The sequence below is a fragment of the Sphaerotilus sp. genome, assembly GCF_031429695.1.
Lineage (GTDB): Bacteria > Pseudomonadota > Gammaproteobacteria > Burkholderiales > Burkholderiaceae_C > Sphaerotilus.
Genome location: NZ_JANPAB010000057.1, coordinates 1 through 55,690, shown reverse-complemented (window position 1 = coordinate 55,690; position 55,690 = coordinate 1). Strand labels below are relative to the sequence as shown.

Here is a 55,690-nt window from a genome sequence, read left to right as displayed (position 1 = left end):
GAAGCCAATCTGTCCTACATGATGCTGGCACAGAGCCTGATCCGCGCCGACCGCGAGCAGGCGCTGTTCCGTCTGGGTGTCTCGGAAGAGACCGCCGCCATCCTGGAGATGCTGTCGCCGGCCCAGATGCTGAAGATTGCCGCCGGCAACACCCTGCTGTGCCGCATGCGTGTCGACGACGATCTGGTGTGGAGCCTGCTGACCAACCACGGCAAGAGCGCCGCCAACGACGGTGTCTCCCGTCTGCACGCCTGCATCCTGATGGCTGGCCGCCACCAGGAAGCCGCCTGAGTCGCGCCCAGCGCAGATCCAGTCCACGACGACGCACCGGGGAAGAACACCATGAAATGCAAGAGCATCCTGACCGAAGCACGGCAGATCGAACGCGCGGTCACGCTGATCAAGCTGGGCGCCCGCCTGCAAGTGCTGGAGTCGGAGACCGACCTGTCCTACGAGCGCCTGCTGCGCCTGTACAAGGAAGTCGCCGGCAAGTCGCCGAGCAAGGGCCAGCTGCCCTTCTCCACCGACTGGTTCATGACCTGGCAGCCGAACATCCACGCCTCGCTGTTTCTCAATACCCATGAATACCTGAACAAGGTGGCCGAACTCGAAGAGATCGACACCGTGATCAAGGCGTATCAGCTCTATCTGGAGCAGACCCAGGCCCAGAATCTGGAGCCGCTGCTCTCCGTCACCCGCGCCTGGCGGCTGGTGAAGTTTGTCGACAACAGCATGCTGACGATGACGAAATGCTCCAAATGTGGCGGCCACTTCGTCACCCATCCACACGAAATCGCCAAGCACTTCATCTGCGGCCTGTGCAACCCGCCGGCACGTGCCGGCAAGGGCAAGGCCAGCGGCTCGCTGCAACTGCACTGACCCGCACGGACACCCTGCACCATTTCCCCCACACCTCTCCCGGTGTGTTCATACGGACCCACGGCGCTGCGCCTGGGTCCGTTTTTTATTCCGCCCCAGTTCCGCTCAAGGAGACCAACCGTGGACATCACGCTGGACCGACCTGCCTCCCGCACCGAGACCCTGCCCGTCACCCATGCCACCGAGCAGCCCTGCAAGTGCTGCGGTGCGCGCGCCCGGCTGTCGGGCTTCGTGGACTTCGACCGTGACTGCTTTGGCTACAACGCCAAGCGCGCCCAGGTCCGGGGTCTGCCCATCGCCTACTACCGTTGCGCGGAATGTGAATTCGGCTTCACCGACGCCTTTGACGACTGGAGTCCGGCGGAGTTTCAGGCCCACATCTACAACGGCGAATACGCACTGTTCGACCCGAACTTCGCCACCCAGCGCCCGCAGAACACCAGCACGCTCGTCCAGCACCTGATCCACAACCGCGCCGTGCGCATCCTCGACTACGGCAGCGGCAACGGCCACACCGCCCGGCTGCTGCGCGAGGCCGGCTACGCGAACGTCACCGAATACGACCCCTTCCATGGTGATCCGGTCAAACCGGCCCAGGGCGGTTTCGATCTCGTCATCTGCATCGAGGTCGCCGAGCACGTGCCCGATCCGCTGCGGCTGTTCGCGGAGCTGAACTCCTACACCGCCGCCCACGGCATCATCCTGCTGTCGACCAAGGACATGGCCGACGTGCAGGGCGACTGGGTGAACGACTGGTACGTCGCGCCCCGCAACGGGCACATCTCGTTCTATTCCAGCCGGACGCTCACACTGCTGGGCAACAGCCTGAACCGCAGCTACCGCAGGCTCGACGGCTTCCGGCATCTGCTGATGCCCAAGGCCGGCTGACGGCCCAAGGTCAGACCGGCACCGTGCCGCAGCGGGTCGACTCGGCGATGAACAGCCGCCCGCTGCGCCAGACGATCTCGACCTTCAGCGCGGAGGCGGCATCCAGCTGCGTCCAGAAACTGTCCTGCTGGTGCCGGGCCACGGCAACCATGCCTGGCGGATCCTCCGGCAGGGCTTGCAGGGCGGAGAGCCGCTGCGCGGCCTGCCCGATGAAGTCGGGAATGTCCCGGCGGGCGATGCGTCGGACCAGCCCGGCGTGGTGCGGATCGGCAAATTTTTCGATGATGAACTGCCCGTGCGTGCAGTGGCGCAGCGACGCGATCAGGCAGGTCAGCGCTTCGCGGTCCGCCGTGTCGCTGCCGACCGCGAGATAAAGCGACGCCGCAGGCGTGTCCGCACCAGACGGCACCACGAAACGCGCACCCGCCGCGACCACCCAGAGCCGCTGCCGCTCGTTGGGGCGGAAGGTCGCCCAGAGGTCCAGATCGGTCTGCGCGTTGAACACCACCGCACGGAAACCGAAGCGCGCCGCCAGCTTCAACGCGCCGTGCCCGCCCATGCTGCCGAAGTAGCAGGTCACCCGCTCCGGTGCGAAATCGGGCAATACCCGTTCTCGGACCAACGCAGCGAGGTCCTCGAACACCGATCCGCTGTACCAGTTGAATTCCGGGTTGTGGACAAACAGCAGGTGGTGACCGGGCATGGTGCGCCGCAGACCTTGCACCTGCGCAAACCCGTGCCGGCTTTCCAGACAGGACATCACGATCAGCAGCTCGCCGTTGGCTTGTTCCGGCGGTGGCTGGATCCACAGGTGTTCGCGCCCCGGTCCGTCGGCCAGCCACGGCAGCCACTGCTGCAACGGCTCGCTGGCCAGGCGGCGGCGTGCTTCGTCCGCATGGTCCGGGTCGCCGACCAGTTGTTGCCACAGCGCCTCGGCGCGGCGCAGGTCACGGCGGCGGTCGGTGGCGCGGGATTCCAGCGCGCCGTCCAGCAGCGCCCGCGCCAGCATCGCCCGCGCCAGCGTGCGCAGCCCTTCCGGCGTATCGGCGGCCGCCTCCAGGCACTGCCACTGCGCAAGCTCGGCGCTGCCCGCAGCGCCGTCGGAACCGCCATCGAGCAGCATGCACAGGGTCTGCACGCCGGCCATGTTCTCGTCCCCCAGAAGCTTCAGCAGCGCGCAGAGCCACTGGCGGGACTGCACATCGCTGTCGGCCGCCCGCGCATCGGCCAGCGCACGGAAGGCACCGGCGACATCCCCCCGGTCCATCGCCTGCAGCGCCAGCGCGCGGCAGAGCGCCGCGACCGAGGCCGGCGCCAGCGCACCGCTGTCCAGCAGCGTGCGCGCCGTGTGCTCCGGCAGATCGCCGCGTTCGGCGAGGTCATGGCAGGCGTCGAGCGCCCCGAGCATCCGCCAGCCAGGTGACTCTGATTCAGGCGATGGCACGGCCGGCCCATCCCCCAGCACAACCCGCAACCCGCGCACACGGTCCTTGGCGGACTCGCGGTGCAAGGTGGTCAGCAGACACGCGCGCCAGGCCGGATCCGGCAAGCGTGCAGGCTGCAACCATTGCGACTGCAGTGCCGCACTCAGCACCAGCGTGCCCTCGCCCTCCAGCCAACGCCTGAACCAGCGCGGCGACAGTGCCGCCGCACCACCGCCCTGCACGCACTGTCCCAGCGTGTCGGTGGCCAGCGCCACATTGCCGACCCGCACCGCCAGTTCGAAGATCCGCGCCATGCCCTGCGCCCACGGCGCGGCACCGGCCTCCACCGCGGCGACGGTCTGCCCCAGCAGCCGATCGGCCTCGGCCGGCGGCAGATCCAGCACATCCAGATCAAGCCGCGCGCGAATGGCCAGCCACTGCGCCTCGGGCAAGGCCGAGGATCCCGTCTGGCCGTGCGCGTGCAACAGCGCCAGCACATAGGCCGGCGCCAGCGGGCAGTGCCCCGAGCGGGTGAGGTGCCACTCCGCCAGGCCCCGCCAGGTGTCGGGCGCGTCCCAGTCTCCGACCATGTGCCGGCACCACGGCGCCAGCCGGCCGTCCAGCCACCGACCGGCCGCCTCGTGCGTGGCCGCATCCAGCGACCGCCAGAGTTGCCAGAGGTGGCGGTGCAGCGCCAGCCGGTCCTCGGCGTCGAGGTCGGCGGCAACCAGCGGCAGCATCTGCCTCAGCTGCTGCGCCTCGCCGAACGGGGATGGCAGGCCCGTGATCCAGTCCTGCACGGACTGGTGGTTCGGGTAGGTACGGACAGGTGAAAGCGAAAGGGCGGAGTGCGGAGCCATCGCAGGAATCTAGGCCGGACGCCGGACACCCGGCGGGTCGAAATGCAGGGATCGTCGGCACCAGTTGCACCGCCCGCCCCGCTCGGACGGTGCAGGAAACTGCCACAGACGCGCGCGCTTTTTCAGGCCTTGGTGGCCGACACCGACTGCCACCATGCACAGCATCCCCACCCGCCCGGCCAGCCCCATGCGCGAGCAACTCCACTCTTCCGACACCGCCACCCCGGAGCGACCGATGCCCCAGATCCGCGACACGCCGTCGGTGCCGGATCTGCTGTCCCGCATCGAGGCCACCGAGGCACTGGGCGATCAGATCAGCCAGGCGATCGACCAGCTGGTCGATGCCGTGCTGAACCTGCAGCCACCCGCTGCGCCCGCACCCCAGGTGGACCCCGCCGCGCTGGCAGGTCTGGAACGCCGGATGCAGGCGCTGGAGCAGCAGGTCAACCTGGGCCAGGCCTGCCAGGAGCTGACACGCACCTCGCAATTCCATCCGAAGGAGCGCAGCGTCGTCTTCGTCGGCACCACCTATTTCGGCTGCAACATCAAGTACGCCTGGCTGGCCTTCCGCGAACGGGCACGCCAGGAAGGCATCACCGCCTGGTTCCTGCCGCAGACCGGACAGCAGGAGCAAGCCGTCACCGCCCTGGGCGAGGCCTGCTTCCCGCTGAACCACAACGACTGGAGCACGGCGCACGTGCATGCGGCGCTGTCGGCCGCCGTGGTCGTGACCTGCGACCACCTGCTCAATCCGAATCCCTACGCCGCTGCGCTGCTGGCGGGTGCACGCCACGTGCAGCTCTGGCACGGCATCTCGATCAAGGAAATCGGCCTTCGCAACCTCGCACCTCTGCGCCAGATGTCCGCGCGCTTCGCCCGTGTGCTGTCCACCTGCGGCCCCTACACCCGCCTGGTCGGCACCTCGGCCGGACAGGAATCGGAGTGGCGCCGCTGGTTCGGCTTCGAGCGCTACGCGCCGATCGGCTACCCGCGCAACGACGTGCTGCTGCGCGAACCCGATGCGGCCGACCTGCTGAACGTCGACATAGAGATCTACCAGCTGGCGCGCAAGACCCGTGCGGCCGGCCAGCGCGTGGTGCTGTACGCCCCGACGTTCCGGGACGCCCGGCGCGGCACCTGGCTGCTCGAATCCGGGCTCGAACAGCTCGCGCAGGGGCTGGCCAAGCGCGGCGATCTGCTGATCGTCAACGTGCACCCGGTCGAATCCCCGCTGATTCCGCAACTGGCGGTCGCGATACCGACGGCCCGCTTCGTGACGCCGCGCACCGACCTCTATCCGTTGATGCGCGAAACCTCGCTGCTGGTCACCGACTATTCCTCGGTGATGTTCGACTACCTGCTGCTCGACCGGCCCATCGTGCTGTTCCGTCCGGATCACCAGGACTACGTCACCCGCTCGCGCCAGCTCTTCGACGCCAAGCTGGACGAACACCCGGGTCCGCTCGCCACCAGTGCGCAGGCGCTGCTGGAGGTGCTGCGCCAGCCGGACGCGCAGTCCTGCAAGTTCGCCGCCACGCGCGCCTCGATGCGCCAGCGCCTGTTCGACCACACGGACGGACGTGCGGGCGAACGGCTCGGCCAGCTCCTGCTGGACGAACTGGAGGCCGCCCTCTGCCCACCCTCGGGAGTCACCCCATGCCCCATGTCCAGTTCCTGAGCGGCCCGGCGCGCCTGCGGCACCCGGCCCGGCTTCACTCCATCGCGCTCACCTACGGCACCTACGACCTGTTCCACATCGGACACGTCCGGCTGTTCGAGCGGATCAGGGAGCGTTACGACCGGCTGATCGTGGCCGTGTCCACCGACGAGTTCAACGCCCTCAAGGGCAAGCGATCGGTCGTGCCGTTCGCGGACCGGATCGCCATGGTCCAGGCCTGTCGCCATGTCGACGAGGTCATCGCCGAGACCGACTGGACCCAGAAGGCCCGCGACATCGAGGCCTATGGCGCGGACGCACTGGTGATGGGCAGCGACTGGACGGGACACTTCGATGAGTTCCGATCGCTGTGCGACGTGGTGTATCTGCCGCGCACCGAACACGTGTCCAGCACCGAACTGAAGACGGACATCGTCTCCCGCGCCCTGGCGCCAATCCAACAACCCGCCTGAGGCTTGATGACCATGCCCGCTGTCCTGCGCCGCCCGTCGGTCATCCGCCCGCCAGGTGCCATCCCGCTGACGAAGCGGCACCCGCGGATAGCAGCTCCCGGGCGGCACTTGCCGTGGCCACTGCCGGCGCTGCTGTGCTGGGCGCTGGCCTGGGGGCACTGGGTAGGGCTGCTGTCGCTGGGAACGGGAGCCGGGGTTGCCTTCTCCGGAGCGGTGCTGGTCGGCAGCGCGCTGGCGCTGCTGGCCGCCTCGCGCTGGCGCCGGCTGATGATCGCCGCCGGCTTCCCGCTGTCGTTCGCGCTCAGCGGGCTGGCCAGCGGCTGGTCCGCGGTGTGGTGGCTGTTGCCGCTGGCGCTGCTGGCGGTGGCCTATCCGGTGCGGGCCTGGTCGGATGCGCCGCTGTTTCCAACCGGTGCGAAGGCACTGGCCGGGCTGGACGAGCTGATCGGTCTGCCTGCGGACGCCCGCGTGCTGGACGCCGGCTGCGGCCTCGGCCACGGCCTGCAGGCCTTGCGCCGGACGTGGCCGCAGGCGCAGCTGGAAGGCATCGAGTGGAGCCGGCCCTGGCGGCTGATTGCCGCGCTGCGCTGCCCATGGGCGACGATCCAGCGCGGCGACATGTGGGCACAGTCCTGGGCCGGGCACGATCTCGTCTATCTGTTCCAGCGACCCGAAAGCATGCCCCGCGCGGTCGAGAAGGCCCAGCGCGAGATGCGGCCGGGCACCTGGCTCGTCAGTCTGGAGTTCGAGGCACCCAGTCTGCGTCCGCATGCCCGTCTACAGCACCCCGGCCAGCGCCCGGTGTGGATCTACGCGATCCGTGAAACCCGCCCCGGGACGGGCCACGGCCCGCGCCACCACGACTCAAGTGTCGAGTCCTCCTGACCGATATGCAAATCACGGCGCTGATCGCGGGGCTCCCCGCAGTCGCAGCGCCCCATGAAGTCATCTGAGGAAAAGGTCTCTCATGTTCGTCATCATTGGATGGGTAGTCGCCATCGGCTGCATCTTCGGCGTCTACGCCGCACACGGAGGCAACATGAGCGTGATCTTCCACGCCCTGCCCTTCGAGATGCTCACCATTTTCGGCGGCGCCCTCGGCGCCTTCGTCGCCAACAACCAGATGAAGGTGCTCAAGGCGTCAGGCAGGGGACTGGCCGGGTGCTTCAAGGCATCCAAGCACTCCAAGGCCCGCGCGATGGAGCTACTGGCGATGCTGTTCGAGATTCTGCAGAAAACCCGCAAGGAAGGGTTGATGTCGATCGAGAAGGACATCGAGGATCCACACGCCTCGGCGCTGTTCCAGAAGTTCCCCGTCGTCGGCAATGACCACCATGTCACCGAATTTGTCTGCGACTACCTGCGCATGATGGTCTCGGGCAATCTGAATTCCCACGAGATCGAGTCCCTGATGGACATTGAGCTCGAAACCCACCACCACGAAGCCCACGGTGGCGCAGCGGCCATTGCCCGGCTGGCCGGCGCCCTGCCCGCCTTCGGCATCGTGGCCGCGGTGCTGGGCGTCGTGAACACCATGGGCTCGGTGGGCCAACCGCCAGCGGTGCTGGGCGGGATGATCGGCTCGGCACTGGTCGGTACCTTCCTGGGCATTCTGCTGGCCTATGGCTTCGCCGAGCCACTGGCGGGCCTGATGGAGCAGAAGGTCGACGAAGACGGCAAGGAGCTGCAGTGCGTCAAGACCGTGCTGCTCGCCAGCATGCAGGGCTACGCGCCGCAGATCGCCATCGAGTTCGGCCGCAAGGTGCTGTACTCGACCGAGCGCCCGACCTTCACCGAGCTGGAACAGCACGTCAAGAAGAAGTGACCGTCACCCGCCCGGATGACGTGACCCCAGGAGACCCCCATGGCCGGTGATGCCAAGAAACTGCAGCCCATCATCATCAAGAAGGTGAAGAAGGGGGGCCATGGTGCGCATGGCGGCGCCTGGAAGATCGCCTACGCCGACTTCGTGACGGCGATGATGGCCTTCTTCCTGTTGATGTGGCTGTTGGGCTCCACGACCGATGGCGACAAGAAGGGGCTGCAGGACTATTTCCAGTCGCCCTTGAAGGTCGCGCTGATGGGCGGCGGCTCCGGGTCCGGCGATTCGTCCTCGGTCATCAAGGGGGGTGGTCAGGACATCAACCGCAGCGGCGGTCAGGTCAAGCGCGGCGACATCGAAGCCGAACGCAAGACCTACCAGCTCCAGGCCCTCAAGGCCAACCAGGCACAGGCCGAGAAGCAGCGCCTGGAGAGCCTGCGCGACCGCGTCAAGGAGGTGGTGTCGAGCTCGCCCGCGCTGGCCGCCTTCAAGTCGCAGATCCGTCTGGACATGACCCGCGACGGGCTGCGCATCCAGATCGTCGACGAGCAGAACCGCCCCATGTTCGACAGCGGTCTGGCCCAGGTGAAACCGTACATGCGCGACATCCTGCACGCCATCGGCAGCGTGCTGGCGGAGGTACCCAACAAGCTCACGCTCGAAGGGCATACCGACGCCCTCCCCTTCTCCGGCGGCGTGGGCGGCTACAGCAACTGGGAGCTGTCGAGCGACCGCGCCAACGCCTCGCGGCGGGAGCTGATCGCTGGCGGCCTGAAGGACGAGCGGGTGCTGCGCGTGCAGGGCCTGTCCGCCAGCGTGCCCTTCGACAAGCGCGACCCCCGGAATCCCGTGAACCGGCGCATCAGCGTCATCGTGATGACCCGCGAGGCCGAGGAACGGTTCTATGAAAGCGACGACGCGCTGACCGTCAACGCGATCCCGGCCGAAGAGGCTGCCTCAAGTCCACCGGCGCCGACCCGATAAACCCGTACACGGCCCATTCACGCTGAAGGATTCGTCATGCCAGCCTGCCCCGATCTCCGCTTTCTCGTCGTCGACGACTTCTCTACCATGCGCCGCATCGTGCGCGGGCTGCTCAAGGAAATGGGCTGCCAGCACATCGAGGAGGCCGAAGACGGTGTCATGGCCCTGCAGGCCTTGCGCAACGGCCGCATCGACTTTGTCGTCAGCGACATCAACATGCCCAACATGGACGGCTTCGAGCTGCTGAGCCAGATCAAGCAAGACCCGACGCTCTGCCACATCCCCGTGCTGATGGTGACCGCCGAAGCCCGCAAGGAAGACATCGTGCGCGCCGCACAGACCGGTGCGGCCGGCTACATCGTCAAGCCCTTCACCAAGGCGACGCTCGAAGAGAAGATCGGCAAGATCATCCAGAAGATGCCCGCGGTCGCCTGAGCCGGAGTCTCTGCCATGACGACCACAGCGCTCCCGGACGCCTCCCCGCACGAAGTCCTTCGACAGATCGGCGAAATGACCCGCAAGCTCCACGACACCATCGGGGAACTGGGGCTGATGCCCGGTCTCCAGGCAGCCACCCAAGCCCTGCCGGATGCCCGCAGCCGCCTGCACTACATCGCCCGCAAAACCTCGGACTCGGCCAACCGGGTACTGAACTCGGTGGACGATGCCAAGCTCGAACACCGGCGCATCAGCGCCGACACGCTGCGGCTGGTCGAGGCCCTGACCGACAGCACGGCCCACGACAACGAGGCCCGTGGCCACCTGCGCGATCTGGTGGAGCACGTGCAGACGTCCACCGACCGCATCGACGAGCACCTGACCAACATCATGATGGCCCAGGACTTCCACGACCTGACCGGCCAGATCATCTCGAAAGTCGTGGTGCTCACGGACGAGCTGGAAACCAGCCTGGTCAAGCTGCTGCTGCAGATCGCCCCGGACCTGCCAGCGGCGCCCGCCAACACCGAACTGCTCGCCGGCCCGGTGATCGATGCGGAAGGCCGCACCGATGTCGTGAACGACCAGGACGAAGTCGACGATCTGCTGGCCCGCATGGGGTTCTGAGACCAGGGGCCTGCGTACACTGCGGCGCTTTCTCACTCTCGCTGACCCAGCCCACAGGCCATGTCCGATCTCCAAGCCAACTTTGCCGCCGCCGTCGCCGACTCGAAGCAACTGCCCGAGCGCCCCGACAACATGACGCTGCTGAAGATCTACGCGCTCTACAAGCAGGCCACCGATGGCGACGCCAGCGGCGAGCGCCCGGGTTTCACTGACTTCGTGGCCCGGGCCAAGTTCGACGCCTGGGCTGCACTGACCGGCACCGACGCCGACGCGGCCCGCCAGGACTACATCGACCTCATCGACTCACTGAAGTGACCCGAGCGCGGCGTCGCGCTCGCCCTTGGGCAGCGCGGCCAGCCGGCGCACTTCGGCATGGAAACGCGGCCAGTCCCGCCCCATCCGCTCGAACAGCCGCTCGAAGGCCAGCACCTGCGCGTTGTAGGCCGCAAGGACACCCAGCCGAGCGTTGTTGACGCCATCGAACCAGGCGTCAAACGCCCGATCTCCGCCCCAGGACGTGTCCCGCCAGCGCGCGTACTCAGTGCGCAACTCGGCCAGCAGCCGCGCCTTCTCCCGGCGTTTGTCGTCGTCGCTGGCGCTGCTGCGGTAGAGCGTGTCCAGCCGCTCGCGGGTGCCCATCGTCAGCGTGCGGAATTCGGCCCGGCGCCGGTCGAGCGACTCGGTGGCACCGAGCTGTTCACTGCGGCCTGCGGATTGCAGCCACTGCCGACTGCCAATCCGCTCCACCGCCGTCGCATAGGACTCGTTGAACGTCGTGTCGCCGTCTGCGTAGGCGACCTGGTGCGACAGCTCGTGGAAGATCAGCCGCGCCAGATCCACCTCCGCGCCGCGCAGGAAGGTGTTGAGCAGCGGATCGGCGAAGACGCTGCCCGGCAACTTGCCCAGCGTCGAATACGCCGGCACGCCGTAGACATTGACCTCCCAGCCCTGCGCCCGCAGCGCGGCGGCCAGTGTCTCGGCCTCGGCCTTGTCGAAGTAGCCGCGGTAACCGACACAGCCCAGCACCGGGAAGCACCACGTCTTCAACTTCAGAGACAACTCGGGCGCGGCCACCACGTTCCACACCGCCGCCGGTCGGCCCAGGTCGGCGTAGCGGCGGTAGCTCGCGTTGTCCGGCAGCGCGAGGTGCTGGCTGGCGTAGTCGCGCAGCGTGCGGCTGAGTTCGAGGCGCTGGCGGACCTCGTCAGGCGTCGCCGGATCGGCCAGCACCTCGTCCACCGGCCGCGCCGCGCCCAACATCCGCAGATGCCCCGCCACCGACTGCCACAGGTAACCCGGCCGCCACGCCGAATCGACATCGTCGGCCGCCGTCGTCGTCGCGCAACCCGACAGCGCCGCCGTCAGCAGCAGCGCCAACGCCAAGGCCCGAACCGCCCTCACCCGGCGGCCTCCACCTCGACCAGCACGTCGTAGAAACACGGCGCCGCGCCGATGTCGGTGAGCCGCTGGTGCGTGACCTCGTTGACGTTGGTGCCGCGCACGCCGAGCTTGCGCCACCAGATGCCAAGCCCGTTGACGACGCCGGGGCGGGCGCGGGTGCTGACGCGGGCGGTGCAGTGGTAGCTGCCGCGGTCGTTGAAGACGCACACGGGCGTGTGGTCGGCCAGGCCGCGGGCGGTGGCGTCGTCGGGGTGGATCTCGACGATCGGCTCGGATTCGATGTCGCGCAGGCTCTTCACGTTGACGAAGGTCGAGTTGAGGAAATTGCGGGCGGGCGGGGAAATCATCGCCAGCGGATACCGCGCCGCCAGCGCAGGCGCCGAGGCCACCGATTCGTAGGGCGGCACATGGTCCGGCAGGCCCAGCCCCGGCACGTCGATCTGCGCCCGCCCGTCCCGCGTCGGGAAGCCGCCCTCGGCGAACGGCGCGTCCGCGATCGGCAGGCTCATCCAGCCGGGCGAGGCTTTCAGCGCCGCGTAGGTCACGGCGCCGCGCAGGGTCTGTTCGGCCATCGCCTCGTCGCTGTCGCCGAAACACGGCTCGTCGAAGCCCATCGCGGCGGCGAGCCGGCGGAAGATCTCCGTGTTCGGCAGCGACTGGCCGAGCGGCGCGATCGCTGGTTCGTTGAGCAGCACGTCGGTGTGGCCGTAGCTGGTGTGGAGGTCGAGGTGTTCGAGCTGCGTCGTCGCGGGCAGCACGTAGTCGGCGTGGTCGGCGGTGTCGGTCAGGAAGTGTTCGAGCACGATGGTGAATAGGTCGTCTCGGGCAAAGCCGCGCATCACCTTCGGCGACTCGGGGGCGACCGCGACCGGGTTGCTGTTGTAGACGATGAGCGCCTCGACCTTCGGGCCGAACGCGGGCGAGGTGTCGCGCAGCAGGTCGTCGCCGATGGTGCTCATGTTCAGCGTGCGCGGGCGACGGCCGGCGAGCAGGTCGGGGCGCTGGCGTGCGGCGTCGTTGCGGACCATGCCGAACCAGCCGGAACTCGACAGCAGCAAGCCCCCGGCCCGGTGCCGCCACGCGCCCGTCAGGCACGGCAGCAGCGCGATCAGCCGCACCGCATTGCCGCCGCCGCGCACGCGCTGCATGCCGTAGTTCAGCCGGATCGCCGCCGGCTGCGTCGTGCCCAGGTCGCGGGCAAGGTCGCGGATCTGCTCGACCGGCAGGCCGCAGACCTCGGCGGCGCGTTCCGGCGGCCACTGCAAGGCGCGTTCACGCAGCGCGGGCCAGCCCTCGACCTGCACATGCGCGTCGATGTACGCCTGGTCCAGCCAGCCGTTCACGACCAGCTCGTGCATCAGCGCCAGCGCCAGTGCGCCGTCCGTGCCGGGCCGCAGCGCGAGGTGGGCGTGGCACTTGTCGGCGGTTTCGGTGCGGCGCGGGTCGATGCAGACGAGCTTGGCGCCGGCGCGTTTGGCCTGCTGCGCGAAGGTCCAGAAGTGCAGGTTCGACGCGATCGAGTGGCTGCCCCAGATGACGATCAGCCGGCTCTCGGCGTAGTGGCGGACGTGCATCCCGACCTTGCCGCCGTAGGTCGCCGCCAGTGCGTCGCCACCCGCCGAGGCGCAGATCGTGCGGTTCAGCAGCGAGGCGCCGAGGCGGTGGAAGAACCGCGCCGCCATGCTCTCGCCTTGCAGCAGGCCCATCGTGCCAGCGTAGCTGTAGGGCAGGATCGCCTCGGGATCGCGGGCGGCGATCGGCTTCAGCCGGGCGGCGATGTCGGCCAGCGCCTCGTCCCAGGTCACGGGGACGAACTGCCCGGCGCCCTTCGGCCCGACGCGCTTCAGCGGCGTCAGCACACGCTCGGGGTGGTAGGTGCGCTCGGCGTAACGCGAGACCTTGGTGCAAAGCGCGCCGTGGGTCGTCACATGCTCGGCGCGGCCCTGGATGCGCACCACGCGCTCGGTGGCGGGGTCCACGCTGACCTGCATCGCGCAGGTATCGGGGCAGTCGTGCGGACAGGCGGCGCGGACGGTGCGCAGGGCCGGGCGGGTGGTTTCGGCGGGGGCGTTCATGCCGGGATGATGGCATGGTCTCCGGGGCTGGCGTAGGCTGCGGTGGCGTGTTCGCACTGGCCGCGCAACCACCCGAGGAGACCCGACTGATGACCACCGCCACCCCCCAGATCTTCGACACCTTCGACACCTTCGACGCCTTCGAGGCCCACGCCCGCGCCCAGGACTTCGACGCCGTGCTGGTGCGCGAATGGGCGCCCGGCACCGACACCGGCCTGCACACGCATCCGTTCGCGGTGCAAGTCCAGGTGGCGCGGGGCGAGTTCGCGCTGGAGGTGGGCGGGACGACGCAGCATCTGCGGGCGGGGGATACCTTCGCGCTGGACGCCGAAGTACCCCACACCGAACGCTATGGTCCGGAGGGCGCGACCTTCTGGGTGGGACGTCGGCACCCGCGCTAGGGGCTGGAGCTCGTGGGCCTCACGGATGTGGCCGATCTGGTGGGGTCTTGCACTTGGCACTTGGCACTTTCAGGCCGGCTCCTGCTGCGTCGTGCAGTGAATCCCGCCCCCGCCGGCCGCGATCCCGTCGATGTTCAACTGCACCACCTCCCGCGTCGGGAACAGCTCCAGCAAGGCGCTCCTGGCATCCGCATCCGCCTTCGCGTCGCCAAACTGCGGTGCGATCACGGCGTCGTTGCAGACGTAGAAATTGACATACCCCGCCGCAAAATCGTTCGACGCCAACCCCGGCCGCACGCTGGTCGGCGCGTTCAGCACCACCACCTTCAGCAACTGCCCCCGCGCATCCCGCGCCGTTTTCAGGATCGCCAGGTGCCGCTTCGTCACCGCGTTGTCGTAGGAGGCCGGGTCGTTGTCCATGTGCGCGATCACCACGCCCGGCGCGGCGAAGCGGGCATAGAAATCGGTGTGGCCGTCGGTGATGTCCTTGCCGACGATACCGGGCAGCCAGATGATCGTCTTCAGCCCCAGCAGCGTCTTGAGCTGCGCCTCGACCGCTGCCTTGGTCCAGCCCGGATTGCGGTTGCGGTTCAGCACGCAGCTCTCGGTGATGATCGCCGTGCCGTGTCCATCGACCTCGATGCCGCCGCCCTCCAGCACCAGCGAAGTCGCCGTCAGCGGCACCCCCGCCGCCTTGGCCACCGCCGCCGAGACGAGCCGGTCCTGGCGCGAGGTCTGCTTGCCGCCCCAGCCGTTGAAGTTGAAGTTCAGCCCGCGCCGCGACCCCGAAGCGTCCTTGACGAACACCGGCCCGGTGTCGCGCATCCACAGGTCGTCCATCGTGGACACGAGCTGCCCCACGCTCGGCCCGCAGGCGCTCGCCGCCAGCGCCTGCTCGCTGCTGCGCACCAGCACCGTCACCGGCTCGAACTGCGCGATGGTGCGGGCGATCAGGCCCAGGTTCGCCCGCGCCACCGGCAGCAGTGCGTTGCCCCAGATCGATGCGCTGGCACCGAACGCCATCCAGGTGCGCTTGTGTGGCATGCCCTCGTCCGGCATCGTCCCCGGCACGGCAGGACGCACCGCCACGGCCTGCGCTTGCGCCAACGGCGCCAGCGGGCCTTCGTCGTCCGCTGCTTCGCTGCCGCCGCAGCCGAACAATCCGCCCATGGCGACTCCCGTGCCGAGGTTCAAGAGGTGACGGCCGAACTGGCGGCGGGTCGGTGTGGTGTTGTCCATGTGATGTTCCCCAGGTGGTTGATGGAAGAATCTTCACATGAATAAAATTGCAGCAAAAGCGACTTTTTCAGGCTTGATCAATGAATGAATCTCATCTGTTGAACGCCCGCCTGCCCTCCTTTCGGCTGTTGTCTGGCTTCGAGGCAGCGGCGCGGCTGGGCAGCTACGTGCTGGCGGCAGACGAGCTGTGCGTGTCGCCATCGGCGGTGAGCCACCAGATCGCGCAGCTCGAAGCACAGCTCGACCAGCCGCTGTTCCGCCGCAAGGGCCGGGGCGTGGAGCTGACCGTCGCGGGGCGCGTGCTGCAGGAAAGCGTGGTGCGCTCGCTGGGCGTCATCCGCGGCGGCCTGCAGCGCATCGGCAGCTATTTCGACGAGGGGCTGGTCACGCTGGTCTGCCCCGCGCCGGTCGCGCATGGCTGGCTGCAACCGCGGCTCGACGCGCTGATCGCCGCGCTGCCCGGCCTGTGCCCGGTGGTGTCGGTGGACGAGACCGCGCGTTACATCGACGAACTCGACGTGGACATCGCCATCAGCCGCCGGCCGCTCGACCAGCCCGGCGTGCGCGAGGTGGCGCTGATGGCGGATGCGCTGGTGGCCGTGGGCGTGCCGGCGCTGGTCGAGTCGGTCGAGCGTGGCGGGAAGGCCGAGCTGCTCTGCCTGGAAAGCGACATGACCGGCGACCTCACCGGGCAGGTGCTGCGCGAGCGGTTCGGCGGGCTGCGGCGGCGGGTGATCTACGACGATCCGAGGCTGCTGCTGGACGCCGTGCTGCGTGGGCGCGGGGTGGCGCTGGTGTCGCGGCTGCTGGCGGACGAGGCGCTGACTCTGGGGCGCTTGGTGCGGTTGCCGGGGCATGAACCGGTGCCGGCCGGGACGCTGTGGATCTCGTGCATCGACGGGGTGCCGCGCTCGCCGCTGGTGACCGGGTTGTTCGAGGGTGTGCGGCAAGCCGCGCTGCCCATGGATGGGCCAGCCGCATTACCATGAAGCCATGAACGCCCCCGATCTCGCGCCCCTCGTCGCCCTGCGCCGCGACATCCACGCCCATCCCGAACTCTGCTTCGAGGAGGTCCGCACCGCCGACGTGATCGCTGAGGCGCTCGCCGGCTGGGGCATCCCGGTCCACCGCGGCTTGGGCAAGACCGGCGTCGTCGGCATCGTCAAGGGCACGGCGGGCGAGTCACCCCGCGCCCTCGGCCTGCGCGCCGACATGGACGCGCTGCCGATGACCGAGCACAACACCTTCGCCCACGCCAGCCGCCACCCCGGCAAGATGCACGCCTGCGGCCACGACGGCCATGTGGCGATGCTGCTGGCAGCCGCGCAGCAGCTCGCCCGGCAGCGCGACACCTTCGCCGGCACGGTCTATCTCGTTTTCCAGCCCGCGGAGGAAGGCGGCGGCGGTGCCCGCGAGATGATCAGCGATGGCCTGTTCACGCAGTTCCCGATGGACGCGATCTTCGGCATGCACAACTGGCCGGGGATGCGCGCCGGGGACTTCGCCATCTGCAGCGGGCCGACGATGGCGTCGAGCAACGAGTTCCGCATCACCATCACCGGCAAGGGCTCGCACGCCGCGCTGCCGCACAACGGCATCGACCCGGTGCCGGTGGCCTGCCAGATGGTGCAGGCCTTCCAGACCATCGTGACGCGCAACAAGAAGCCGACCGACGCCGCCGTCATCTCCGTGACGATGATCCACGCGGGCGAGGCCACCAACGTCGTGCCCGACCACTGCGAGATCCAGGGCACGGTGCGGACCTTCACGCTTGAAGTACTCGACCTGATCGAACACCGGATGCGCGAGATCGCCACGCACACGGCCGCGGCGTTTGGCGCAACGGCGCAGTTCGAGTTCCACCGCAACTACCCGCCGACGATCAACCACCGCGCCGAAGCCGAGTTCGTCCGCGAGACGATGCGCGCCGTGGCTGGGGACGCGCGCACCCACGAGTTCGAGCCGACGATGGGGGCGGAGGATTTCAGCTTTTTCCTGCAGGCCAAGCCAGGCGCCTATTTCGTCATCGGCAATGGCGACGGCGACCACCGGGCGCAGGGGCATGGTCTCGGGCCTTGCAATCTGCACAACCCGAATTACGACTTCAACGATGGGCTGATTCCGCAGGGGGCGGCGCTGTGGGTGGCGCTGGCGCGGCGGTGGCTGGCGCGTTGAGCCGGGTGTCCAGGGCAAAGCGTTCCTCGTGCCGGAGCCGGAAACGACCGGCAGCGGCCTCGACGTGGATGAGCAGGTTCCAGGACCGTGCGCTCACGACGCTGGGGACCACGACCAGCGCGTGCCGATCAAGCAGCGCATCACCAAAACGCTGCTGACCCACGCTGACCGTGCCGGGACTGAGCCAGTGCGGGTTGGGCACATCGTCCGGCTGCACGACATGCACGCCGGCTGGATCGACCTCCAGCGACAGCAGCGTGTGCGGCACGGTGTCGAGCACGTGGAAGCCTTTGTGTACGGCCACCTCGACCACCGTGGTGGACGGGTCCAGCGAGGCATACAGCACCCGCCGCCCCCGCGACGACCAGCGCCCGCCCACGAGATACGCCCCTTCCGCAGACTGCCAGGTGGTGCGATACCGTGTGCGTTCGAGACGCCAGGCCACCAGACCACGCCCACCCAGTGCAGCAGGCAGCGGTGCCATCTGCACGCCCGGCACCATCACGCGTACACGCCGTAGTCCATGCGTACCAGCAGCGTCTTCACCAGCTCGGTGCCCTCGGAGGTCTGAAGCAGCTCGATGGGACGGCGAAGGTCCAGCCCACTGGCCGGAGTGACCAGCCAGTGCTCCGCCTCTGCACGCGACCCCAGCACGTCCACGGCCTGCTCCAGCACCGTGGCCAGTCGCAGGGTGCGGTCGCTGGCGTTCACGTCCAGCCGCTTGTCCGGTGTCTTGCCCCGCTGCAAGGTGCGCTCGCTGATGCCCACTGCCTTGAGCACCAGATCATGCGTGACCTCGGTGAACGAGTCCATGAAGCCCTTGGCGTTGAGCACCGGAACCCCCAGCGTCACCATGTCATGCCGCTGCAGCGGGCTGAGATCGCCCAGTGTCGCCAGCCCGAAGGGCATGGCTGGCGCAGAGGGTGGGCGCCGCTTGCCAGCGCCTGTCTTGGGGAGTTGGGCGATCGATGACATATGGCGGAAATTTTACGCCAACTGTCGCCATCTGCAAGCCCCAATGCCCCTCGGTCGAGATCACCCGTGCAGACGAGCATGTCCGTTTCTGGTCAACATTGGTCCCACTGCGACCGGACAGTCGAGCCAACACCCATGAAGATGGCCCCTGTCCTCAACGTCTGTCTGGAATCCATCATGTCCCGAATCGACACCCCCCGCCACCCGACCGCCCTGCTCCTGATCGACGCGCAGCAGTCCTTCCGCGCCCGCCCCTACTGGACTGAAACCGACGCCCCGGCCTGGCTCGCCGCGACGAACCGCCTCGTCGCCGGCTGCGCGGCGCGCGGCATCCCGGTCGTGCAGGTCTTCCACACCGACGGCCCGGACACGCCCGACAACCCGTTCGCCCCTGTCAGCGGCCTGATCCGCCCGATCGACGGACTCGCCCCGTTCGACGCCGCGCTGCGCATCGAGAAGCACCGCCACAGCGCACTGGTCGGCACCGGGCTGGGCGTCTGGCTGCATGAACACGGCGTGCAGCGGCTGGTCATCGCGGGCATCCGCACGGAGCAGTGCTGCGAGACGACCACTCGCCACGCGAGCGACGAAGGCTGGACGGTGGACTATGTGACCGAGGCGACGCTGACCTTCGACATGACCACGCCGGCCGGCGACACACTGACAGCCGCGCAACTCCGCGAGCGCACAGAGACCGTGCTGGCGGGGCGCTTCGCGACGATCCGCACGGTGGACGAGGTGCTCGCCTGAGCCGATGCGTGAGCCTGTGGCCATGATCGACGTGCTCTTCCTCGTGCTGCCTGACACGCTGCTGCTGGACATCGCCGGGCCGGCCGAGGCGTTCCGGCTGGCCAACCAGGCGCTGCGACGGCGTGGACAGCCGGATGCCTTTCATCTGCGCTATGCCGGGCCGCAGGCACAGGCGGGGTCGTCGGTCGGTCTGCTGCTGGCCGGGCTGGAGCCGATGCCAACGGCGTTCGAACGGCCGACCTGGGTCGTGCTGCTCGGGCGACCCGGCGACGCGCCGGAGGTCATCGGGCGCGGTGGTCCGTGGATGGACACGCGGCACTGGCTGGCACAGACCGTCGCGCCACGGCTGGCGCCATCCGGCGCAACGGCGGGCGCGGTGCGGCTGTTGACGGTGTGCAGCGGCGCGCTGCTGGCGGCAGACGCCGGCCTGCTCGCCGGGCGGCAGGTGACGACGCACCATGAATTGCTCGACGATCTGCAGGCGCACGCACCCACCGCACGCGTACAGGCCAACCGCGTCTTCGTCGATGACGGCGCCGTGCTGACCAGCGCGGGGGTCACGGCGGGCATCGATCTGGCACTGCACGGCATCGCGCAGGTCTGCGGCGAGGTGATCGCGGCGGCGGTGGCCCAGGTGATGGTGGTCTTCGCCCGGCGCGGCGTGCAGGCGCCGCAGGCCTCGGCGCTGCTCGCCCACCGCGACCACCTGCACCCGGCGATCCACCGTGTGCAGGACGCTGTCAGCGCAACGCCGGCCGAACCGTGGGACAGTGGTCGCATGGCCGCCGTGGCGCATGTGACCGAGCGGCACCTGGCGCGGCTGTTCCGCTTGCACGCGGGCTTGTCGCCGCGGGCCTATGTGGAGCAGGTGCGCGCAGCGCTGGCCGGGCAGGCGCTGGCACAGGGACGCGCCGAGCGGCAGGCGGTGGAGCTGGCGGGGTTCTCGACAGCTCGGCAGATGCGGCAGGCGCTGGGCAGACACCCACCGCCGGCCTGACGCAAGCTCAACCCAGCAAGCGTTTCAGCAACGCCGCCGTCGAGCCATCCAGCCCCGCCGTGTCGCCCGTGGCGAAACGCGGCAGCAACTGGCTGCACAGCGCCTTGCCCAGCTCCACGCCCCACTGGTCGAAGCTGTTGATGCGCCACAGCGCGCCGCTGGTGAAGACGCGGTGCTCGTACAGCGCGATCAGCGCACCCACCGCGGCGGGTGTCAGGCGGTCGATCACCAGCGTCGTGCTCGGTCGGTTGCCGGGGAAGGTGCGGTGGCGGGCCACGGTCAGCGCATCGAGCGACTTCGACGCCGTCGGTGCGGTTTCGCCGATGGCCTCGTCGGTGGCCTTGCCGAGCATCAGTGCCTGGCTCTGCGCGAGGCAGTTGGCGAGCAGCTTGTGGTGCTGGTCGGCCAGACCGGCGCGCACGCCGTCAGGCAGGCCCGATCCGCCATCCGCCCGAGCCGCGTCGTAGCACGGCGTCTTCACGGCGATGAACTCGACCGGGATCACGTCCGTGCCCTGGTGCAGCATCTGGAAGTAGGCATGCTGGCCGTTGGTGCCGGCCTCGCCCCAGACGACCGGCGACGTGCCAAAGGGCAGCGGCTGGCCGTCCAGATCGACGCACTTGCCGTTGGACTCCATCTCCAGTTGCTGCAGGTAGGCCGGCAGCCGGCGCAGGCCTTGGTGGTAGGGCGCCACCGAGCGGCTGGTGTAGCCGTGGAAGTTGCGGTACCAGACGTCGAGCAGGCCGAGCTGGATCGGCAGGTTCTGCTCCAGCGGCGCCTCGGCGAAATGGCGGTCCATCGCGTGCGCGCCGGCCAGCAGTGCGCGGAAGTGTTCCGCGCCAATCGCCAGCGCAATCGGCAGGCCGATCGCGCTCCACAGCGAGTAGCGCCCGCCCACCCAATCCCAGAAGCCGAAGGTCGTCGTGATGCCGAACTTCGCCGCTGCCGCCACGTTGGTGGTGGTCGCCGCGAAGTGTTTCGCGATCGCCGCCTCGCCGCCCTCGCCGTAACCCGCCAGGAACCAGGCGCGGGCCACTTCGGCGTTGGCCATCGTCTCCTGCGTCGTGAAGGTCTTGGAGGCGACGATGACCAGCGTCTCCCGCGGGTCCAGGCCGCGCAGCACCGGGACGATGTCGTGGCCGTCGACGTTGGAGACGAAGTGCAGCTTCAGCCCGCGGTGCGCGAAGGCGTCGAGCGCCGGCACGACCATCTGCGGCCCCAGATCCGAACCACCGATGCCGATGTTGACGACGTGGCGGATGCCGCTGGTCGCCGTGTCGCGCACCTGCTCGACGTAGGCCAGCAGCCGGTCGAGCACATCATGCACATCGTCACTGAACGGCGCCGCACCACGCGGGGCGCGCAGCGCGGTGTGCAGCACGGCGCGGCCTTCAGTGTGGTTGATCGGCTCGCCGGCCAGCATCGCGTCGCGCCGGGCTTCGATCCGGCACTCGCGGGCCAGCGCCAGCAGCAGGCCGCGTGTCTCGGTGTCCCAGTGGTTCTTCGACAGGTCGGCGAACACCTCGGGGGCATTCAGCGAGAACGCCTCGGCGCGCTGGGCGTCGTTGGCGAAGGCGGGGCGCAGGTCGAAGCTGCGGCCGCTCTGGGTGAACTGCGCGGTCAGCGCGGTCCAGGCGGCGGTCTGGTCGCAACGCGGGGCTTGCATGGTCGGTCTCCTCGGTCGAACGGGACAGTGACAGTGACAGAGATGGGGGTTACAGCGACAGGATCATCTGGTCGAGCTTGCCGGCATCGACCGCGAAGCCGCGGATGCCTTCGGCGAGCTTCTCGGTGCCCATCGCGTCCTCGTTGAGGGCGTAGCGGAACGAGGCTTCGTTGTACGACACGGCATGGACCGGCGCGTCCTTGGCCGCGGCCGGGTCGAGCGCACGCACGATCGGCGCTTCACTGGCCTGGAGTTGCGCCAGCAGGTCCGGGCTGATCGTCAGCAGGTCGCAGCCGGCCAGTGCGGTGATCTGGCCAACGTTGCGAAAGCTGGCGCCCATCACCTCGGTGTCGATGCCGAACTTCTTGTAGTAGGTGTAGATCTGGCTGACCGACAGCACGCCGGGGTCGTTCGCGCCGGCCATCGCGGCTTCGTCCCATTTCGCGCCGGCTGACTTCTTGTACCAGTCGTAGATCCGGCCAACGAATGGCGAGATGAGCTGCACGCCGGCTTCCCCGCAAGCCACTGCCTGGCAGAACGAAAACAGCAGCGTCAGGTTGCAGTGGATGCCTTCGCGCTCCAGGATGCGAGCGGCCTGGATGCCCTCCCAGGTCGAGGCGATCTTGATCAGCACGCGGTTGCGACCGATGCCGGCGGCTTCGTAGAGGTCGATGATGCGGTGCGCACGCGCCACGTTGGCGGCGGTGTCGAAGCTCAGGCGGGCATCGACTTCGGTGGACACGCGGCCCGGCACCACTTTCAGGATCTCCAGCCCGAAGCGCACCAGCACCTGGTCCACGACCTCGTCGAGTGGCAGCCCGCGGTGCACGGCGACCGTCTCGGCCAGCAGCGGCGCGTAGTCGGGCTGCTGCACGGCCTTCAGGATCAGCGAGGGGTTGGTCGTCGCATCCTGCGGGGCAAACTGGGCGAGCTGCTTGAAGTTGCCGGTGTCGGCGACGACGGTGGTGAACTGCTTGAGTTGGTCGAGCTGGTGCATGGCGTGGGGTCCGTTCAAGGCAATCCGTGATTAGAACCCGAGTCCGCGGCGGTCGCCGTACAAGCCGGTCACGTCACCGTTCAGCGGCACAGACAGCGGCGCACGATTGACCTTGCGAAGAAACTGGTGCATCATCTTTTATGAAACTGGGTTACAACACCTTCGCACCAACCTCCTTTTATTCCAGAGGCATTGCATGTCCTTCGATCTCGTCTTCTTCGGTGGCACTGGCGACCTGACGTGGCGCAAACTGATGCCCGCGCTGTTCCAGGCGTTCCGCCACGGCAAGCTGCCGGTGGGGGGGCGCATCCTCGCCGTGGCCCGCGACGAGCGCAGCGACGAGGCGTACCGCGCCTTCATCAAGGAGCGGTTCAGCGAGGTCGAAAGCTCCAAGCGCCCCACCGACGAAGAGTTCGCCCGCTTCGCCGAGCTGCTGCACTACCGGCGCATGGACCTGTCGCACCCGGAGGACTACGCCGGCCTGAAGCAGTGGATCGATGCACGCGGCGCCGACACGACCGTGCTCTATCTGGCGACCAGCCCGCACCTGTTCCCGGTGATCTGCGAACAGCTTGGCGCGGCCGGGCTGAATGCACCGCATGTGCGTGTCGTGCTGGAAAAGCCGCTCGGCCATGACCTGAAGAGCGCGCAGGAGATCAACCGCGCCGTGCGTTCGGTGTTCCGCGAGGAACAAGCGTTCCGCATCGACCATTACCTCGGCAAGCCTTCGGTGCAGAACCTGATGGCGCTGCGCTTCGGCAACGCGCTGTTCGAGCCACTGTGGCGCCGCGAGAGCATCGCCAACATCCAGATCACGCTGGCGGAGTCGCTGGGCGTGGGCACGCGGGGTGATTTCTACGACCGCACGGGCGCGCTGCGCGACATGGTGCAGAACCACGCGCTGCAACTGCTGACGATGATCGCGATGGAGCCGCCCTCGACCAGCGACGCCGACGCGATCCGCGACGAGAAGCTCAAGGTGCTGAAGTCGCTCAAGCCGTTCACGGCGGAATCGGTGGTGCGCGACGTGATCCGCGGCCAGTACCGGGCGGGCACGGCGGACGGTCAGGCGGTGCCGGGCTACCAGCAGGAAGTCAAGGTGCCGGAAGGGAGCCACTGCGAAACGTTTGTCGCGCTGCGCACCGAAGTGCAGAACTGGCGCTGGGCGGGTGTGCCCTTCTACCTGCGCACCGGCAAGCGGCTGGCTTCCCGCGAGGCCCAGATCGTCGTGAACTTCCGGCCTGTGCCGCACCCGATCTTCCCAGGGTCGCAGCGGGCCAACAAGCTGGTGATCAAACTGCAGCCGGAAGACGGGCTGGAGCTGCACCTGCTGGCGGCCAAGGGCAGCGGCACCAGCGACACGCTCGCCCCGGTGTCGCTGGATCTGGACTTCGACAAGGCGTTTGCGGCCGAGCGGGTGGGTGCCTACGAGCGCCTGCTGCTGGACGCGATCGCCGGCCGGCTGAACCTGTTCGTGCGCAGCGATGAGCAGGAACAGGCGTGGCGCTGGGTCGAGCCGATCCTGGACGCCTGGGAACGCGAGCGCAGCAGTGGCGGCGAAGGCCCGCGGGGCTATGCAGCGGGCAGTTGGGGACCGGCAGCCGCCAGCGCCCTGGTCGCCCGGGACGGATTCGCCTGGAGTGAGGAACAGTGAAGTGAACACCTCGTCATCGTCCTTGCCCCCGATGCTGGACCGCATCCGCGCCTCGTTGCCGGCCCTGTCGCCGGCCGAACAGCGTGTGGGCAAACTCGTGCTGGCGGATGCGCGCAGCTTCGCCAGTCTGCCGGTGGCCGAACTGGCCGAGCGCTCGCACGTCAGCAAACCGACGGTGGTGCGCTTCTGCCGCAGCATTGGCTATGACGGTCTGGCCGACTTCAAGCTCAAGCTTGCCGGCACGGTGAACGAAGGCGTGCCCTTCGTGCACCGCTCGGTGGACGAGGACGACAAGCCGGCCGATCTGGTCGTGAAGGTGATCGACAACGCGGTCAGCGCCCTGCTGAAGTACCGCAACGACGCCACCGCACACGCCTTTGACCGCGCCATCGAGGCCCTGACCGAGGCCGCCCGCGCGAAGCGCCGCATCGAGTTCTACGGCGTCGGCAACTCCGGCATCGTGGCGCACGATGCGGAGCACAAGTTCTTCCGGCTGGGTGTCCACGCGGTCGCCTACAACGACGCGCATGTGCAGGTGATGGCGGCGACGATGGTCGGGCCGGGCGACTGCGTGGTGGTGATCTCGAACTCTGGCCGCAGCCGCGACCTGCTGGATGCACTGGAGATTGCGCGCCGCAAGGGGGCGACCACGATCGTCATCACGGCGAGTGGATCACCCTTGGCGCACCAGGCGCAGATCCTGCTGAGTGTGGACCACCCCGAGGACTACGACCGCTACAGCCCGATGGTCAGCCGGCTGCTGCACCTGACGGTGATCGACATCCTGACGACGGGGGTGGCGCTCAAGCTCGGCCCCGAGCTGCGGCCGATGCTGCAGGAAATCAAGAAGAACCTGCGCGCCAAGCGCTATGCGGCGCCCTGAGTCCCGAGTGCGACCAGCTCGCTGACGCCGTAGAGGCGCGCGAGTTCGGTCAGTCGCGGCGGCATGCCGATCAAACGACAGGCGCGCCCTGCCGTCGCTGCACGCCGGTGCAAGCCCACCAGCACACCGAGTGCGCTCGAATCGAACTGCGCCAGCGCACTGGCATCGACCTCGACCACGGCCGGGCCACTCGGTTGACCGGACAACTCGGCGCCCAGTGTGTCCAGCACGCTGCGTGCCTCGCGCAGCGTGATCCGTTCAGGCAGTCGCAGCGTGGCCATGGCGCTTTGCCTCAGCTCTTGGCGGCCGCAGCCTTGTTCTTCTCGGCGAGCTTGGCAATCAGGCCGTCGATGCCCGACGCCGAGATTTCCTGCGCGAAGCTGGCGCGGTAGGTCTCGACCAGCCAGACGCCCAGCACATTGACGTCGTAGATCTTCCAGCCGTCGCCGGACTTCTCCAGGCGGTAGTCGAGCTGGATCGGCTCGCCCTTGCCCTTGATCTCGGAGCGCACCAGGACCTCGGTGTCCTCCGGCTTGGCACGCAGTGGCTTGAGTTCGACCGTCTGGTCACGCACTTGCGTCAGTGCGCCCGCATAGGTGCGCACCAGCAAGGTCTTGAACTCTTCCTGAAGGCGCTTCTGCTGCTCGGGCGTGGCCTGACGCCAGTAGCGGCCGACCGACGACGAGGTCATGCGCTGGAAGTCGACCCCAGGCAGGATCTTGGCATCCACCAGCGCCAGGATGCGCTTGGTGTCACCGGCCTGAATGGCCTTGTCGGCCTTGACCGCCTCGATCACCTCACCCGAGATCTGCTTGATCCAGGCGTCCGGTGCGGTCTGTGCGTGGGCGACGGCGGTGGCCAGCACCAGGGCGGCGGAGGCAATCAGCGAGGTCCAACGGCTCTTCAACATGGAGTTCCTTTCAACAACCACCCAGAGTCGGGCGGCCGATCTTCAACGTTCGACGGCCCTGTCCGGTTGTCAGCGAGCCTTGGATGCCGCAGCAGCAGGGGCCGCAGGCGCAGACATTTCGTCGGTCTCTTCTTCATCGGGCGGGTTGCCATCGTAGACGAGGCTGCGGCGGCGCTGCAGATAGGCATTGCGCACGAACGCGTACTTGTCCAGCGCGATGTCGTCGATCAGGCTCGTGGCAGATAGCAGCCCTGCCCGGGTGCTGACGAGACGAATGCCGGTCATCGTGTTGCGGGTCAGCGAGACGGACACCAGCGCCTCTGGCGTGGCTTTCATGTCCACAGGCAGGCCGATCGAATCGCGCACAGTGGACGGACCCAGGATCGGCCAGACGATGTAGGCCCCGTTGGGCACACCCCAGCGTCCCAGCGTCTGGCCGAAGTCTTCGCCGTGGCGCTCGAAGCCAAGTTCGGTGGCAATGTCCATCACGCCGGCAAAGCCAAAGACAGTGTTGGTGCCGAAGCGCATCACATCGCTGAAACCATCGGCGAAGCGGCCCTGCAGGAACAGGTTCACCGCCGACCAAGCGTCTTTGACGTTGCCGAAGAAGTTCGACACCATCAGTTGCACTGGCGTCGGCAGGACCGTCTGGTAGACCTGCGCTGCCGGTTTGAGCACGGCCGCATCGACGGCTTCGTTGAAGGCGAACACCTTGCGGTTCATTGGCTCCAGCGGATCGGGTCGCTGCGCCGTCGCACAGCCGACCAGCAGGGCCGCGCTGCACAACAGCGCCGCAGCGGCCGGCCTCACGGCTTGCCGGCCGGCGCGTTGCTCGCGTCGGCCGCCTTGTTGAACAGGAACTGGCTGATCAGCGTCTCCAGCACCACCGCCGACTGCGTCTGCGTCACCACGTCACCCGCCACCAGCGTCTTGTCGGACGCACCCGGCTCGATGCCCAGGTACTGCTCGCCCAGCAGGCCGGCGGTGAGAATCTTGATCGAGCTGTCCTTGGGGAAGGCGAAGCGCTGCTCCATCTCCATCTCCACCGTCGCCTGGAAGGACTTGTCGTCGAAGCTGATGCGCGTGACCCGGCCGACCACGACACCGGCGCTCTTGACCGCAGCGCGCGCCTTCAGGCCGCCGATGTTGTCGAAACGCGCCGAAACGCGGTACACCGGCTCGAACGACAGGCTCAGCAGGTTGCCGGCCTTCAGCGCCAGAAACAGCAGCGCCGCAGCGCCGACGACGACGAACAGGCCCACCCAGAAGTCTTGACGGGATTTCTGCATGTGGTTTTCCTCTGCTACGAATTCAGATTCAGATCGAGAACATCAGCGCGGTGAGAACAAAGTCCAGCGCGAGCACCGCCAGCGAGGACATCACCACCGTGCGGGTCGTTGCGCGCGCCACGCCTTCGGGCGTCGGCTGGCAGAAATAGCCTTGCAGCAACGCCACGAAGGTCACGGTCAGGCCGAAGACCATGCTCTTGATGACACCGTTGCCGACGTCCTTGAACACATCGACGCCGCCCTGCATCTGCGACCAGAATGCACCGGAATCGACACCGATGAGCACCACACCGACGGCCCAGCCACCGACGATGCCCACCGCGCTGAACACCGCCGCCAGCAGTGGCATGGCGATCAGTCCGCCCAGAAAGCGCGGCGCCAGCACGCGCTGCACCGGGTCGACCGCCATCATCTCCATGGCAGCCAGCTGCTCGCCGGACTTCATCAGGCCGATCTCGGCGGTCAGCGCCGTGCCGGCCCGGCCAGCGAAGAGCAGCGCCGTCACCACCGGCCCGAGTTCGCGCACCAGCGACAGCGCCACCAGCAGTCCGAGGGCTTCGGACGAGCCGTAGCGCTGCAGCGTGTAGTAGCCCTGCAGCCCAAGCACGAAGCCGACAAACAGGCCCGACACCGAAATGATCGCCAGCGAGTAGTTGCCCAGGAAAAAGATCTGGTCGGACACGAGCCGGAACCGTGCCAGCGCCACGGGCACCAGCGCCAGCAACCGGCCCATCAAGCGGGTCGCCTCGCCGATGTCTGCCAGACCGCGGCGCACCGAGCAGCCAACGCGTGACAGCAGGTCCACCGCGCCGCTCACCGCGCACCTCCGTGCAGCCCGAAGTCATCGCCGACCTCGGCCGCCGGATAGTGGAATCGCACCGGACCGTCCGGCGCCGCATCCACGAACTGGCGCACCAGCGGATCGTCGGTCCGGCGCAATTCGTCGGGTGTGCCCTGCGCGGCGATGCCTCCATTGGCGATGAAGACCACGTGGTCGGCAATCGAGAAGGTTTCGTCCACGTCGTGCGAGACGACGATGCTGGTCACGCCGAGCGCATCGTTCAGTTCGCGGATCAGCCGCGCTGCCACGCCCATCGAGATCGGATCCAGACCGGCAAACGGCTCGTCGTACATGATCAGCTCCGGGTCGAGCGCAATCGCGCGCGCCAACGCCACGCGTCGGCTCATGCCGCCCGAGATCTGGCTCGGCATCAAGTCCCGTGCGCCGCGCAGCCCCACAGCGTTGAGCTTCATCAGCACCAGGTCGCGGACCATGGTTTCGGACAGGTCCGTGTGCTCGCGCAGCGGAAATGCCACGTTGTCGAACACCGACAGGTCGGTGAACAGCGCACCGAACTGGAACAGCATGCCCATGCGCCGGCGCATGGCCATCAGACCGGCCCGGTCCAGCCCGGCGACATCCGTGCCATCGAACAGCACCTGCCCGGACATGACACCCAGTTGCCGGCCAATCAGGCGCAGCACGGTTGTCTTGCCGCCTCCCGAAGTGCCCATGAAGGCCACCACCGACCCGCGAGGAACGGTCAGGTTGACGTCCTTCAGGATGGTGCGGTCCCCATAACCGCAGGTCACACCACGCAACTCAACGAGTGGCGACGTGGCTGCAGGAGCAAGCGGTGCAGGGTGAGATGCTGGTGGCACGAGGACAAGCGCGAACGGTTACGGGAGCCGCGGATGCCCGCGGTGCTGCCAGCGATGATAGGGGAAAGCTCGGGGATTGGTTTGAAGAAGCGTTGAGCTACACACGGCAACCTGCAACGACAAAGCCGCCCGAAGGCGGCTTTGCATGCGGCAGAGCGTATCCGCTCAGGCCGAAAAGCTTGATCCGCAACCGCAGGTCGTCGTGGCGTTTGGGTTCTGGATCACGAACTGGGAGCCTTGCAGATCTTCCTTGTAGTCGATCTTGGCGCCAGTGAGGTATTGCAGGCTCATCGCGTCGATCAGCAGCGTCACGCCGTTCTTGTGCATGGCGGTGTCGTCGTCGTTCACGATCTCGTCGAAGGTGAATCCGTACTGGAAACCCGAGCACCCGCCACCCTGCACGAACACGCGCAGCTTCAGATCGGGATTTCCTTCTTCGGCGACCAGATCCGCCACCTTCGCAGCCGCGCTGTCGGTGAAGATGATCGGGGCGGGCATGTCGAATTCAGGGGTGTCGAGAATTTCGGCAACGGCGCTCATGGCGACTCCAGTTAGCGTTCGTACAGTGGGCTATTTACTTGTCATTGCCCGTGGCCAGCAACTTCAGAGAAGGCTTGTCCTCCAGGGCAACCGATCCGACGCTCTTGCTGAACGCGCCGGAAGTGCCGGAGGAGATGCGGTGCAAAGCGCCTTCGATGGTAGCACCCTGGTGCATTTCGAGTGACTCGTAGACCACATCGCCCTGGATATGCGCCTTCGGCTGCAGTTCAAGCAGGTGGTTGGATTCCACCGGACCAATCACGGTTCCGTTGATGATGACATGGCCCGCCTTGACCGTGCCGGTGACCTTGGCTTTCTCGCTGATCACCAGGATGCTGGTGTCGTTGGCACTGGCGATCACGTCACCCTGGATCTCGCCATCAATGCGCAGGCCGTCGCTGAAGCGCAGCGTGCCCTGGATGACGGTGCCTTCGCCGATCAGGCTGCGGATGGCGGGCTGTTTCTTGGAGCCGAACATGGAATGTTGTCCTGAATGAAAAAAGGTTGTCCGCGGTGGCGGGGTTCACATCCGGGCCACTTCAGATGCCTGCAGTTTCCCTGCGACATCCAGCACCTTGATTTCCAATTGTTTTACCACGGCACCAGCAGGCAGGTCGATGGTGCCTTCCATGCGTTGGTACTGTTTCATCTCGATCGACTGCCCGACCTTGTTGAGCGTCTGCGTCCAGGGACGGCCCTCTTGCGTGCCCGTGAGGGTCAGTTCGTAGCGGCCCTTGAATTCGCCCGATCGGCCCACCGCCTGCATCAGCAATGCCTGATAGCGCAGATGCCCCGGTCGGTCCAGGGTCGCTTGCAAGCCCCGCAAGGCCAGTGGTTTACCGTTGTCCTGCGCGGGCATCAGCTTCTCGAAAAAACCCAGATCACGGGTCAGCGCGAGGTTTTCGGCCTCCAGTGATTTGACACGTGCCGCGAGGCTCTCCTGCGTAGTCTGTGCGGCCTTGAGCAAGCTGTCAGCCGTATTGGCAACCGATACAGCCCGGTCGTGCTCTTCGCGCATGCGAGTGGTCTCTTCCCGCAGGGCCACCAGCTCGGTATGGGCATCACGGTCCAGGCCTGTGATTTCCTTGCCGAACTCGAAGGCCCACAACGCCAGCGCAGCGGAGCAGCCCATCATCAGCGCCAGGAGGAGCCAACGCAGCGGCCACGGCATCCGGCTGCGGACCGTGACGCGCGGCGCGCTCACCGACCAGCGTCGGCGCAGAAGTTTCCATCGCATAGCTTGGGCAGTCTCGATACGAGCCGACGCATCCGTTGTGGAAAGTGACACACTTTCCGGACGATACACCAACAAAAAGGGCCACCCTGAGGTGACCCTTGTTCGCGGAGCGCCGTCGCGCCCGTTGAATCGCCAAGATCGGTTGGATCAGCGCTTGCTGAACTGCTTCCTGCGACGAGCGCCGTGCAGACCGACCTTCTTCCGCTCGACTTCACGCGCATCGCGCGTCACGAAGCCGGCGTGGCTCAGTTCCGGCTTGAGCGTCGCGTCGTAGTCGATCAGGGCGCGGGTCACACCGTGGCGCACCGCACCGGCTTGACCGGACTCGCCGCCACCGTGGACGTTGACCTTGATGTCGAAGGTTTCGACATTGTTCGTCAGGAACAGCGGTTGCTTGACGATCATGATCGAGGTCTGACGGCCGAAGTACTCGTCGACCGACTTGCCATTGACCGTGATCAGGCCGGAGCCCTTCTTGATGAAGACACGCGCGACCGACGACTTGCGGCGGCCCGTGCCATAGTTCCAATCACCAATCATGTCGGCTCCTTAGAGGTCCAGCGTCTTGGGCTGCTGAGCGGTGTGCGGGTGTTCGCCACCGGCATAGACCTTCAGCTTCTTGATCATCGCGTAGCCCAGCGGACCCTTCGGGAGCATGCCCTTGACGGCCTTCTCGATGGCGCGGCCAGGATGCTTGGCCTGCATGTCCTTGAACTTGGTGCCGTAGATACCGCCCGGATGACCCGAGTGACGGTAGTACACCTTCTGTTCGGCCTTGTTGCCGGTCACACGGATCTTGTCCGCATTGACGATGACGATGTAGTCACCGGTATCCACGTGAGGCGTGTAGATTGCCTTGTGCTTGCCGCGCAGGCGGAGGGCGACTTCGCTGGCCACCCGTCCGAGAATCTTGTCTGTCGCGTCAATCACAAACCACTCATGCACGACTTCGGCCGGCTTGGCGCTGAAAGTCTTCATGGCAAATCTCTTTGCAGTTCGGTTTGCTGGCTGCTGTCGAAGCCCTCGGCGCTGCTTGTGAGTGCAGCCTCTCGGGTCTTCGTGGATGTTGACCATCCCTTTGTCCGCGCAGCCGTGGGCGGAAAAGCCCACGACTGTAGCACACCACGGCGCATCCACCGTGGCAGCGGATCAGTTGCCGCTCGGTACCTTGCCTTCGACGCCCTTGACGTAGAAGTTGATGCCCGACATGAACTTGTCGTCGGCAACCGCATCCTTCTTCAGGATCTCCTTGCCGTCCTGGCCGACGATCGGACCTTTCCAGATCACGAAGCTGCCATCCGTCAGGCCCGCCTTGACCTTGGCCAGCTTGTCCTTGACCTCGGCGGGCACCTTGTCGGAGATGGACACGATGTCGATCGCGCCTTCCTTGACGCCCCACCACACGCCGCCGGTCGCCCAGGTGCCGTCCAGCGCGTCCTTGACGGCCTTCTTGTAGTACGGCGCCCAGTTGATGACAGCCGACGCCAGGTGCGAATTCGGGCCGAACTTGCTCATGTCCGAGTCCCAGCCGAACGCGTACTTGCCCTTTTCCTCGGCCTTCTGCAGCACGGCGCTGGAGTCGGTGTTCTGGAACAGCACGTCCGCGCCACCCGAGATCAGGCTGCCGGCGCCCTCGCCTTCCTTCAGCGGATCGAACCACTTGTTGACCCAGACGACCTTGGTCTTGTTCTTCGGGTTCACGCTTTGGGCGCCGAGGGTGAACGAGTTGATGTTGCGGATCACCTCGGGAATGGGGATCGAGCCGACCACGCCCAGCGTGTTGGACTTGGTCATCGAGCCGGCGATCACGCCCGCCATGTACGCGCCCTCGTAGGTACGGCTGTCGTAGGTGCGCATGTTCGGCGCCGACTTGTAGCCGGTGGCATGCTCGAACTTCACGTCGGCGGTGTCGGCGGCGACCTTGAGCATCGGCTCCATGTAGCCGAAGGTGGTGCCGAAGATCAGCTTGTTGCCCTGGCCGACGAGGTCGCGCATCACGCGCTCGGCGTCAGCCGATTCGGGGACGTTTTCGACAAACGAGGTGACGATCTTGTCGCCGAACTCGGCCTCGACCGCCTTGCGGGCGTTGTCGTGGGCGAAGGTCCAGCCGGCATCGCCCACCGGGCCGACGTAGGCGAAGGCGACCTTGAGCGGCTCGGCCTTCTTCGGGGCTTCGGCGACAGGCGCGGAAGCGGGGGCAGCAGCAGGCGCCGCTTCTTCCTTCTTGCCACAGCCGACCAGCGCGGCGGTGGCGGCCAGCGCGGCCCAGCCGGAGGCCCGGATCAGGGTACGTTTCGAGAGCTTGGACATGGTTTCTCCTTCGTCAGTCAATCAGAGGGTGAACTACGCAACGGAACGGCGGATTATCAGGTCCGCTCACGAACCCGGGAAGAACGGCTTCCCGATCGACGCCGGTATGTTGGCCCGGATCCACGCCGGGTTCCGCGAGATCAGCACCAGCACGGCGATCGTGGCGACATACGGCAGTGCGGTGAGCAACTGGCTGGGCAGTTCGACCCCTTCGCCCTGCAGGTGGAACTGCAGCATCGTCACGCCGCCGAACAGGTAGGCGCCCAGCAAGACCCGCGCCGGCCGCCACGTCGCGAACGTCGTCAGCGCCAGCGCGATCCAGCCCTTGCCGGCCGTCATGCCCTCGACCCACAGCGGCGTGTAGATCACCGACAGGTAGGCGCCCGCGACCCCGCACAGTGCCCCGCCCGCCATCACCGCGGCCAGCCGGATGCGCCGCACCGGATAGCCCAGCGCATGCGCCGACTCGGGCGATTCACCGACGGCGCGCAGCACGAGGCCCGCCCGCGAGCGGTAGAGGAACCACACCAGCCCGAACATCAGCGCGATCGTCAGGTAGACCATCGGGTGCTGCTTGAAGAACGCCGGGCCGATGACGGGGAGGTCGGACAGCACGGGGAGGTCGAAGTGCGGCCGCTCGGCGAGTTTTTCCTGCGTGTAGCGGATGCCCACAAACGCCGAGAAACCGCCGCCGAACAGGCTCAGCGCAAGGCCGGTGGCGTACTGGTTGGTGTTGAGCCAGATCACCAGCACGCCGAACATCGCGGCCATCACCGCCCCCGCCCCTGCCCCCGCGGCGAAGGCCAGCCAGTCGTTGCCGGTGTGCACCGAGGTGGCAAACCCGGCGATGGCCGCCACCAGCATCATCCCCTCGGCACCCAGGTTGAGCACGCCGGCCCGCTCGTTGATCAGCAGGCCGAGGCCGGCGATGGCCAGCACCGTGCCCGCATTCAGCGACGCGGCCACCAGCAAGGCGTATTCGTTCATCCCACTCATGGCTTGGCACTCCCGGTCCAGCGAATGCGGTAGGCGATCAGCGTGTCGCAGGCCAGCAGCGTGAACAGCAGCAGGCCCTGGAACACGCCGGTCAGCGCCTTCGGCAGGCCCAGGCGCGACTGCGCGAGTTCACCGCCGATGTAGAACATGCTCATCAGCACCGCCGAGAAGACGATGCCCACCGGGTGCAGCCGGCCGACGAAGGCGACGATGATCGCCGCGAAGCCGTAGCCGACCGGAACATACGGCGTGAGCTGTCCGAGCGGGCCGGCGGCTTCGAGCGCGCCGGCAAGCCCCGCCATGCCCCCCGACACCAGCAGCGCCGTCCACAGCGCCCCCCGCGACGAGAACCCCGCGTAACGCGCCGCGGCCGGGGCCAGCCCGCCGACCTGCAGCGCGAAACCGCGGTAGGTGCGGAACAGGAAGGCCGTGAACACCGCCACCAGCGCCAGCGCGATCAGCACGCCCACATTGGCACGCATGCCGTCGAACAGCCGTGGGATCTTCGTCGGTGCAGCGAAGGTGATGGTCTGCGGGAAGTTGAAGCCCTGCGGGTCTTTCCATGGACCGTAGACCAGGTAGCTCAGCACCATCTCGGCCACGTAGACCAGCATCAGACTGACGAGGATCTCGCTGGCGTTGAAGCGGTCACGCAGCAGCGCCGTGATCGCCGCCCAAGCCATGCCGCCGAGCACGCCCGCCGCCAGGATCGCCACGACAATCCAGCGCGAGGACTGCGCATCCGCCTGCAGTGCCACCCAGCCGCCGGCCAGCGCACCGAGGATGAACTGCCCCTCGGCGCCGATGTTCCACAGGTTGGAGCGGAAACACACCGCCAGCCCCAGCGCGATCAGCACCAGCGGCACCGCCTTCACCGCCAGTTCCGACAGCGCCCGCGCGTTCTTCACCGGCTCGACGAAGAACACCTGCAAGCCCTTGGCGGGATCCTTGCCGAGCAAGGCGAACAGCGCGATGCCGATCAGCACCGTCAGCGCCAGCGCGATCAGCGGCGACGCCAGCGACATCACCTGCGACGGCTGGGGCCGCGCTTCAAGCTTGAACATGGCTTTGCCCCTGCTCCGAGGTTTCCCACAATCCCGACATCCAGGCGCCGATGCGCTCGATGGTGGCGTCCTTGGTCGCGATCGACGGCGACATGCGGCCCTGCGCGATGACGACGAGCCGGTCGCAGATCTCGAACAGCTCGTCCAGCTCCTCGCTCACCACCAGCAGCGCGCAGCCCGCGTCCCGCAGCGCCAGCAGCTCGCCACGGATCTGCGCTGCCGCGCCCACGTCCACGCCCCAGGTCGGCTGGCTGACGATCAGCAGCTTCGGGTTGGCGGCGATCTCGCGGCCGACGAGGTATTTCTGCAGGTTGCCGCCAGAGAGCGATTTCGCCGCCGCCTGCGGACCACCCGCCTTGACGTTGAAGCGCCGGATCAGCTCGGCCGACTGCGCGCGGATCGCCGCCATGTCGAGCCAGCCGCCACGACCGACGCCTTCAGTGCGGGTCAACAACACGTTGTGCGCCAGCGAAAGCGTGGGCACCGCGCCGCGGCCGAGGCGCTCTTCCGGCACGAAATGCAGCCCCTGCCGCCGCCGCACGGTGGGCGACGCCTGCGCAATGTCCTGGCCGAAGAGCAGGACCGAGCCGACCGAGGCGCGGGGATCTTCGCCGGAGAGCGCGGCCATCAGCTCCTGCTGCCCGTTGCCGGACACGCCCGCGATGCCGACGATTTCCCCGGCACGCACCTCGAAGCCGATGCCCGCCAGCGTCGTGCCAAACGGATCGTCCTTCGGCAGCGCCAGCCCGCGCACGGCAAGCGCGACCTCGCCCAGCCTGGCCGGCCGGTGCTGCAACTGCGGCGGCTCGGCGCCGATCATCAGGCGGGACAGCGAGGCGTTGGTTTCCTTGGTCGGATCGACTTCGCCCGTCACCTTGCCGCCGCGCAGCACGGTGCAGTGGTGGCACAGCGCCCGGATCTCGTCGAGCTTGTGGCTGATGTAGAGGATGGCGCAGCCGTTGTCACTGAGCTTGCGCAGCGTGACGAAGAGCTTTTCGACCGCCTGCGGGGTCAGCACCGAGGTCGGCTCGTCGAGGATCAGCAGCTTCGGGTTCGTCAGCAGCGCCCGCACGATCTCCACGCGCTGGCGCTCGCCGACGCTCAAGCTGTGGACCGGCCGCAGCGGATCGACCTCCAGCCCGTACTCGCCCGCCACCGCCCGGATGCGCTCGGTCACCTGCGCCAGCGACATCGCCTTGTCGAGGCCGAGCCAGACGTTTTCGGCGGCGGTCAGCGTGTCGAACAGCGAGAAGTGCTGGTAGACCATGCTGATGCCGAGGGCGCGGGCGTGGGCGGGGCTGGTGATCTGCACCGGCTGACCGTTCCAGCGGACCTCGCCGGCGTCCGGTTTCACCGCGCCGTAGATGATCTTCATCAGCGTGGACTTGCCCGCGCCGTTTTCGCCGAGCACGGCGTGGATCTGGCCCGGCTGCACCGTCAGCGCCACGCCATCGTTGGCGCGCACGGCGGGGTATTGCTTGGTGATGCCCAGGAGTTCCAGGCGGGGAGGAGCAGTCATGAACGGACTCCGGGTGAAGGTCATCGCGCAGGTCGTTGCGCGGTCGGACGCACTGAAGCGGTGCGCATTGTCATGGAAACTGTCACGATTGAACGCCCGGACGCCGGAAAATCGCGTGCCCGGCGACCCAGGTGGCCGCGAGGTTGCGCTCATCCCCCAGCGTCATCCAGGCGAACACCCGCTCATGCACCTTTTGGGCCCGCCCGTCGCGGTGCTGCGCGACCGGCCCGTGCGCCCAGTCCCACAGCGCCAGGTCGGCGGTGCGGCCGGCGTCGAGCGAGCCGATCTCGTGGTCCAGCCCGAGCGCTTGCGCGGCGCCGAGCGTCGCGCCGTGCAACGCTTTCCACGCGGTCAGCTTCACGCCGCGCATCGCCTGCACCTTGTAGGCATCCGCCAGCGTGCGCAGCATCGACAGGCTGGTGCCGCCACCCACGTCGCTCGCCAGCGTGACCCGCGCCCCGGCCGCCTCCAGCTCCGGCCACGCGCACAGGCCGCTGCCGAGGAAGAGGTTCGAACTCGGGCTGTGCGCGATCTGGGCGCCGGTGTCGGCGAGCAACTGGCGGTCGGCGGCGTCGAGCCAGATGCCGTGGGCGAGCACGGCACGTTCGTTCAGCAGGCCAGCGCGGTGGTAGACATCCAGGTAGCTGCGCGCCTCGGGAAACAGCTCGGCGACCCAGGCGACCTCGGCGCGGTTCTCGGCGACGTGGGTCTGCATGTAGAGGCCGGGCACCTCGCGCACCAGCCGACCGGCCATCGCGAGTTGCTCCGGCGTGCTGGTCGGGGCGAAGCGCACGGTCATCGCGTAGGACAGCCGCCCGGTGCCATGCCACTGGTGGATCAGTTCGCGGCTGTCACGTTCGGCGCCGACCACGTCGTCGCGCAGACCATCCGGCGCGTGGCGGTCCATCAGCACCTTGCCGGCGATCAGGCGCATCCCGCGGCGGTGCGCGCCGGACAGCAGCGCGTCGGCCGAGGTGCGGTGCACGGTGGGGAAGACGACCGCCGTGGTCGTGCCGTGCGACAGCAGCGCGTCGAGGAAGGTCTCGGCGCCCTGCCCCGCCACGACCGGATCGGCGTGGCGCAGCTCGGCCGGGAATGTGTAGGTGTTCAGCCAGTCGAGCAGCTCGGTGCCGAAGCTGGCGATGACGTCGAGCTGCGGGCTGTGGACGTGGGTGTCGATGAAGCCGGGCAGCAGCAGGCGGCCGCGGTGGTCTTCGGTCTGCCACTCGGGGCCGGGGGTGAAGACGCCGGCCGGCTCGGCGCCGAGGATCTTGCCGTCCTCGACCAGCAACCAGTGGTCCGGGCGCCAGCGCACGCCGGGCGCCGCGTCGGGCGCGCTCCAGCCCGGGTCGGCAGTGAAATCGAGCAGGTCGGCGCGCAGCGCGAAGCGGGATCGAGTCATGAGAGGGCCAGAGGTTGGGCGGTGAGGCGGCGGGCGACATCGCGCACCGTCTCGCGCAGCCAGCGCAGCGAGGTGGCGCTGTGCGTCACGTCGTGCCAGAGCTGGTAATAAGTCATCGCGGGAAAGGCGATCGGGCTGGACACGATGCGCAGCGGCAGCCGCTCCAGGTGGCGCAGGCAGAACAGCCGCCCGGTGGTCAGCACCAGCGACGACTGCGCCAGCATCGTCGGCACCAGCGCGAAGTGCGGGCTGCGCACGACGATGCGCCGGCGCAGGCCGAGGCGGTCGAGGTGTTCGTCGATGACGCCGTGGCCGCCGGTGTGCAGCGCGGTCGGGGCGACGTGGTCGGACTCCAGATAGTGCGCGGGCGTCCACTCGTCGGGGCGGCGCGCGGCGAGGTGGTCGGCGCCGACGAGGCAGACGATCTCGTCGGAGAAGAGCCGGCCGATGTGCAGCTCGGCGGGTGGCTCCAGCCAGTTGCCGATGACCAGATCCACCTCGCCGCGGGCGAGCCTGGCGCGGTAGTCGAACTCGGCCGACAACGCGTGGATGGTGACGCGAGCGCGGGGCGCCTCCTGGCGCAGCCGGGTGACGAGGGCGGGCAGGAAGAGCGGGTCGATGTAGTCGCTGGCGGCGATGCGGAACTCGATCTCGGCCGCGCCGGGCGTGAAGGCGCGGCTGCCAGCCTTGCCGCCGAAGAGCTGCTCGGCGCTGCGCAGCAGGGTTTCGGCCGGCTCCATCAGCTGCAGCGCGACCTCGGTCGGCACCATGCCGCTGCCCGCCCGCACCAGCAGCGGGTCGCCGATCAGTGCGCGCAGCCGCTTGAGCTGTGCGCTGACGACCGGCTGGGTGGAGGACAGGTGCATCGCGGCCCGCGAGACACTGCGTTCGGAGATCACGGTGTGGAAGACCCTGACGAGGTGAAGCTCGATGGTGTCGAAAACGGGGCGGCTCGTCATACGTGCATTCTGATACTGGTCATCACCGCCCACCCATAGCGAGAACCATGCAAAGGAGTATGTTCGGCGCCATGTCAGCGTCTCATCCACCCCGACCGACCCGGCCGATCCGGTTCTTCCACCGCGGCGCCCTGCAGCAGATCGACAGCGCCGCCCCCACCCGCACCCTGCTCGACTGGCTGCGCGAGGACCGCTACCCGCGCTGCACCGGCACCAAGGAAGGCTGCAACGAGGGCGATTGCGGCGCCTGCACCGTGCTGGTGGCCGAGCGCGACGACACGGCGCCAGGCGGCGTGGCGATCCGCACTGTGAATGCCTGCCTGACCTTCCTGCCGACGCTGGCGGGCCGCGCCGTGCTGACGGTGGAAGACCTGGCGCCGATCGCCGCCGCGCACGGCCAGCCGGCGCATCCGGTGCAGCAGGCGCTCGTCGCGTGCCACGGCTCGCAGTGCGGGTTCTGCACGCCCGGCTTCGCGATGACGATGGCCGGGATCTACGAAGACCACCGCGCCGCCGGCACGCGCCCGACACGCCAGCAGCTCGCCGACGACCTCGCAGGCAACCTGTGCCGCTGCACCGGCTACCGGCCGATCGTGGACGCGGGCGAGCGGATGTTCGACGCGCCCGCCGCCCTGATCGACCGGGCGGCGCTGCGTGGGCAACTCGACGCGCTGGCCGCCGAAGCCGCGCCGCTGACGCTCGACACCTTCGCCGCGCAGCGACTGGCCCGCCCGGACGCCCGCATCGTCGCCGGGGCCACCGATGTGGCGCTGTGGGTGAACAAGCAGTTCCGCGACATCGGCGAGCCGCTGTGGATCGGGCGCGTGGCCGAACTGCGGCGCATCGAGGTGACGGCGGAGGCACTGCACATCGGCGCCGCCGCGTCGCTCGAAGACGCCTGGCGCACGCTGACCGACGCGGTGCCGACGCTGCGCGAGGTGTGGCAGCGCTTCGCTTCGCCGCCGATCCGCCATGCCGGCACGATGGGCGGCAACGTCGCCAACGGCTCGCCGATCGGCGACAGCGCGCCGGTGCTGATCGCGCTGGGGGCGGATGTCGTGCTGCGGCGTGGGGCGGTGGAGCGGGTGATGCCGCTGCAGGAGTTCTACCTCGGCTACCTGCAGAACGCGCTGCAGCCGGGCGAGTTCGTGGCGCGGATCGTCGTGCCACGGCCTACGGAAGGGACGCAGGTCCGCGCCTGGAAGATCAGCAAACGCTACGACAGCGACATCTCCGCCGTCTGCGCCGCGTTCGCGCTGCGGCTCGACGGGGACCGCGTGGCCGAGGCGCGGCTGGTGTTCGGCGGCATGGCGGCGATCGTCAAGCGTGCCGCGCAGACGGAAGCCGCCCTGCTCGGCCAGCCGTGGACCGAAGCGACCCTCGCCAGCGCCCAGGCCGCGCTCGCGCAGGACTTCCAGCCGCTCAGCGACCTGCGCGCCAGCGCGGCGTATCGGCTGAAGGTCAGCGCCAACCTGCTGCGCCGGCTGTGGCTGGAGACGCGGCCCGAGGATCCGTTGCCGGCCGAAGAAACAACCGTCTGGACACCACGACTGACCCAGGAGGTGCGCCCATGAGCGTCGTCGGCACACCCCGTCCGCACGAGTCGGCCCACCTGCATGTGGCCGGCGCCGCGCCCTACATCGACGACATCGCCGAAGTCGCCGGCACGCTGCACGCCGCGCTCGGCCTGTCCCCCGTCGCGCACGGCCGGCTGATCGCGCTCGACCTGGACCGCGTGCGCGCCATGCCGGGTGTCGTCGCCGTGCTGACCGCCGCCGATTTCCCCGGCACCAACGACTGCGGCCCGATCGTCCATGACGACCCGATCCTCGCCAGCGACACCGTGGCGTGGCGCGGCCAGCCGATGTTCGCCGTCATCGCCCGCAGCCGAGGCGACGCCCGCCGCGCCGCCGCGCTCGCCGCCCAGGTGGCAACGATCGAGCCGCTGCCCGCCGTGCTCGACCCGCTCGAAGCCCACGCGCTGCAGCAGTACGTCGTGCCGCCGATGCACCTCGTCCGCGGCGATGCCGCCGCCGCCATCGCCAGCGCGCCGCACCAGTTCGACGGCCGCTTCAGCCTCGGCGGCCAGGAGCAGTTCTACCTCGAAGGCCAGATCGCCTACGCGATCCCGCAGGAAAACGCCGGCCTGCTCGTCCACAGCTCGACCCAGCACCCGACCGAGATGCAGCACGTCGTCGCCCACGCGCTCGGCCTCGCGGCGCACCAGGTGCAGGTGCAGTGCCGGCGCATGGGGGGAGGATTCGGCGGCAAGGAGTCGCAGTCGGCGCTGTTCGCCGCCGTCGCGGCGCTGGCGGCGCACCGGCTGCACTGCCCCGTCAAGCTGCGCCCCGACCGCGACGACGATTTCCTCATCACCGGCCGGCGCCACGGCTTCGAGTTCCGCTACCGCGTCGGCCACGACGACAGCGGGCGCATCCTCGGCGCGGACATGGAGATGGTGTCGAACGGGGGCGCCACGGCGGATCTGTCGGCGCCAGTGATGACGCGGGCGCTGTGCCATTTCGACAATGCGTACTGGCTGCCGCACGTCGATCTGCGCGGCTACTGCGCCCGCACGAACACGCAGAGCAACACCGCCTTCCGGGGCTTCGGCGGGCCGCAGGGCGCGCTGGCGGTGGAGGTGATCCTGGACTCGATCGCGCGGCGGCTCGGGCTGGACCCGCTGGAGGTGCGCCGCGCCAACTTCTACGGCACGACCGAGCGCAACGTCACGCCCTACGGCCAGACCGTCGAGGACAACATCCTCGCGCCGCTGGTCACGGAACTCGCCGACACCGCCCGCTACCGCCAGCGCCGCGCCGAGGTCGCCAGCTTCAACGCCACCAGCCCGGTGCTGAAACGCGGCCTCGCGCTGACGCCGGTCAAGTTCGGCATCAGCTTCAACGTCGGGCACTTCAACCAGGCCGGCGCGCTGGTCCACGTCTACACCGACGGCAGCGTGCTCGTGAACCACGGCGGCACCGAGATGGGCCAGGGGCTGAACACCAAGGTCGCGCAGGTCGTCGCGCACGAACTCGGCATCGCCTTCGAGCGCGTGCGGGTCAGCGCCACCGACACGCACAAGGTCGCCAACACCTCCGCCACCGCCGCTTCCACCGGCACCGACCTCAACGGCAAGGCCGCGCAGGATGCCGCCCGGCAGATCTGCACCCGGCTGGCGCAGTGCATCGCACCACGCTGGCAGGTCGGCGCCGACACGGTGCGGTTCCGCGACGGCAACGTCACGTCGGGCGCGCACGCCATGCCCTTCACCGAACTGGTGGCGCTGGCCTACACCGCCCGCGTGCAGCTCTGGAGCGACGGTTTCTACGCCACGCCCGGCCTGCACTGGGACCGCGACAGGCTGCAGGGCAAGCCGTTCTACTACTTCGCCTACGGCGCGGCGCTGAGCGAAGTCGCCGTGGACACGCTGACCGGCGAGTGGCGGCTGCTGCGGGTGGACGCGCTGCACGATGTCGGCGCGTCGCTGAACCCTGCGGTGGACATCGGCCAGATCGAAGGCGCGTTCGTGCAGGGCATGGGCTGGCTGACCACGGAAGAACTGCGCTGGCAGCCGATGGACGGCTCGCGCACCGCCGGCCTGCTGCTGACCCACGCGCCGAGCACCTACAAGATCCCGACCGCAAACGACGTGCCGGTCGCCCCGGGCGCGTTCCACGTCCGGCTCTACGACCACCGGAACCCGGCCGACAGCATCCACCGCAGCAAGGCGGTGGGCGAGCCGCCGCTGCTGCTGCCGTTCAGCGTGTTCCTGGCGATCCGCGACGCAGTCTCGGCGGTGGGCGGGCACCAGGTCGATCCGCCGCTGCGCGCGCCCGCGACCAGCGAGGCGATCCTCGACGCGATCGAGGCGGTGCAGGCGGCCGCGGCCGGATGACGCCCGGCGTGCTGCAGGCCGAGGCGCGGCGCTGGCTCGCGCAGGGGCGGCGGGCGGTCGAGGTGCAGATCCTGTCGCACCGCGGTTCGACCCCGCGCGAGACGGGCACGCGCATGGTCGTCGCCGAGGACGCAGTGCTCGGCACGGTCGGCGGCGGGCATCTGGAACTGCTGGCGATCACCGCCGCACGCGAAGGCATGCGCCAGGCCAGCGAGTTGGCGCCGAGAGATCTGGACCTGCCGCTCGGGCCGGCGCTCGGGCAGTGCTGCGGCGGGCGGGTCGTGCTGCGGCTGCAGGCGTTGACCGAAGTGTCCCTGGCTGATTGGCCGGGGCCGCAGCCGCGGTTTTTCCTGCAACTGCATGGCGCTGGTCACGTCGGGCGGGCCATCGTGAAGCTGCTGGCCGACATCGACTGCCGCGTCCAGTGGATCGACGAGCGCGAGGGCGAATTTCCCATGCTGACCGGCACCGAGCCGCCGCACATCGAGCGGGTGTGCGTGGACACGCCAGAAGCCGAGGTGGCACTTGCGCCGCCAGGGGCGTTCTATCTGGTGATGACGCACCGGCATGACCTCGATGAGCGCATCACCGAGGCCGTACTCAGGCGGGCGGATTTCAGCTATTGCGGGCTGATCGGGAGCCAGACGAAGCGGGCACGCTTCATGCAGCGTTTCGACACAAGGAGCGTTGACCCCGAAGCCCGGCGCCAATTGACGTGTCCGATCGGTTTGCCCGGTGTCACAGGAAAGGAGCCCGAGGTGCTGGCCATCAGCACCGTGGCGCAGTTGCTGGGTCTGTCAAAAGCCGCTGGAGCAGACTGAGATGCACAGGTCTGGTTCAGCCCAGACAAGAAGGAGCCAAGGATCACGCCCTAAAATGGCGCGCATCCACCAATCTGGCGCCATTTGCTGCGATGCACAATGCATTGGCGCCAGATCAAGCGAATGAGCCGCGTTTTCCGCTTCTCACATCCTGAAGGGGTGTTCAGATCGCAACAGGTGCCACACAAGTTACAAGCTGCCGTGCATTTGGTCACTGGCAACTGCACGAGACTACACGGAACGGACCCCTAGAATGTTCCGCGGTTACCCTTAAACGAACGCCATGTTGGCCAGGAAGGAAGGCATGCTCCATCGAAACGACTCTGCCATGACCATGATGCCCCGCGTATCTGCGCAGGAGACGCTGGTCCGCCCGCAAGGCGCCGGACCGCGCATGGATGCTCCGCGCCTGGCCTTGAAGCAGGCCGAGCCGGCCGGGCAGATTGGACAAATCGGTCTGAGCTGGATCGAACATGCTGCCAAGCGCGCCTTCGACCTGATCAGCGTCGTGGTCATCCTGACCCTGTTCGGGCCGATCATGCTGGGCGTGGCACTGGCCGTGCGGCTGACCACGGGCAAGCAGGTCATCTACGGCCACACCCGCGTGGGCCGCAATGGCAAGGAATTCAAGTGCTACAAGTTTCGTTCGATGGTGACGAACTCGGACGAAGTGCTGAAGCATCTGCTCGACACGGATCCCGATGCGCGTGCCGAATGGAACCGCGACTTCAAGCTGAAGAACGATCCGCGCATCACCCGTGTCGGTCGCTTCATCCGCAAGACCAGCCTCGACGAATTGCCGCAACTGTGGAATGTGCTGCGCGGTGACATGAGCGTCGTCGGTCCCCGTCCGGTGGTTCGGCAGGAACTGGACCGCTATTACGCCGCCGCGCGCGAGCACTACCTCAGTGTCCCCCCTGGCCTGACGGGCTTGTGGCAGGTCAGCGGCCGCAATGACATGGACTACGACGAACGGGTCCAACTGGACCGTCAGTACGTCGACAACTGGAACGTCTGGACCGACTTCACCATCGTGATGCGCACGGTAGGTGTGATGGTCGGGCGCAAAGGTGCCTACTGAGAACTGATTGACTTGACATCCTCCCCGCCCTAAAGGACGGGGATTCCTCCTGCGAGACGCGCATGCCCGCGCGCAGCGATGTTCAGAGCTGCGTTCACGTCGCGGTGGTGTTCCGCGCCGCACCCGCAGCAAGTCCACCGCCTCATTCGCAGACCTGTCCTACCTTTCGGACTGCTGGCGGGAATGACCCTGCAGCTCGAACAAATCTGGGTGGTATAGGCTTCGTTCACCTCTTCGAACACGATGCCGGCCTGATGGCTCTTGTACTCCAGCATCGTCTTCAGCATTGACCATCCGGCGTCCAGCGTGGACTTCGCCATCCGGGTCTTCACCATCGTTTTCGCCTGCACGTTGCCGACGAATATGGCCGCATTGCGCTTCACCAAGTCCGTCGAGAACTTGTGCATCGCGTCCTTGCGCGTGTTGGCGATCTTCGCGTGGATCGCGCGGACCCGGTTCTTCTTCCCGGCTCGCTGGGCAATCCCCAGCACGCCCTCATGCTTGCGGTACAGACCCGACGCCAGCTCTTCACCGTCCGAGCACGTCGCCGCCGTCTTCAGGCCGAGGTCGATCCCCACCGATCCGACGCCTTCCGACTTCGGCACGTGCACCTTGACGCACACGTTCAGGTACCAGCGGCCGCGCGCATCCTGAGAGAACGAGCCGGCGCGCAGATCGAAGCGGCTCAGGCCATAGCTGTCCCACAGGCTGAACTTGTGCCCCAGAAAGGCGATCTGTCCGGCCTTGTACTTCGCGCCGCCCGCCTTGAACGGCACCCAGCCCAGCGAATACTTCGCTGACTTGCGGCTCGACACCCGCCAGTTCAGGCGCGATTTCTTCACCTGCTTGCGCCGCGTGGCGTATTCCTCGCACACCAGTTGCACCGTCGCGCTACCTACCCGCACGCCCTCGCACTTCGAGTACCCGGCCGTGAGCTTCTGCAGGTCGAACCCGCTCAGCCACTCTCGGCGCTCCCGAATCGCCCGCGAACTCGTCTCGTTGCAGTAGTTCCACACGAAGTTCACCTCACGCGCCATCGCCGACAGCACACCCGCGTGCTTGTCCTTGATGCGCAGCTTGAAGGTCTTCACGGCTTCCATCTTGATACTGTAATTTCATACAGTTTCCATGGCAAGCCGTTCCGGCTTGATCGCTCTACCCCGGGCTGAACCCCGGGGCTTGTCGCTCAGTCCTGGTCACCCGACCATTGGTCGGGATTCGGCTATTTGGTCAATCTAGTACCACGGCTTTTTTTGAATCCAGGTGTTACTGATGAAACGGTGGTCGATTTGTGACGAATTTCACATTGTTTGCCCAGCCAACCAACTCACGTAGCGCTGAACCCCTGCCCCGACATCCGTGAAGCCATGGTCGCATCCGGTCGCCCGCAAGCGCGTCAGATCGGCTTCGGTGTGGCACTGGTACTTGCCCCGCAGCGCATCCGGGAAGTCGATGTAGCTCACCAGACCGTGGGCGACCTGTTCAGCCAGCGTCAATGCCGGCAACCCGTCCAGCGCCCGGCAGGCGTTCACGGTGGCGTGCGCCACGTCGTTGAACGGCTGCGCGCGGCCTGAACCGAGGTTGAAGATCCCGCTCTGGTCCGGGTGCTGCAGGAACCACAGGTTCACCGCCACCACGTCGTCCACGAACACGAAGTCGCGTGACTGCATGCCCGGTGCGTAGCCGTTGTACTCGCCGAAGAGCTTGACGTGGCCATGCTGGCGGAACTGGTGGAAGTGGTGGAAGGCGACGCTGGCCATGCGGGCCTTGTGCTGCTCGCGCGGGCCGTAGACGTTGAAGTAGCGGAAACCGACCACCTGCCCCTCCTGCGTGCCGCCCTGCGAGCGCAGCGTCGGCAGATAACGCCGCACCACCTGGTCGAACAGCAGCTTGGAGTAGCCGTAGACGTTCAGCGGCGCCTCGAACGCGGGCTCCTCGCGGAAGGTCTCGCTGCCGCCGTAGGTTGCCGCTGAACTCGCGTACAGCAGCCGTGTGCCCTGCGCCAGGCAGGCATCCAGCAGCGTCTTCGAGCAGCGGTAGTTGGTCTCCAGCATGTACTTGCCGTTGTGCTCCATCGTGTCGGAACAGGCGCCTTCATGCAGGATCGCGTCGATGTGGCCAAGTTCGCCTGCAGCGAAGCGGCGATAGAACTCGTCCTTGTCGAAGTAGTCGGCCAGGGTCGAGCCGAGCAGGTTGCGGTACTTCGGCCCGTCCGTCAGGTCATCGACGGCGATGACTTCCTTGGCGCCCAGGCGGTTCAGACCGTGGACCAGATTGCTGCCGATCATGCCGGCGGCGCCGGTGACTGCGACTCTCATGAGAACAACTCCTCGTAGGACACACTGGCGGTGCCAAACTTGCCGACCACGATGCTGCCTGCGCGGTTGGCGATGGGCACGGCGTCGCGCAGGGACAGGCCGGCCGCCAGCAGGGTGGCCATCGTGGCGATGACGGTATCACCGGCCCCGGTGACATCGAACACCTCGCGCGCCTGCGCCGGCACATCCAGGTGGCCGGCGTCGTCGAACAGCGTCATGCCCTCTTCCGAGCGGGTCAGCAGCAGGCCGGTCAGGCCCAGCCCGCGCCGCAAGTTCTGCGCACGCTCACGCAACTGCGGCTCGCTCGACCAGGCACCGATCACCTGCGCCAGCTCGGCCCGGTTCGGCGTGATGACGGTGGCGCCGGCGTAGCGCTGGTAATCGCTGCCTTTGGGGTCGACCAGCACCGGCTTGCCTGCAGTCCGGGCCAGCTCGATCATGCGCGGGATATGGGTTAGACCGCCCTTGCCGTAATCGGAGAACAGCACGGCTTCGTGGTCCGGCAGCACGCGCCCGTAGTCGGTGAGCATCTGCTGCAACACCTCGTGCTCGGGCTGGTTCTCGAAATCGACGCGGATGAGCTGCTGCGAGCGGCCGATGACCCGCAGCTTGACGATGGTGTAGAGCGCCGGGTCGCTGCCGAGCACGGTGGTGACGCCCTGCTCTTCCAGCAGGCGGCGCAGGATGCGCGCCGGCTCGTCCTCGCCGACGACGGTCAGCAGCGTGCATTGCGCACCGAGTGTCTTGACGTTGAGCGCCACGTTGGCCGCACCGCCGAGGCGCTCTTCCTCGCGGGTGACCCGCACGATGGGGACCGGCGCTTCGGGGGAGATGCGGTCGACGGAGCCGAACCAGTAGCGGTCGAGCATGGCGTCGCCGACGACGAGGACGGCGCTGCGACCGAGGTCTATCTTGGAATGCATCTGCTGTTCAAGGCCAGGACGAGGAAACCGGATTTTGCCCTGAGAGACAGGCCGTCGAACTCGCAACGCATGCGTGCATTTGTTGCCCCCCGGAATTGAGGGAACAGGCATCAACCGCCACCGATCACGCCATACGATCCAATCCCCAAATGAAAAACCGGAGAGGTTTCATGCTCAAACATCTCATCGCAACCGCTGCCGCCTTGGCAATGTCCACCGCCGCCATGGCCGGAACGTCGAGCTTCGACTCCGGCGCCGAGTTCGCCAGCACCCAAGGCGCTAGCGGCTGGTCCTACGGCTACTACGCGACCGCGGGCAACGCCAGCAGCTTCACGCAGTTCGCATCTTTTGACGCATCTGGCCCGACGCAATGGTGGGAAGAAAGCGCCACGCAAGCTCCGTGGACCCTGCTGTGGGACACGGGCGGCCACCCGGATGGCGCCTCCAATCATTGGGCCGTTCGTCGCTGGACCAGTGGCGCCGCGGGTGATCTGAACCTGGGCATCCAGTACAAGGCAGAAGACACAGGTACCACCCTGGTCCATGTGATCGTCGACGGGACGGAACTGTTCTCGAGCGCCAGCGCCGCAGCCCTCCAGACCTGGTCGCCTGCAACCGCCGCCCACGTCAACGTCGGCTCTTACGTCGACTTTGCAATCGACGCCAACGGTCCTGACAACAGCGACACCACCCGCTTCACCGCACAAGGTCTGGTCGTCTCAGCCGTGCCGGAACCCGAGTCCTACGCCATGCTGCTTGCGGGCATGGGTCTAATTTCCGCGGTTGCACGTCGGAAGACCCGGAAAGCCTGACATTCGGCGCCCCGCCCGTGGGCATCGATAACAGCAAAACCACCTTCGGGTGGTTTTTTTTGGACTCGCCCGGCTAAAGCAACCACCCCAACAGCGCCGACCCAGCTAGCACGAGGCGATCGGCGAAACGGCGGCGCCCAAACCGGAGGACCTGCACCGAAAGCGCCAATCGATAAGCAAGGCTTGGGACTCGATTCTGAACTCTCGCTATCAGCGCGCAGGCAACCGGATCATTGCCCCCAGCCAACCGATAGATTTCCCCTGACGCGACCACCTGACGACCGAACCAACCATTCCGGATCATCGCCAAGCGGCGCCGAATTGCGCCCAAACTGCCGCGAGATCCAATTTCGTTGCCACCATGCTGGCGATAGCGCATCCAGGGCTGGGCATCAAAATGCCAAGGCATCTGCCAAGCTCGTACCAAGAGATAAATCAACCAGTCGTGGTAATGAAGCGCCTCGGTGGCAGTCGTGTGATCGGTACAGAACTGGCGAATGCGCCTGAATAAATCAGACGTCATCACGAACGTGCACCCCTGGCCTGCACCTTCGAACAAAAAGTCGGCAGCCCGTAGATTTTCCCTCTGGGCAAGAACCCGCTCGCGCCCGTCCGGCCAGAAAGCCTGAACAGCGCACGAATACCCCTGTGCGCCAGTAGCCTGCAAAGATTGAATCGCCGATAAAATTTTGCGGGGCATCCAGACGTCATCTTGATCGGCCAACGCCACGAAATCAAACCCGGTTGCATCCACATGACGATAGAGCCGGCGGAAATTAGCACCGGCAGAGCCACTGCTCTGGCTCCATTCATTCAACCGGACCCGAGGATCATTACCCCAAGTCGATTTGATCAACGCGCGCGTACCATCACGTGAACAATCGTCACCGATCTCGACGTGGACCTCGACATCCTCTTGGGACAAGATCGATTCGAGTTGTTCGCGCAGCCAAGGCTCACCGTTATAGCTAGCCAGCAGAACTTGGACGCGAGGCAGGACACCCACAGGCTTTGGCGTGATGCATGTGGCGGAGGTCATCGACTCACCGCTCCCGCTGGTCACGCACGGTCGGTGCCGGAAGACGTCGGACTGCAACCATGACCGCCCTCAATACGGCCCACCGCATCACCAACTTGCGCCATAGCGTATTCCTTGATTTCTCTCCGGTCGGGGAGAAATTACCACCGTGCCGGCGGTACAGCAACGTGATCGCGTCGATTCGTTCTACGCGACCGGTCCATTCTGCCACCAAGCCGATATACCAATCATGCCAAGGAACACCAGCGGGAAATGGCAAAACGCGGTCGCGCAGATCGCGCCTGAATGCCATGCAACACCCAATGAAACTATTAGTATGAAAATTAGAAAAAACCCCAGCGCGCATACTTACCAAGTCAAAAATAGTCTGCCCACTTTGATTTAGGTTGCGGTCTACGACTTGCCCATTGAGCAAAACTAGATCACACCTAGCTAACGCCTGACGGATTAGTATTGCCCGTCCAGGCAACCACACATCATCTTGATCACACAAGACAATGTAGTCTCCAACAGCAGCAGAAACAACGCGTTCAAAATTTCGAACAATCCCTCCGACACGTTCAACAGACACTATGCGAATAGGTCCTGAAAAATTTTTTATTATTTCCAATGTATTATCAGTCGAGCCATCATCCGCCACAACTATTTCATCCCCCTCAACCAACTGAGGAATAATGCTCTCTATTTGCTGAGAAACAAACTCCCCTCCATTATAGGTAGCAATACAAACAGAAATCACAACACAACCCGATCATTAACACCGCGCTCAACGCTATACCAACGACCAATCAAGCACTTAGTGAAACGAACACCAAGACATCCTAAAAATATCACAAAACATATACCAAACACCATTTCAAACATACTTAAATCAACAATAGTCAAGTATGAAATAGATAAAAATGATAACCCTACTGCACCGCCAACTCCACTCATGAGCCTCATATAAATCCCAAGAGCAACAGCAACACCCACCCCAAAAACCCCCATATTCGCAAAGTAGTCCATCACAAACCCAGAATTAGGTCCAAAACCATCCCACACGCCATATCTAATACCATGCAACCACACACCAACCGGATAATCAAATCTATACCCAAAGAACTTGGCAAAAAATGGGAGGAGTGCACCCCATCCAGAAAAAGTAAAATCGGCTGGTCGAATCCTAGTCGCATACAAATACTCGATGCTATCAGTATTCGCCACAACTCTATAGAATATTAAGTAACAAATATCTCCAAAATCCAATCCGGGAAGCATATAAGATAGGACAATAAAACTAAACACAATAAACAAAAATAAAATACAATAAATCAACCAAAAACTATTTGTTTTTATATTTTTTGCCGAAACAACACCAAAATAAGCAAGGACCAGCGGCAACAACGCACTCTTGGATGCAGATCCAGCCAAACCAAGAATTAAGGTTACTACTACAATATAATCAAATGCAGACAATTTAAATCTTGTCGCAACCCAATCATACATACACCCAACCATCATAGGAAAAATAGCAAGCCCAATAAAAAACAGCACCTTATTCTCATTTTGAGAACCAAGCCTCTCACCAAGATCAAGCTCACCAATTCCAATCGGAGTCGTAATTATTTTAATCCCAAAGAATGCGATCACATATATTTTGCAAAAAAATACCCACAGCCTATCTATTTTATAAAATTCTCTTCTGGTTAGTTTAAAACTTTTTGTTAATTTATTTACGTTTAATGCATATGTTGCCATGAATAATATGTAAAATACAGTGCCAAATAGTAAAATATCCCCATAAACTCCGTTGTTTATATAAATAAACAACAGGTGCGCACAATACTGCGCCAAAACTAGTACAAAAATAAATGTAAAATCCAATTTCTTGGATTTTGTTAAAAAAATCCCACTTATAAATATTCCCATGAAAGTCAACCAATACAAGGAACTACCAACAAGGTCATCAATCATGCCACCTCCTTTTTAAAATTAAATTACAGATTGCACCAATGTAGAATATATAACTTGCAGCCCATCCGATATATTTTTGTCTAATAATATGCATGTCTCTGTAATTGGCAAATTCACCCCCATTGTTACTAACTCCACCAGCACCGCAAATTGCAACCAACCTATCGCAGGCTAAGTAATCGCCACCATGAAAATGTGCCAACTTAAAATTTAACTCGTAATCAGAAACGACTTTAATTGCTTCATCAAAAATAAAATCCACAAATAACTTTCTAGCGTAGAATGCAGCTTGGTGATGCACAGTATTTATAATATTTATTTTCCATCTCAAAGATGAATTAAATATGAAATTCCTGCCGTCGCGGACACCGCCAAAAACACAACATATATCATCATCTAGATATTTTGAAATATCCAGAAGAACATTTGAATCAGCAAATCGATCATCCGAGCCTATAAAGTATATATAATCTCCTTTCGATATTTTTACACCCTTATTAAAAGCAGAATATATTCCTGAATCTTTTTCCGATATGTATCTAACATTATTAACGCCAGACCTTCTCACCATATCCATGGTATTGTCAGACGAAAGCCCATCGACAACAATCCACTCATAATCATGGTACGTCTGAAGCTTTATTGATTCAATTAAAGCCTCTATGCATTTTTCAGAATTAAATGTTGCCGTTATAATTGATATTTTCATATGCATAATCCAAGCAAAAATAATCTATAAAACAATATGGCAGTACACAGAAAATAATTACCACCCAAATCAATACTTATCTTATATGCATCTAAAATACTACCCATTTTATTTACACTAGAAAGTCCTTTATCACCAAAAATTCCGGCAACAAAATCCAACGATTCAATTTTTTTATTAAAACTGATAACTGCTTTACATATAAAGTACATGTCGGCACAGTTTGGGTAGCTATTTTTATAGAAACCAATTTCATTGTGCAACGATTTTTTTATGCAAGTTCCAACAGCGTGACTAGAAACATAAGCATTGCCACCTCTCTTCCAATAAGACCCGGAACCAGGCATCAACAAACAAGAACCAAATTTTACTCTAGCCGAATAAAAATCGGCATTTGATTTATTTATTGCTGATTTAAAATCACCTATCGCGCATCTTGAAATAATATCATCAGCGCCGAGAACTATATAATAATCTCCTGTTGCCATCTTCACGCCCTTATTCAGCGCATCATATATACCAAAATCTGGCTCAGATATTATTTTTTTGTTTTTTATTGTGGATTTTTCAACAATACTTAAAGTACTATCCGTAGACGCCCCATCAACAACAATCCACTCAAAATCACTGTCTCTGGAACCCTCAAGAGAATTTATTAATATCTTTATGTCATTTTGGCAATTAAAAGTTGCCGTTATTATTGACAGCACAGTCTACCTTTCTTATAAATTTTGCAGGACTCCCAGCATAAATACAGCCAGCACTAATATTCCCAGTAACAAATGAGTTTGCGCCAATGATACAATCATTCCCGATAACACAAGGTCCAACAATAACCACATTGGCGCCTATCCAAACATTATCTCCTATTTTTATAGGCGCAGCCAAATATGTTCGTTCTTTATTGATTTCATGTGTGCCAGATATGATTGTCACATTATGGGATGCCAACAGACCATCGCCAATCATGACTGAAGAAAAATCAAATACTTTAAAAGTATACCCAAAACTACAGCCGGAGCCCGTGGAAAAATTATCACCATTAAACACGAATAAATCTGGTGATATTATACACCCCCTCCCAAGTCCATCATATAACGACCTTGCAAGTGCGTTTTTAAGCCAAGAGAGATTGTGCGGCTTAAACAATCTAAAAACAAAAAAACACACCACCCTCAACAATTGGAAATACCCAATCTTTAATGCTTTAAATATTTTTTTTGCCGACATACGCAACCATTAACAAGCAAAGCACTCCATAAATAATTTTCGCAAACGCGGCACCCGCGATACCATGTAAATTAACCATATACCACATAGCAGGCAAAGCAATAACTCCAGAAAATGCCATGACATACGTATTAATCTTTGAAAATCCAAATGCATCTATTATGTAGTAGGATGGTGCATTTATTATTTGCAAAATATAACCAGCCATCAATATATTTATTAACCACCACGCCCCTTCAATTGGCAATCCTTTCAGCCATAATTTAATTAACCATCCGGAAAAAAAACAAAACAGCAGAAAAAATGCGGCCAAAACAATACCAATCTTGGCCGTTAAAATTAAAACAGTTCGCCTTTCTGAAATCCATGTGGTATCACCATCTGCACGACGCTTCAAAATTTTTGGGAAAATGTAACTTATTGATGCAACCGCAACCGCATGAACCTGCTGAGGGACGATGCTCAATACAGCCAATGAGGTAACACTGCTACTGCCCAGTACATTTCCGACAATTATTCTATCCGCAAAAAGTACCGTTCCTCCCAATACACCTTGAATCCAACCGTACCGCGCATATCGAATCAATGGATACAGATTTACACGTCCAATTAATTCAAACCCAGAAGGTCTCATTTTTTTGGTTGCCAAGAATTTTATTAAACATCTAAAAATAGAAGTCCCGGAAAATAAAATGAGCATCCATTCAAAGCCAAGGTATTTTGCAGAAAAATACATACTTATTGCCTGAAAAAATCTTATCACAACATCATATTTCAATGTTGTAGTAAAATTTTGGGCCGCCCGAACCAGTGAAATTGTGGCAATATCGACCTGCTCGGCCAAAATAATTACAACTCCGGATGAAAGTAATATTCTGTATTGATTTTGATTTCCATTATTGTTCACGAAAAAATTAAGCAATACCGCAAGAACGAAACCCATCAGCAAAGCTTGCCCAAAAAAAAGCGCGTAAACACTCCTAATTGCACAGGGATATTTTATGTTGTCATAACAACTCTCAGTCAACCACTTGATAGATGCAATCATTGACCCAAAAGATAAAACAGAAGCGGCGGCAGTAATTGACCCCAAATATGCCCACGAGCCAAAATCTCGCATACCTACATCATTTATGATGTGCGGCGTCAAAAAAAATAGCAATGCAGGGTATAATATATTTTCAAATGCAAGAGCCAGCGGGCCGAATTTCATTCGATTCCCATTATCTTAAAGTGCAGAATAAATATTCTGTCATACTAATAAAATTGGCACAAAACTATGCTCGAATAAATTTCGTGCCAAAAATAAGCCTCATAAAAATAGATCAGTCATTCATGATGATCATAAGCCTGAAACCCTGCCATCTTCACCAAGCTATCCTTGCGTGCCGCCGTGTAATCCGCCTCGATCATTTCTTTGACCAGTTCCTCAAACGTCGTCGTCGGCGTCCATCCCAGCTTAGCCTTGGCCTTGCTTGGATCACCCAGCAGCGTTTCCACTTCCGTCGGACGGTAGTAGCGCGGATCCACCTTCACGATCACATCGCCGACCTTGACCTTGGCCTTGTCGCCGGTCACGGCAGCCACGACGCCGATTTCTTTCTCGCCTTCGCCTTCGAACTTGACCGTGACGCCCAGTTCAGCCGCCGCGCGTTCGACAAACTGCCGCACGCTGTATTGCACACCGGTAGCGATGACAAAGTCTTCGGCCGTATCCTGCTGCAGCATCAGCCACTGCATTTCAACGTAG

General features: G+C 64.6%; 59 protein-coding genes (1 of these 59 cut by a window edge). 23 read left to right on the top strand and 36 right to left on the bottom strand.

Going from position 1 to position 55,690, the window contains the following annotated elements:
• From flhD to RMP06_RS10300, 3 genes are all read left to right on the top strand, one after another.
• On the top strand, positions 1-291 hold the 3' portion of the coding sequence (flhD, locus tag RMP06_RS10310; RefSeq protein ID WP_310461687.1) for a flagellar transcriptional regulator FlhD. Its footprint begins 33 nt before the window's first position; the window shows 291 of its 324 coding nt (coding positions 34-324); the start codon falls outside the window, past its left edge; the stop codon is at positions 289-291.
• 51 nt (positions 292-342) lie between these two features.
• Positions 343-879: a flagellar transcriptional regulator FlhC gene (gene flhC / locus RMP06_RS10305; protein WP_310461686.1), complete on the top strand. Its 537-nt coding sequence runs from the start codon at positions 343-345 to the stop codon at positions 877-879.
• A gap of 120 nt (positions 880-999) precedes the next feature.
• Positions 1,000-1,767, top strand: a complete 768-nt coding sequence (locus tag RMP06_RS10300) for a class I SAM-dependent methyltransferase (protein ID WP_310461685.1) — start codon at positions 1,000-1,002, stop codon at positions 1,765-1,767.
• A 10-nt stretch (positions 1,768-1,777) separates the two neighbouring features.
• On the opposite strand, the gene RMP06_RS10295 is transcribed toward RMP06_RS10300, so the two are convergent.
• Positions 1,778-4,051 (bottom strand): hypothetical protein, encoded by a 2,274-nt coding sequence (locus RMP06_RS10295; protein ID WP_310461684.1) that lies wholly within the window; start codon positions 4,049-4,051, stop codon positions 1,778-1,780.
• A gap of 154 nt (positions 4,052-4,205) precedes the next feature.
• Between RMP06_RS10295 and RMP06_RS10290 the strand changes: the two genes are divergently transcribed.
• The 8 genes from RMP06_RS10290 to RMP06_RS10255 all read left to right on the top strand — a co-directional run bounded on the left by RMP06_RS10290 (position 4,206) and on the right by RMP06_RS10255 (position 10,367).
• Positions 4,206-5,729, top strand: a complete 1,524-nt coding sequence (locus RMP06_RS10290; RefSeq protein ID WP_310461683.1) for a CDP-glycerol glycerophosphotransferase family protein — start codon at positions 4,206-4,208, stop codon at positions 5,727-5,729.
• Entirely contained in the window at positions 5,708-6,181 is a 474-nt protein-coding gene (locus RMP06_RS10285) for an FAD synthase family protein (protein ID WP_310461682.1), read from the top strand. Before RMP06_RS10290 ends, RMP06_RS10285 begins: the two co-directional genes overlap by 22 nt.
• 6 nt (positions 6,182-6,187) lie before the next feature.
• On the top strand, positions 6,188-7,066 hold the full coding sequence (locus tag RMP06_RS10280) for a class I SAM-dependent methyltransferase (protein WP_310461681.1): 879 nt from the start codon (positions 6,188-6,190) through the stop codon (positions 7,064-7,066).
• 82 nt (positions 7,067-7,148) lie between these two features.
• Positions 7,149-8,006 carry a flagellar motor stator protein MotA gene (gene motA / locus RMP06_RS10275; RefSeq protein ID WP_310461680.1) on the top strand — a complete coding sequence of 286 codons (858 nt, stop codon included), beginning with the start codon at positions 7,149-7,151 and terminating at the stop codon, positions 8,004-8,006.
• 39 nt (positions 8,007-8,045) lie between these two features.
• A complete protein-coding gene (gene motB, locus RMP06_RS10270) occupies positions 8,046-8,987 on the top strand; it encodes a flagellar motor protein MotB (RefSeq protein ID WP_310461679.1) in 942 nt (313 codons plus the stop codon).
• 36 nt (positions 8,988-9,023) lie between these two features.
• On the top strand, positions 9,024-9,422 hold the full coding sequence (gene cheY, locus RMP06_RS10265) for a chemotaxis response regulator CheY (RefSeq protein ID WP_310461678.1): 399 nt from the start codon (positions 9,024-9,026) through the stop codon (positions 9,420-9,422).
• Between the two features lie 15 nt (positions 9,423-9,437).
• Positions 9,438-10,052, top strand: a complete 615-nt coding sequence (locus tag RMP06_RS10260) for a protein phosphatase CheZ (protein ID WP_310461677.1) — start codon at positions 9,438-9,440, stop codon at positions 10,050-10,052.
• Positions 10,053-10,112: 60 nt separating this feature from the next.
• Positions 10,113-10,367 (top strand): acyl-CoA-binding protein, encoded by a 255-nt coding sequence (locus tag RMP06_RS10255; RefSeq protein WP_310461676.1) that lies wholly within the window; start codon positions 10,113-10,115, stop codon positions 10,365-10,367.
• On the opposite strand, the gene RMP06_RS10250 is transcribed toward RMP06_RS10255, so the two are convergent.
• Both RMP06_RS10250 and RMP06_RS10245 read right to left on the bottom strand, forming a co-directional pair.
• Complete coding sequence (locus RMP06_RS10250; protein ID WP_310461675.1) at positions 10,356-11,453, bottom strand: aminopeptidase; 1,098 nt, start codon at positions 11,451-11,453, stop codon at positions 10,356-10,358. The two genes, RMP06_RS10255 and RMP06_RS10250, sit on opposite strands and share 12 nt — an antisense overlap.
• A complete protein-coding gene (locus RMP06_RS10245; RefSeq protein ID WP_310461674.1) occupies positions 11,450-13,528 on the bottom strand; it encodes a molybdopterin-containing oxidoreductase family protein in 2,079 nt (692 codons plus the stop codon). Before RMP06_RS10245 ends, RMP06_RS10250 begins: the two co-directional genes overlap by 4 nt.
• 89 nt (positions 13,529-13,617) lie before the next feature.
• On the opposite strand from RMP06_RS10245, the gene RMP06_RS10240 reads away from it, so the two are divergent.
• Positions 13,618-13,929 (top strand): cupin domain-containing protein, encoded by a 312-nt coding sequence (locus RMP06_RS10240; protein ID WP_310461673.1) that lies wholly within the window; start codon positions 13,618-13,620, stop codon positions 13,927-13,929.
• A 69-nt stretch (positions 13,930-13,998) separates the two neighbouring features.
• Here the strand turns inward: RMP06_RS10240 and RMP06_RS10235 are convergent, their stop codons facing one another.
• Positions 13,999-15,168: an agmatine deiminase family protein gene (locus RMP06_RS10235; protein WP_310461672.1), complete on the bottom strand. Its 1,170-nt coding sequence runs from the start codon at positions 15,166-15,168 to the stop codon at positions 13,999-14,001.
• 80 nt (positions 15,169-15,248) lie between these two features.
• On the opposite strand from RMP06_RS10235, the gene RMP06_RS10230 reads away from it, so the two are divergent.
• Complete coding sequence (locus RMP06_RS10230) at positions 15,249-16,157, top strand: LysR family transcriptional regulator (RefSeq protein WP_310461671.1); 909 nt, start codon at positions 15,249-15,251, stop codon at positions 16,155-16,157.
• A gap of 4 nt (positions 16,158-16,161) precedes the next feature.
• Positions 16,162-17,343, top strand: a complete 1,182-nt coding sequence (locus RMP06_RS10225; protein ID WP_310461670.1) for a M20 aminoacylase family protein — start codon at positions 16,162-16,164, stop codon at positions 17,341-17,343.
• Here the strand turns inward: RMP06_RS10225 and RMP06_RS10220 are convergent.
• On the bottom strand, positions 17,273-17,845 hold the full coding sequence (locus RMP06_RS10220; protein ID WP_310461716.1) for an RES family NAD+ phosphorylase: 573 nt from the start codon (positions 17,843-17,845) through the stop codon (positions 17,273-17,275). The genes RMP06_RS10225 and RMP06_RS10220 overlap by 71 nt on opposite strands.
• On the bottom strand, positions 17,845-18,318 hold the full coding sequence (gene parS / locus RMP06_RS10215) for a type II RES/Xre toxin-antitoxin system antitoxin (RefSeq protein WP_310461669.1): 474 nt from the start codon (positions 18,316-18,318) through the stop codon (positions 17,845-17,847). The genes RMP06_RS10220 and parS overlap by 1 nt, the downstream gene beginning before the upstream one ends.
• Positions 18,319-18,495: 177 nt before the next feature.
• Between parS and RMP06_RS10210 the strand changes: the two genes are divergently transcribed.
• Together RMP06_RS10210 and RMP06_RS10205 are read left to right on the top strand one after the other, a co-directional pair.
• Entirely contained in the window at positions 18,496-19,068 is a 573-nt protein-coding gene (locus RMP06_RS10210) for an isochorismatase family protein (protein WP_310461668.1), read from the top strand.
• 22 nt (positions 19,069-19,090) lie between these two features.
• A complete protein-coding gene (locus RMP06_RS10205; RefSeq protein WP_310461667.1) occupies positions 19,091-20,065 on the top strand; it encodes a GlxA family transcriptional regulator in 975 nt (324 codons plus the stop codon).
• Positions 20,066-20,072: 7 nt separating this feature from the next.
• Here RMP06_RS10205 and pgi read toward each other — a convergent pair whose 3' ends face one another.
• The gene (gene pgi, locus RMP06_RS10200; protein WP_310461666.1) at positions 20,073-21,731 is read right to left on the bottom strand and encodes a glucose-6-phosphate isomerase; all 1,659 of its coding nucleotides are present in this window, start codon (positions 21,729-21,731) and stop codon (positions 20,073-20,075) included.
• Positions 21,732-21,780: 49 nt separating this feature from the next.
• Positions 21,781-22,728 carry a transaldolase gene (gene tal / locus RMP06_RS10195; RefSeq protein WP_310461665.1) on the bottom strand — a complete coding sequence of 316 codons (948 nt, stop codon included), beginning with the start codon at positions 22,726-22,728 and terminating at the stop codon, positions 21,781-21,783.
• Between the two features lie 196 nt (positions 22,729-22,924).
• Here tal and zwf point away from each other — a divergent pair, with 196 nt between their 5' ends.
• Positions 22,925-24,382: a glucose-6-phosphate dehydrogenase gene (gene zwf / locus RMP06_RS10190; protein ID WP_310461664.1), complete on the top strand. Its 1,458-nt coding sequence runs from the start codon at positions 22,925-22,927 to the stop codon at positions 24,380-24,382.
• Between the two features lie 31 nt (positions 24,383-24,413).
• Complete coding sequence (locus RMP06_RS10185; protein WP_310461715.1) at positions 24,414-25,265, top strand: MurR/RpiR family transcriptional regulator; 852 nt, start codon at positions 24,414-24,416, stop codon at positions 25,263-25,265.
• Here the strand turns inward: RMP06_RS10185 and RMP06_RS10180 are convergent.
• The 17 genes from RMP06_RS10180 to RMP06_RS10100 all read right to left on the bottom strand — a co-directional run bounded on the left by RMP06_RS10180 (position 25,250) and on the right by RMP06_RS10100 (position 39,153).
• Positions 25,250-25,546: an STAS domain-containing protein gene (locus tag RMP06_RS10180; RefSeq protein ID WP_310461663.1), complete on the bottom strand. Its 297-nt coding sequence runs from the start codon at positions 25,544-25,546 to the stop codon at positions 25,250-25,252. The two genes, RMP06_RS10185 and RMP06_RS10180, sit on opposite strands and share 16 nt — an antisense overlap.
• Before the next feature lie 11 nt (positions 25,547-25,557).
• Positions 25,558-26,175: an MlaC/ttg2D family ABC transporter substrate-binding protein gene (locus RMP06_RS10175; RefSeq protein ID WP_310461662.1), complete on the bottom strand. Its 618-nt coding sequence runs from the start codon at positions 26,173-26,175 to the stop codon at positions 25,558-25,560.
• Positions 26,176-26,244: 69 nt separating this feature from the next.
• Positions 26,245-26,985: an MlaA family lipoprotein gene (locus tag RMP06_RS10170; protein WP_310461661.1), complete on the bottom strand. Its 741-nt coding sequence runs from the start codon at positions 26,983-26,985 to the stop codon at positions 26,245-26,247.
• A complete protein-coding gene (gene mlaD / locus RMP06_RS10165; protein ID WP_310461660.1) occupies positions 26,982-27,464 on the bottom strand; it encodes an outer membrane lipid asymmetry maintenance protein MlaD in 483 nt (160 codons plus the stop codon). Before mlaD ends, RMP06_RS10170 begins: the two co-directional genes overlap by 4 nt.
• A 28-nt stretch (positions 27,465-27,492) precedes the next feature.
• Positions 27,493-28,281: a lipid asymmetry maintenance ABC transporter permease subunit MlaE gene (gene mlaE / locus RMP06_RS10160; protein WP_409050144.1), complete on the bottom strand. Its 789-nt coding sequence runs from the start codon at positions 28,279-28,281 to the stop codon at positions 27,493-27,495.
• Positions 28,278-29,126 (bottom strand): ABC transporter ATP-binding protein, encoded by an 849-nt coding sequence (locus tag RMP06_RS10155; protein WP_310461659.1) that lies wholly within the window; start codon positions 29,124-29,126, stop codon positions 28,278-28,280. The genes mlaE and RMP06_RS10155 overlap by 4 nt, the downstream gene beginning before the upstream one ends.
• A gap of 165 nt (positions 29,127-29,291) precedes the next feature.
• Positions 29,292-29,666, bottom strand: a complete 375-nt coding sequence (erpA, locus tag RMP06_RS10150) for an iron-sulfur cluster insertion protein ErpA (RefSeq protein ID WP_294000367.1) — start codon at positions 29,664-29,666, stop codon at positions 29,292-29,294.
• Positions 29,667-29,700: 34 nt separating this feature from the next.
• A complete protein-coding gene (locus RMP06_RS10145; protein ID WP_310461658.1) occupies positions 29,701-30,144 on the bottom strand; it encodes a bactofilin family protein in 444 nt (147 codons plus the stop codon).
• 45 nt (positions 30,145-30,189) lie between these two features.
• Entirely contained in the window at positions 30,190-30,903 is a 714-nt protein-coding gene (locus RMP06_RS10140) for a DUF6776 family protein (protein ID WP_310461657.1), read from the bottom strand.
• A 147-nt stretch (positions 30,904-31,050) separates the two neighbouring features.
• Complete coding sequence (rpsI, locus tag RMP06_RS10135; protein ID WP_310461656.1) at positions 31,051-31,443, bottom strand: 30S ribosomal protein S9; 393 nt, start codon at positions 31,441-31,443, stop codon at positions 31,051-31,053.
• A 9-nt stretch (positions 31,444-31,452) separates the two neighbouring features.
• Positions 31,453-31,881, bottom strand: coding sequence for a 50S ribosomal protein L13 (gene rplM, locus RMP06_RS10130; protein ID WP_310461655.1), 429 nt, complete (start codon positions 31,879-31,881; stop codon positions 31,453-31,455).
• A 171-nt stretch (positions 31,882-32,052) separates the two neighbouring features.
• On the bottom strand, positions 32,053-33,213 hold the full coding sequence (locus tag RMP06_RS10125; RefSeq protein ID WP_310461654.1) for a BMP family ABC transporter substrate-binding protein: 1,161 nt from the start codon (positions 33,211-33,213) through the stop codon (positions 32,053-32,055).
• Between the two features lie 66 nt (positions 33,214-33,279).
• On the bottom strand, positions 33,280-34,200 hold the full coding sequence (locus tag RMP06_RS10120) for an ABC transporter permease (protein WP_310461713.1): 921 nt from the start codon (positions 34,198-34,200) through the stop codon (positions 33,280-33,282).
• 5 nt (positions 34,201-34,205) lie between these two features.
• Positions 34,206-35,273 carry an ABC transporter permease gene (locus RMP06_RS10115; protein WP_310461653.1) on the bottom strand — a complete coding sequence of 356 codons (1,068 nt, stop codon included), beginning with the start codon at positions 35,271-35,273 and terminating at the stop codon, positions 34,206-34,208.
• On the bottom strand, positions 35,260-36,792 hold the full coding sequence (locus RMP06_RS10110; protein ID WP_310461652.1) for an ABC transporter ATP-binding protein: 1,533 nt from the start codon (positions 36,790-36,792) through the stop codon (positions 35,260-35,262). Before RMP06_RS10110 ends, RMP06_RS10115 begins: the two co-directional genes overlap by 14 nt.
• An 82-nt stretch (positions 36,793-36,874) precedes the next feature.
• Positions 36,875-38,194, bottom strand: a complete 1,320-nt coding sequence (guaD, locus tag RMP06_RS10105) for a guanine deaminase (RefSeq protein ID WP_310461651.1) — start codon at positions 38,192-38,194, stop codon at positions 36,875-36,877.
• Entirely contained in the window at positions 38,191-39,153 is a 963-nt protein-coding gene (locus tag RMP06_RS10100; protein WP_310461650.1) for a LysR family transcriptional regulator, read from the bottom strand. The genes guaD and RMP06_RS10100 overlap by 4 nt, the downstream gene beginning before the upstream one ends.
• 71 nt (positions 39,154-39,224) lie before the next feature.
• Here RMP06_RS10100 and xdhA point away from each other — a divergent pair, with 71 nt between their 5' ends.
• From xdhA to RMP06_RS10080, 4 genes are all read left to right on the top strand, one after another.
• Positions 39,225-40,727 carry a xanthine dehydrogenase small subunit gene (gene xdhA, locus RMP06_RS10095; RefSeq protein WP_310461649.1) on the top strand — a complete coding sequence of 501 codons (1,503 nt, stop codon included), beginning with the start codon at positions 39,225-39,227 and terminating at the stop codon, positions 40,725-40,727.
• Positions 40,724-43,051, top strand: coding sequence for a xanthine dehydrogenase molybdopterin binding subunit (xdhB, locus tag RMP06_RS10090; protein ID WP_310461648.1), 2,328 nt, complete (start codon positions 40,724-40,726; stop codon positions 43,049-43,051). The genes xdhA and xdhB overlap by 4 nt, the downstream gene beginning before the upstream one ends.
• The gene (xdhC, locus tag RMP06_RS10085) at positions 43,048-43,872 is read left to right on the top strand and encodes a xanthine dehydrogenase accessory protein XdhC (protein WP_310461647.1); all 825 of its coding nucleotides are present in this window, start codon (positions 43,048-43,050) and stop codon (positions 43,870-43,872) included. The genes xdhB and xdhC overlap by 4 nt, the downstream gene beginning before the upstream one ends.
• A gap of 337 nt (positions 43,873-44,209) precedes the next feature.
• Entirely contained in the window at positions 44,210-44,953 is a 744-nt protein-coding gene (locus tag RMP06_RS10080) for a sugar transferase (RefSeq protein ID WP_310461646.1), read from the top strand.
• 29 nt (positions 44,954-44,982) lie between these two features.
• Here the strand turns inward: RMP06_RS10080 and RMP06_RS10075 are convergent, their stop codons facing one another.
• From RMP06_RS10075 to rfaE1, 3 genes are all read right to left on the bottom strand, one after another.
• Positions 44,983-46,053 carry an RNA-guided endonuclease InsQ/TnpB family protein gene (locus RMP06_RS10075; protein ID WP_310461645.1) on the bottom strand — a complete coding sequence of 357 codons (1,071 nt, stop codon included), beginning with the start codon at positions 46,051-46,053 and terminating at the stop codon, positions 44,983-44,985.
• A 201-nt stretch (positions 46,054-46,254) separates the two neighbouring features.
• Complete coding sequence (rfaD, locus tag RMP06_RS10070) at positions 46,255-47,271, bottom strand: ADP-glyceromanno-heptose 6-epimerase (protein WP_310461644.1); 1,017 nt, start codon at positions 47,269-47,271, stop codon at positions 46,255-46,257.
• Positions 47,268-48,194, bottom strand: a complete 927-nt coding sequence (rfaE1, locus tag RMP06_RS10065) for a D-glycero-beta-D-manno-heptose-7-phosphate kinase (protein ID WP_310461643.1) — start codon at positions 48,192-48,194, stop codon at positions 47,268-47,270. Before rfaE1 ends, rfaD begins: the two co-directional genes overlap by 4 nt.
• 170 nt (positions 48,195-48,364) lie before the next feature.
• Here rfaE1 and RMP06_RS10060 point away from each other — a divergent pair, with 170 nt between their 5' ends.
• Positions 48,365-49,006, top strand: a complete 642-nt coding sequence (locus RMP06_RS10060) for a PEP-CTERM sorting domain-containing protein (RefSeq protein ID WP_310461642.1) — start codon at positions 48,365-48,367, stop codon at positions 49,004-49,006.
• Between the two features lie 73 nt (positions 49,007-49,079).
• Here RMP06_RS10060 and RMP06_RS10055 read toward each other — a convergent pair whose 3' ends face one another.
• From RMP06_RS10055 to RMP06_RS10020, 8 genes are all read right to left on the bottom strand, one after another.
• Positions 49,080-50,045, bottom strand: a complete 966-nt coding sequence (locus RMP06_RS10055) for a glycosyltransferase (RefSeq protein WP_310461641.1) — start codon at positions 50,043-50,045, stop codon at positions 49,080-49,082.
• Between the two features lie 4 nt (positions 50,046-50,049).
• Positions 50,050-50,784: a glycosyltransferase gene (locus RMP06_RS10050; RefSeq protein ID WP_310461640.1), complete on the bottom strand. Its 735-nt coding sequence runs from the start codon at positions 50,782-50,784 to the stop codon at positions 50,050-50,052.
• A complete protein-coding gene (locus tag RMP06_RS10045) occupies positions 50,781-52,001 on the bottom strand; it encodes a hypothetical protein (RefSeq protein ID WP_310461639.1) in 1,221 nt (406 codons plus the stop codon). The genes RMP06_RS10050 and RMP06_RS10045 overlap by 4 nt, the downstream gene beginning before the upstream one ends.
• Positions 51,994-52,710, bottom strand: a complete 717-nt coding sequence (locus RMP06_RS10040) for a glycosyltransferase (protein WP_310461638.1) — start codon at positions 52,708-52,710, stop codon at positions 51,994-51,996. Before RMP06_RS10040 ends, RMP06_RS10045 begins: the two co-directional genes overlap by 8 nt.
• Positions 52,707-53,420 carry a glycosyltransferase gene (locus RMP06_RS10035; RefSeq protein WP_310461637.1) on the bottom strand — a complete coding sequence of 238 codons (714 nt, stop codon included), beginning with the start codon at positions 53,418-53,420 and terminating at the stop codon, positions 52,707-52,709. The genes RMP06_RS10040 and RMP06_RS10035 overlap by 4 nt, the downstream gene beginning before the upstream one ends.
• The gene (locus RMP06_RS10030; RefSeq protein WP_310461636.1) at positions 53,392-53,940 is read right to left on the bottom strand and encodes an acyltransferase; all 549 of its coding nucleotides are present in this window, start codon (positions 53,938-53,940) and stop codon (positions 53,392-53,394) included. Before RMP06_RS10030 ends, RMP06_RS10035 begins: the two co-directional genes overlap by 29 nt.
• Complete coding sequence (locus RMP06_RS10025) at positions 53,918-55,153, bottom strand: lipopolysaccharide biosynthesis protein (RefSeq protein ID WP_310461635.1); 1,236 nt, start codon at positions 55,151-55,153, stop codon at positions 53,918-53,920. Before RMP06_RS10025 ends, RMP06_RS10030 begins: the two co-directional genes overlap by 23 nt.
• A 116-nt stretch (positions 55,154-55,269) precedes the next feature.
• Positions 55,270-55,690, bottom strand: a 421-nt coding sequence (locus RMP06_RS10020; RefSeq protein ID WP_310461634.1) for a GDP-mannose 4,6-dehydratase, incomplete at its 5' end; no start/stop codon positions are given.

Bases quoted from the DNA above. Each gene is read 5' to 3' on its own strand.
- flhC (WP_310461686.1), top strand. From the start codon at position 343: ATGAAATGCAAGAGCATCCTGACCGAAGCACGGCAGATCGAACGCGCG.
- RMP06_RS10295 (WP_310461684.1), bottom strand. From the start codon at position 4,051: ATGGCTCCGCACTCCGCCCTTTCGCTTTCACCTGTCCGTACCTACCCG.
- RMP06_RS10290 (WP_310461683.1), top strand. From the start codon at position 4,206: ATGCACAGCATCCCCACCCGCCCGGCCAGCCCCATGCGCGAGCAACTC.
- RMP06_RS10285 (WP_310461682.1), top strand. From the start codon at position 5,708: ATGCCCCATGTCCAGTTCCTGAGCGGCCCGGCGCGCCTGCGGCACCCG.
- RMP06_RS10280 (WP_310461681.1), top strand. From the start codon at position 6,188: ATGACCATGCCCGCTGTCCTGCGCCGCCCGTCGGTCATCCGCCCGCCA.
- motA (WP_310461680.1), top strand. From the start codon at position 7,149: ATGTTCGTCATCATTGGATGGGTAGTCGCCATCGGCTGCATCTTCGGC.
- motB (WP_310461679.1), top strand. From the start codon at position 8,046: ATGGCCGGTGATGCCAAGAAACTGCAGCCCATCATCATCAAGAAGGTG.
- cheY (WP_310461678.1), top strand. From the start codon at position 9,024: ATGCCAGCCTGCCCCGATCTCCGCTTTCTCGTCGTCGACGACTTCTCT.
- RMP06_RS10260 (WP_310461677.1), top strand. From the start codon at position 9,438: ATGACGACCACAGCGCTCCCGGACGCCTCCCCGCACGAAGTCCTTCGA.
- RMP06_RS10255 (WP_310461676.1), top strand. From the start codon at position 10,113: ATGTCCGATCTCCAAGCCAACTTTGCCGCCGCCGTCGCCGACTCGAAG.
- RMP06_RS10245 (WP_310461674.1), bottom strand. From the start codon at position 13,528: ATGAACGCCCCCGCCGAAACCACCCGCCCGGCCCTGCGCACCGTCCGC.
- RMP06_RS10240 (WP_310461673.1), top strand. From the start codon at position 13,618: ATGACCACCGCCACCCCCCAGATCTTCGACACCTTCGACACCTTCGAC.
- RMP06_RS10235 (WP_310461672.1), bottom strand. From the start codon at position 15,168: ATGGACAACACCACACCGACCCGCCGCCAGTTCGGCCGTCACCTCTTG.
- RMP06_RS10230 (WP_310461671.1), top strand. From the start codon at position 15,249: ATGAATGAATCTCATCTGTTGAACGCCCGCCTGCCCTCCTTTCGGCTG.
- RMP06_RS10225 (WP_310461670.1), top strand. From the start codon at position 16,162: ATGAACGCCCCCGATCTCGCGCCCCTCGTCGCCCTGCGCCGCGACATC.
- RMP06_RS10220 (WP_310461716.1), bottom strand. From the start codon at position 17,845: ATGGTGCCGGGCGTGCAGATGGCACCGCTGCCTGCTGCACTGGGTGGG.
- parS (WP_310461669.1), bottom strand. From the start codon at position 18,318: ATGTCATCGATCGCCCAACTCCCCAAGACAGGCGCTGGCAAGCGGCGC.
- RMP06_RS10210 (WP_310461668.1), top strand. From the start codon at position 18,496: ATGTCCCGAATCGACACCCCCCGCCACCCGACCGCCCTGCTCCTGATC.
- RMP06_RS10205 (WP_310461667.1), top strand. From the start codon at position 19,091: ATGATCGACGTGCTCTTCCTCGTGCTGCCTGACACGCTGCTGCTGGAC.
- pgi (WP_310461666.1), bottom strand. From the start codon at position 21,731: ATGCAAGCCCCGCGTTGCGACCAGACCGCCGCCTGGACCGCGCTGACC.
- tal (WP_310461665.1), bottom strand. From the start codon at position 22,728: ATGCACCAGCTCGACCAACTCAAGCAGTTCACCACCGTCGTCGCCGAC.
- zwf (WP_310461664.1), top strand. From the start codon at position 22,925: ATGTCCTTCGATCTCGTCTTCTTCGGTGGCACTGGCGACCTGACGTGG.
- RMP06_RS10185 (WP_310461715.1), top strand. From the start codon at position 24,414: ATGCTGGACCGCATCCGCGCCTCGTTGCCGGCCCTGTCGCCGGCCGAA.
- RMP06_RS10180 (WP_310461663.1), bottom strand. From the start codon at position 25,546: ATGGCCACGCTGCGACTGCCTGAACGGATCACGCTGCGCGAGGCACGC.
- RMP06_RS10175 (WP_310461662.1), bottom strand. From the start codon at position 26,175: ATGTTGAAGAGCCGTTGGACCTCGCTGATTGCCTCCGCCGCCCTGGTG.
- mlaD (WP_310461660.1), bottom strand. From the start codon at position 27,464: ATGCAGAAATCCCGTCAAGACTTCTGGGTGGGCCTGTTCGTCGTCGTC.
- erpA (WP_294000367.1), bottom strand. From the start codon at position 29,666: ATGAGCGCCGTTGCCGAAATTCTCGACACCCCTGAATTCGACATGCCC.
- RMP06_RS10145 (WP_310461658.1), bottom strand. From the start codon at position 30,144: ATGTTCGGCTCCAAGAAACAGCCCGCCATCCGCAGCCTGATCGGCGAA.
- RMP06_RS10140 (WP_310461657.1), bottom strand. From the start codon at position 30,903: ATGCGATGGAAACTTCTGCGCCGACGCTGGTCGGTGAGCGCGCCGCGC.
- rpsI (WP_310461656.1), bottom strand. From the start codon at position 31,443: ATGATTGGTGATTGGAACTATGGCACGGGCCGCCGCAAGTCGTCGGTC.
- rplM (WP_310461655.1), bottom strand. From the start codon at position 31,881: ATGAAGACTTTCAGCGCCAAGCCGGCCGAAGTCGTGCATGAGTGGTTT.
- RMP06_RS10125 (WP_310461654.1), bottom strand. From the start codon at position 33,213: ATGTCCAAGCTCTCGAAACGTACCCTGATCCGGGCCTCCGGCTGGGCC.
- RMP06_RS10120 (WP_310461713.1), bottom strand. From the start codon at position 34,200: ATGAACGAATACGCCTTGCTGGTGGCCGCGTCGCTGAATGCGGGCACG.
- RMP06_RS10115 (WP_310461653.1), bottom strand. From the start codon at position 35,273: ATGTTCAAGCTTGAAGCGCGGCCCCAGCCGTCGCAGGTGATGTCGCTG.
- RMP06_RS10110 (WP_310461652.1), bottom strand. From the start codon at position 36,792: ATGACTGCTCCTCCCCGCCTGGAACTCCTGGGCATCACCAAGCAATAC.
- guaD (WP_310461651.1), bottom strand. From the start codon at position 38,194: ATGACTCGATCCCGCTTCGCGCTGCGCGCCGACCTGCTCGATTTCACT.
- RMP06_RS10100 (WP_310461650.1), bottom strand. From the start codon at position 39,153: ATGACGAGCCGCCCCGTTTTCGACACCATCGAGCTTCACCTCGTCAGG.
- xdhA (WP_310461649.1), top strand. From the start codon at position 39,225: ATGTCAGCGTCTCATCCACCCCGACCGACCCGGCCGATCCGGTTCTTC.
- xdhB (WP_310461648.1), top strand. From the start codon at position 40,724: ATGAGCGTCGTCGGCACACCCCGTCCGCACGAGTCGGCCCACCTGCAT.
- xdhC (WP_310461647.1), top strand. From the start codon at position 43,048: ATGACGCCCGGCGTGCTGCAGGCCGAGGCGCGGCGCTGGCTCGCGCAG.
- RMP06_RS10080 (WP_310461646.1), top strand. From the start codon at position 44,210: ATGCCCCGCGTATCTGCGCAGGAGACGCTGGTCCGCCCGCAAGGCGCC.
- RMP06_RS10075 (WP_310461645.1), bottom strand. From the start codon at position 46,053: ATGGAAGCCGTGAAGACCTTCAAGCTGCGCATCAAGGACAAGCACGCG.
- rfaD (WP_310461644.1), bottom strand. From the start codon at position 47,271: ATGAGAGTCGCAGTCACCGGCGCCGCCGGCATGATCGGCAGCAATCTG.
- rfaE1 (WP_310461643.1), bottom strand. From the start codon at position 48,194: ATGCATTCCAAGATAGACCTCGGTCGCAGCGCCGTCCTCGTCGTCGGC.
- RMP06_RS10060 (WP_310461642.1), top strand. From the start codon at position 48,365: ATGCTCAAACATCTCATCGCAACCGCTGCCGCCTTGGCAATGTCCACC.
- RMP06_RS10055 (WP_310461641.1), bottom strand. From the start codon at position 50,045: ATGACCTCCGCCACATGCATCACGCCAAAGCCTGTGGGTGTCCTGCCT.
- RMP06_RS10045 (WP_310461639.1), bottom strand. From the start codon at position 52,001: ATGATTGATGACCTTGTTGGTAGTTCCTTGTATTGGTTGACTTTCATG.
- RMP06_RS10040 (WP_310461638.1), bottom strand. From the start codon at position 52,710: ATGAAAATATCAATTATAACGGCAACATTTAATTCTGAAAAATGCATA.
- RMP06_RS10030 (WP_310461636.1), bottom strand. From the start codon at position 53,940: ATGTCGGCAAAAAAAATATTTAAAGCATTAAAGATTGGGTATTTCCAA.
- RMP06_RS10025 (WP_310461635.1), bottom strand. From the start codon at position 55,153: ATGAAATTCGGCCCGCTGGCTCTTGCATTTGAAAATATATTATACCCT.